Origin of the sequence: Paraburkholderia terricola, assembly GCF_003330825.1 — a bacterium.
GTDB lineage: Bacteria > Pseudomonadota > Gammaproteobacteria > Burkholderiales > Burkholderiaceae > Paraburkholderia > Paraburkholderia terricola.
Window position 1 is genome coordinate 3,148,128 of the sequence record NZ_CP024941.1, and the last position, 55,140, is coordinate 3,203,267.

Annotated in this window: 54 protein-coding genes, 5 tRNA genes and 1 pseudogene (2 of these 60 running past the window's edge); 30 read left to right on the forward strand and 30 right to left on the reverse strand. The window is 64.1% G+C overall.

Features of this window, described 5'->3' with window-relative positions; all coding sequences use genetic code 11:
* Positions 1–245, forward strand: partial view of a porin gene (locus CUJ90_RS13995; RefSeq protein WP_114163069.1) — the 3' end only. It extends 901 nt beyond the left edge of the window; only the last 245 of its 1,146 coding nucleotides appear in the window; the start codon falls outside the window, past its left edge; it ends in the stop codon at positions 243–245.
* A gap of 438 nt (positions 246–683) precedes the next feature.
* Here CUJ90_RS13995 and greB read toward each other — a convergent pair whose 3' ends face one another.
* Positions 684–1,253: a transcription elongation factor GreB gene (gene greB, locus CUJ90_RS14005; RefSeq protein WP_114163070.1), complete on the reverse strand. Its 570-nt coding sequence runs from the start codon at positions 1,251–1,253 to the stop codon at positions 684–686.
* Between the two features lie 120 nt (positions 1,254–1,373).
* Between greB and CUJ90_RS14010 the strand changes: the two genes are divergently transcribed.
* Together CUJ90_RS14010 and CUJ90_RS14015 are read left to right on the forward strand one after the other, a co-directional pair.
* Positions 1,374–1,450 (forward strand) — tRNA-Arg (locus CUJ90_RS14010).
* Positions 1,451–1,540: 90 nt separating this feature from the next.
* Positions 1,541–1,617 (forward strand) — tRNA-Arg (locus tag CUJ90_RS14015).
* A gap of 135 nt (positions 1,618–1,752) precedes the next feature.
* On the opposite strand, the gene CUJ90_RS14020 is transcribed toward CUJ90_RS14015, so the two are convergent.
* The 5 genes from CUJ90_RS14020 to CUJ90_RS14040 all read right to left on the reverse strand — a co-directional run bounded on the left by CUJ90_RS14020 (position 1,753) and on the right by CUJ90_RS14040 (position 6,698).
* Positions 1,753–2,241, reverse strand: a complete 489-nt coding sequence (locus CUJ90_RS14020) for a phage protein NinX family protein (RefSeq protein ID WP_114163071.1) — start codon at positions 2,239–2,241, stop codon at positions 1,753–1,755.
* Between the two features lie 117 nt (positions 2,242–2,358).
* Positions 2,359–4,716 carry a RelA/SpoT family protein gene (locus tag CUJ90_RS14025; RefSeq protein WP_073427087.1) on the reverse strand — a complete coding sequence of 786 codons (2,358 nt, stop codon included), beginning with the start codon at positions 4,714–4,716 and terminating at the stop codon, positions 2,359–2,361.
* Between the two features lie 95 nt (positions 4,717–4,811).
* Positions 4,812–5,015, reverse strand: a complete 204-nt coding sequence (gene rpoZ, locus CUJ90_RS14030) for a DNA-directed RNA polymerase subunit omega (RefSeq protein WP_073427086.1) — start codon at positions 5,013–5,015, stop codon at positions 4,812–4,814.
* 60 nt (positions 5,016–5,075) lie between these two features.
* On the reverse strand, positions 5,076–5,756 hold the full coding sequence (gmk, locus tag CUJ90_RS14035; RefSeq protein WP_073427085.1) for a guanylate kinase: 681 nt from the start codon (positions 5,754–5,756) through the stop codon (positions 5,076–5,078).
* A gap of 18 nt (positions 5,757–5,774) precedes the next feature.
* On the reverse strand, positions 5,775–6,698 hold the full coding sequence (locus CUJ90_RS14040) for a YicC/YloC family endoribonuclease (protein WP_114163072.1): 924 nt from the start codon (positions 6,696–6,698) through the stop codon (positions 5,775–5,777).
* Between the two features lie 209 nt (positions 6,699–6,907).
* On the opposite strand from CUJ90_RS14040, the gene rph reads away from it, so the two are divergent.
* From rph to CUJ90_RS14060, 4 genes are all read left to right on the forward strand, one after another.
* A complete protein-coding gene (gene rph, locus CUJ90_RS14045; protein WP_114163073.1) occupies positions 6,908–7,648 on the forward strand; it encodes a ribonuclease PH in 741 nt (246 codons plus the stop codon).
* Positions 7,641–8,288 carry an RdgB/HAM1 family non-canonical purine NTP pyrophosphatase gene (rdgB, locus tag CUJ90_RS14050; RefSeq protein WP_114163074.1) on the forward strand — a complete coding sequence of 216 codons (648 nt, stop codon included), beginning with the start codon at positions 7,641–7,643 and terminating at the stop codon, positions 8,286–8,288. The genes rph and rdgB overlap by 8 nt, the downstream gene beginning before the upstream one ends.
* Entirely contained in the window at positions 8,285–9,514 is a 1,230-nt protein-coding gene (gene hemW, locus CUJ90_RS14055; protein ID WP_114163075.1) for a radical SAM family heme chaperone HemW, read from the forward strand. Before rdgB ends, hemW begins: the two co-directional genes overlap by 4 nt.
* Before the next feature lie 55 nt (positions 9,515–9,569).
* Positions 9,570–9,659 (forward strand) — tRNA-Ser (locus CUJ90_RS14060).
* Positions 9,660–9,810: 151 nt separating this feature from the next.
* Here CUJ90_RS14060 and CUJ90_RS14065 read toward each other — a convergent pair.
* The 3 genes from CUJ90_RS14065 to CUJ90_RS14075 all read right to left on the reverse strand — a co-directional run bounded on the left by CUJ90_RS14065 (position 9,811) and on the right by CUJ90_RS14075 (position 12,017).
* The gene (locus tag CUJ90_RS14065; protein ID WP_114163569.1) at positions 9,811–10,215 is read right to left on the reverse strand and encodes a RidA family protein; all 405 of its coding nucleotides are present in this window, start codon (positions 10,213–10,215) and stop codon (positions 9,811–9,813) included.
* Between the two features lie 233 nt (positions 10,216–10,448).
* The gene (locus tag CUJ90_RS14070) at positions 10,449–10,679 is read right to left on the reverse strand and encodes a hypothetical protein (protein ID WP_073427232.1); all 231 of its coding nucleotides are present in this window, start codon (positions 10,677–10,679) and stop codon (positions 10,449–10,451) included.
* A 117-nt stretch (positions 10,680–10,796) separates the two neighbouring features.
* Positions 10,797–12,017: a Bcr/CflA family multidrug efflux MFS transporter gene (locus CUJ90_RS14075; protein WP_114163076.1), complete on the reverse strand. Its 1,221-nt coding sequence runs from the start codon at positions 12,015–12,017 to the stop codon at positions 10,797–10,799.
* 248 nt (positions 12,018–12,265) lie between these two features.
* Here CUJ90_RS14075 and CUJ90_RS14080 point away from each other — a divergent pair, with 248 nt between their 5' ends.
* The 4 genes from CUJ90_RS14080 to CUJ90_RS14095 all read left to right on the forward strand — a co-directional run bounded on the left by CUJ90_RS14080 (position 12,266) and on the right by CUJ90_RS14095 (position 16,267).
* Positions 12,266–12,925, forward strand: coding sequence for a hypothetical protein (locus CUJ90_RS14080; protein WP_244219926.1), 660 nt, complete (start codon positions 12,266–12,268; stop codon positions 12,923–12,925).
* Positions 12,926–13,084: 159 nt separating this feature from the next.
* Complete coding sequence (gene hemL, locus CUJ90_RS14085; protein WP_114163077.1) at positions 13,085–14,368, forward strand: glutamate-1-semialdehyde 2,1-aminomutase; 1,284 nt, start codon at positions 13,085–13,087, stop codon at positions 14,366–14,368.
* Positions 14,369–14,452: 84 nt separating this feature from the next.
* Positions 14,453–15,622: a bifunctional diaminohydroxyphosphoribosylaminopyrimidine deaminase/5-amino-6-(5-phosphoribosylamino)uracil reductase RibD gene (gene ribD, locus CUJ90_RS14090; protein WP_114163078.1), complete on the forward strand. Its 1,170-nt coding sequence runs from the start codon at positions 14,453–14,455 to the stop codon at positions 15,620–15,622.
* Positions 15,623–15,637: 15 nt separating this feature from the next.
* Positions 15,638–16,267 carry a riboflavin synthase gene (locus CUJ90_RS14095; RefSeq protein WP_073427077.1) on the forward strand — a complete coding sequence of 210 codons (630 nt, stop codon included), beginning with the start codon at positions 15,638–15,640 and terminating at the stop codon, positions 16,265–16,267.
* A 42-nt stretch (positions 16,268–16,309) separates the two neighbouring features.
* On the opposite strand, the gene CUJ90_RS14100 is transcribed toward CUJ90_RS14095, so the two are convergent.
* On the reverse strand, positions 16,310–16,693 hold the full coding sequence (locus CUJ90_RS14100; protein ID WP_073427076.1) for a type II toxin-antitoxin system death-on-curing family toxin: 384 nt from the start codon (positions 16,691–16,693) through the stop codon (positions 16,310–16,312).
* A complete protein-coding gene (locus CUJ90_RS14105) occupies positions 16,690–16,917 on the reverse strand; it encodes an AbrB/MazE/SpoVT family DNA-binding domain-containing protein (RefSeq protein ID WP_009889671.1) in 228 nt (75 codons plus the stop codon). Before CUJ90_RS14105 ends, CUJ90_RS14100 begins: the two co-directional genes overlap by 4 nt.
* A gap of 301 nt (positions 16,918–17,218) precedes the next feature.
* On the opposite strand from CUJ90_RS14105, the gene ribBA reads away from it, so the two are divergent.
* From ribBA to CUJ90_RS14125, 4 genes are all read left to right on the forward strand, one after another.
* Positions 17,219–18,355 (forward strand): bifunctional 3,4-dihydroxy-2-butanone-4-phosphate synthase/GTP cyclohydrolase II, encoded by a 1,137-nt coding sequence (ribBA, locus tag CUJ90_RS14110; RefSeq protein WP_114163079.1) that lies wholly within the window; start codon positions 17,219–17,221, stop codon positions 18,353–18,355.
* 49 nt (positions 18,356–18,404) lie between these two features.
* Complete coding sequence (ribH, locus tag CUJ90_RS14115; RefSeq protein WP_073427074.1) at positions 18,405–18,911, forward strand: 6,7-dimethyl-8-ribityllumazine synthase; 507 nt, start codon at positions 18,405–18,407, stop codon at positions 18,909–18,911.
* A complete protein-coding gene (gene nusB, locus CUJ90_RS14120) occupies positions 18,908–19,342 on the forward strand; it encodes a transcription antitermination factor NusB (RefSeq protein ID WP_073427073.1) in 435 nt (144 codons plus the stop codon). The genes ribH and nusB overlap by 4 nt, the downstream gene beginning before the upstream one ends.
* 137 nt (positions 19,343–19,479) lie before the next feature.
* Positions 19,480–20,676, forward strand: coding sequence for a pyridoxal phosphate-dependent aminotransferase (locus CUJ90_RS14125; RefSeq protein ID WP_114163080.1), 1,197 nt, complete (start codon positions 19,480–19,482; stop codon positions 20,674–20,676).
* A 188-nt stretch (positions 20,677–20,864) separates the two neighbouring features.
* Here the strand turns inward: CUJ90_RS14125 and CUJ90_RS14130 are convergent, their stop codons facing one another.
* Positions 20,865–22,049 carry a lytic transglycosylase domain-containing protein gene (locus CUJ90_RS14130; RefSeq protein WP_083083272.1) on the reverse strand — a complete coding sequence of 395 codons (1,185 nt, stop codon included), beginning with the start codon at positions 22,047–22,049 and terminating at the stop codon, positions 20,865–20,867.
* 608 nt (positions 22,050–22,657) lie between these two features.
* On the opposite strand from CUJ90_RS14130, the gene CUJ90_RS14135 reads away from it, so the two are divergent.
* Complete coding sequence (locus tag CUJ90_RS14135; protein ID WP_114163081.1) at positions 22,658–24,226, forward strand: UbiD family decarboxylase; 1,569 nt, start codon at positions 22,658–22,660, stop codon at positions 24,224–24,226.
* A 52-nt stretch (positions 24,227–24,278) separates the two neighbouring features.
* On the forward strand, positions 24,279–24,959 hold the full coding sequence (locus CUJ90_RS14140) for a LysE family translocator (protein ID WP_073427069.1): 681 nt from the start codon (positions 24,279–24,281) through the stop codon (positions 24,957–24,959).
* An 84-nt stretch (positions 24,960–25,043) separates the two neighbouring features.
* Here CUJ90_RS14140 and CUJ90_RS14145 read toward each other — a convergent pair whose 3' ends face one another.
* Both CUJ90_RS14145 and CUJ90_RS14150 read right to left on the reverse strand, forming a co-directional pair.
* Positions 25,044–26,009, reverse strand: coding sequence for a threo-3-hydroxy-L-aspartate ammonia-lyase (locus CUJ90_RS14145; protein ID WP_073427068.1), 966 nt, complete (start codon positions 26,007–26,009; stop codon positions 25,044–25,046).
* Positions 26,010–26,240: 231 nt separating this feature from the next.
* Entirely contained in the window at positions 26,241–26,561 is a 321-nt protein-coding gene (locus tag CUJ90_RS14150; RefSeq protein ID WP_073427067.1) for a hypothetical protein, read from the reverse strand.
* 776 nt (positions 26,562–27,337) lie between these two features.
* On the opposite strand from CUJ90_RS14150, the gene CUJ90_RS14155 reads away from it, so the two are divergent.
* The 5 genes from CUJ90_RS14155 to trmB all read left to right on the forward strand — a co-directional run bounded on the left by CUJ90_RS14155 (position 27,338) and on the right by trmB (position 31,030).
* The gene (locus CUJ90_RS14155; protein ID WP_114163082.1) at positions 27,338–28,258 is read left to right on the forward strand and encodes a Rossmann-like and DUF2520 domain-containing protein; all 921 of its coding nucleotides are present in this window, start codon (positions 27,338–27,340) and stop codon (positions 28,256–28,258) included.
* Positions 28,259–28,408: 150 nt separating this feature from the next.
* The gene (locus CUJ90_RS14160) at positions 28,409–28,729 is read left to right on the forward strand and encodes an EthD family reductase (RefSeq protein ID WP_073427065.1); all 321 of its coding nucleotides are present in this window, start codon (positions 28,409–28,411) and stop codon (positions 28,727–28,729) included.
* A gap of 221 nt (positions 28,730–28,950) precedes the next feature.
* Entirely contained in the window at positions 28,951–29,514 is a 564-nt protein-coding gene (locus CUJ90_RS14165) for a YggT family protein (RefSeq protein ID WP_073427064.1), read from the forward strand.
* Between the two features lie 80 nt (positions 29,515–29,594).
* Positions 29,595–29,668 (forward strand) — tRNA-Gly (locus CUJ90_RS14170).
* 582 nt (positions 29,669–30,250) lie between these two features.
* Positions 30,251–31,030, forward strand: a complete 780-nt coding sequence (trmB, locus tag CUJ90_RS14180) for a tRNA (guanosine(46)-N7)-methyltransferase TrmB (RefSeq protein WP_073427063.1) — start codon at positions 30,251–30,253, stop codon at positions 31,028–31,030.
* A gap of 98 nt (positions 31,031–31,128) precedes the next feature.
* Here trmB and CUJ90_RS14185 read toward each other — a convergent pair whose 3' ends face one another.
* The 3 genes from CUJ90_RS14185 to CUJ90_RS14195 all read right to left on the reverse strand — a co-directional run bounded on the left by CUJ90_RS14185 (position 31,129) and on the right by CUJ90_RS14195 (position 33,032).
* Complete coding sequence (locus CUJ90_RS14185) at positions 31,129–31,965, reverse strand: undecaprenyl-diphosphate phosphatase (RefSeq protein ID WP_073427062.1); 837 nt, start codon at positions 31,963–31,965, stop codon at positions 31,129–31,131.
* Between the two features lie 82 nt (positions 31,966–32,047).
* The gene (locus CUJ90_RS14190; RefSeq protein WP_073427061.1) at positions 32,048–32,641 is read right to left on the reverse strand and encodes a DUF1439 domain-containing protein; all 594 of its coding nucleotides are present in this window, start codon (positions 32,639–32,641) and stop codon (positions 32,048–32,050) included.
* A 55-nt stretch (positions 32,642–32,696) separates the two neighbouring features.
* Positions 32,697–33,032: a YkgJ family cysteine cluster protein gene (locus CUJ90_RS14195; RefSeq protein ID WP_244219927.1), complete on the reverse strand. Its 336-nt coding sequence runs from the start codon at positions 33,030–33,032 to the stop codon at positions 32,697–32,699.
* A gap of 252 nt (positions 33,033–33,284) precedes the next feature.
* Here CUJ90_RS14195 and CUJ90_RS14200 point away from each other — a divergent pair.
* Together CUJ90_RS14200 and CUJ90_RS14205 are read left to right on the forward strand one after the other, a co-directional pair.
* A tRNA-Leu gene (locus CUJ90_RS14200) sits at positions 33,285–33,369 on the forward strand.
* 337 nt (positions 33,370–33,706) lie between these two features.
* Positions 33,707–35,335 (forward strand): methyl-accepting chemotaxis protein, encoded by a 1,629-nt coding sequence (locus tag CUJ90_RS14205; RefSeq protein WP_114163571.1) that lies wholly within the window; start codon positions 33,707–33,709, stop codon positions 35,333–35,335.
* Between the two features lie 229 nt (positions 35,336–35,564).
* On the opposite strand, the gene CUJ90_RS14210 is transcribed toward CUJ90_RS14205, so the two are convergent.
* Positions 35,565–36,950, reverse strand: a complete 1,386-nt coding sequence (locus CUJ90_RS14210) for an amino acid permease (RefSeq protein WP_114163572.1) — start codon at positions 36,948–36,950, stop codon at positions 35,565–35,567.
* Positions 36,951–37,162: 212 nt separating this feature from the next.
* On the opposite strand from CUJ90_RS14210, the gene CUJ90_RS14215 reads away from it, so the two are divergent.
* A complete protein-coding gene (locus CUJ90_RS14215) occupies positions 37,163–38,119 on the forward strand; it encodes an alpha/beta fold hydrolase (protein WP_114163083.1) in 957 nt (318 codons plus the stop codon).
* A gap of 80 nt (positions 38,120–38,199) precedes the next feature.
* Here CUJ90_RS14215 and CUJ90_RS14220 read toward each other — a convergent pair whose 3' ends face one another.
* The 9 genes and pseudogenes from CUJ90_RS14220 to CUJ90_RS14260 form a co-directional block, all read right to left on the reverse strand.
* Positions 38,200–39,033: a M55 family metallopeptidase gene (locus CUJ90_RS14220; protein WP_114163084.1), complete on the reverse strand. Its 834-nt coding sequence runs from the start codon at positions 39,031–39,033 to the stop codon at positions 38,200–38,202.
* Complete coding sequence (locus tag CUJ90_RS14225; protein WP_114163085.1) at positions 39,030–40,178, reverse strand: DmpA family aminopeptidase; 1,149 nt, start codon at positions 40,176–40,178, stop codon at positions 39,030–39,032. Before CUJ90_RS14225 ends, CUJ90_RS14220 begins: the two co-directional genes overlap by 4 nt.
* Entirely contained in the window at positions 40,175–41,080 is a 906-nt protein-coding gene (gene gsiD, locus CUJ90_RS14230; protein WP_114163086.1) for a glutathione ABC transporter permease GsiD, read from the reverse strand. The genes CUJ90_RS14225 and gsiD overlap by 4 nt, the downstream gene beginning before the upstream one ends.
* A gap of 7 nt (positions 41,081–41,087) precedes the next feature.
* Positions 41,088–42,008, reverse strand: a complete 921-nt coding sequence (gene gsiC, locus CUJ90_RS14235; protein ID WP_073427228.1) for a glutathione ABC transporter permease GsiC — start codon at positions 42,006–42,008, stop codon at positions 41,088–41,090.
* 125 nt (positions 42,009–42,133) lie between these two features.
* Positions 42,134–43,696 (reverse strand): glutathione ABC transporter substrate-binding protein GsiB, encoded by a 1,563-nt coding sequence (gene gsiB, locus CUJ90_RS14240; protein ID WP_114163087.1) that lies wholly within the window; start codon positions 43,694–43,696, stop codon positions 42,134–42,136.
* 90 nt (positions 43,697–43,786) lie between these two features.
* Positions 43,787–45,709 (reverse strand): dipeptide ABC transporter ATP-binding protein, encoded by a 1,923-nt coding sequence (locus CUJ90_RS14245; protein ID WP_114163573.1) that lies wholly within the window; start codon positions 45,707–45,709, stop codon positions 43,787–43,789.
* An 82-nt stretch (positions 45,710–45,791) separates the two neighbouring features.
* Entirely contained in the window at positions 45,792–46,784 is a 993-nt protein-coding gene (locus CUJ90_RS14250; RefSeq protein ID WP_114163088.1) for an isoaspartyl peptidase/L-asparaginase family protein, read from the reverse strand.
* Positions 46,781–47,791 (reverse strand): MurR/RpiR family transcriptional regulator, encoded by a 1,011-nt coding sequence (locus tag CUJ90_RS14255; protein WP_114163089.1) that lies wholly within the window; start codon positions 47,789–47,791, stop codon positions 46,781–46,783. Before CUJ90_RS14255 ends, CUJ90_RS14250 begins: the two co-directional genes overlap by 4 nt.
* 132 nt (positions 47,792–47,923) lie before the next feature.
* A pseudogene (locus tag CUJ90_RS14260) lies at positions 47,924–48,067 on the reverse strand (MFS transporter); the annotation flags it as partial.
* 93 nt (positions 48,068–48,160) lie between these two features.
* Between CUJ90_RS14260 and CUJ90_RS14265 the strand changes: the two are divergent.
* Complete coding sequence (locus CUJ90_RS14265; protein ID WP_114163090.1) at positions 48,161–48,871, forward strand: pseudouridine synthase; 711 nt, start codon at positions 48,161–48,163, stop codon at positions 48,869–48,871.
* A 167-nt stretch (positions 48,872–49,038) separates the two neighbouring features.
* Positions 49,039–49,227, forward strand: coding sequence for a hypothetical protein (locus CUJ90_RS14270; RefSeq protein WP_073427051.1), 189 nt, complete (start codon positions 49,039–49,041; stop codon positions 49,225–49,227).
* A gap of 120 nt (positions 49,228–49,347) precedes the next feature.
* Here the strand turns inward: CUJ90_RS14270 and CUJ90_RS14275 are convergent, their stop codons facing one another.
* Positions 49,348–50,394, reverse strand: coding sequence for an NAD-dependent epimerase/dehydratase family protein (locus tag CUJ90_RS14275; protein WP_114163574.1), 1,047 nt, complete (start codon positions 50,392–50,394; stop codon positions 49,348–49,350).
* Between the two features lie 123 nt (positions 50,395–50,517).
* Between CUJ90_RS14275 and CUJ90_RS14280 the strand changes: the two genes are divergently transcribed.
* Positions 50,518–51,549 (forward strand): CDP-6-deoxy-delta-3,4-glucoseen reductase, encoded by a 1,032-nt coding sequence (locus tag CUJ90_RS14280; protein ID WP_114163091.1) that lies wholly within the window; start codon positions 50,518–50,520, stop codon positions 51,547–51,549.
* Here the strand turns inward: CUJ90_RS14280 and CUJ90_RS14285 are convergent.
* Positions 51,518–52,450, reverse strand: coding sequence for a hypothetical protein (locus CUJ90_RS14285; protein ID WP_208645223.1), 933 nt, complete (start codon positions 52,448–52,450; stop codon positions 51,518–51,520). The two genes, CUJ90_RS14280 and CUJ90_RS14285, sit on opposite strands and share 32 nt — an antisense overlap.
* A 530-nt stretch (positions 52,451–52,980) precedes the next feature.
* Here CUJ90_RS14285 and CUJ90_RS14290 point away from each other — a divergent pair.
* On the forward strand, positions 52,981–54,165 hold the full coding sequence (locus CUJ90_RS14290) for an acetylornithine transaminase (RefSeq protein ID WP_073427048.1): 1,185 nt from the start codon (positions 52,981–52,983) through the stop codon (positions 54,163–54,165).
* 21 nt (positions 54,166–54,186) lie between these two features.
* A complete protein-coding gene (locus CUJ90_RS14295) occupies positions 54,187–54,657 on the forward strand; it encodes a GNAT family acetyltransferase (RefSeq protein WP_114163092.1) in 471 nt (156 codons plus the stop codon).
* Between the two features lie 97 nt (positions 54,658–54,754).
* Here CUJ90_RS14295 and CUJ90_RS14300 read toward each other — a convergent pair whose 3' ends face one another.
* Positions 54,755–55,140: the 3' portion of an ABC transporter ATP-binding protein gene (locus CUJ90_RS14300; protein WP_090518686.1), read on the reverse strand. Its footprint extends 319 nt past the window's final position; only the last 386 of its 705 coding nucleotides appear in the window; its start codon lies off the right edge, out of view; the stop codon is at positions 54,755–54,757.

A 55,140-nucleotide genomic window follows, 5' to 3' on the forward strand; every position in this document is an offset into this window, starting at 1 on the left:
CGGCGGTCAGCATCGCCGGTTCGTACACGTACACCCGTGCGAGCCTCGCTGGCACGCGTCCGCACTGGAACCAGTTCAACCTGCAAACCGCGTACGCATTGTCCAAGCGTACCGACGTGTACCTGCAAGGCGAATATCAGCAAGTCAACGAAAACGCCGTCGTCGATGCCGACATCAACGGTCTGGCCGCTTCGGGCAACAACAAGCAAGTTGCTGTGACCGCAGGTCTGCGTCACCGCTTCTAAAGCGGCGAGCAGTACCAGCACTATGGAAGGCGCCGTTCGCGGCGCCTTTTTTCATTGATGCCGCAAATGGAAGCGCGCGCTGACGATATGGGATAGACCGGTTGTCAGACGTCGAATGGGAGCGGACCAAGCACTTGCTCCGTACGGCGGGCGCTAGAGATCGTTGGCCCAGCAACCGCCGACTCGCGTGCCGTGCTCGACGCAATTCCATGGATTGAGCGCACGGGCGAGCGCTGGCTATATCTGCCCACCCACTTTCCGCCATAACAAACCTGTTACGCGAGGTATCTGAACTGGAAACGCAACGGCACGCTCGAGCAGATTCGCGCGCTGCCCGGCGTTCAGGACTCTCTTGTGCGGGGCACCAAAGCAGCGCGAAGCGCACCACCCTCCTTCGTCTCGCCCGCCTATTGCGACACGACGGCGCGCGGCGCCGGTCTAGCCACCGTTGTCAGGCGGCGGATATTTGACGTCGAGTATATCGATCGGCTGCGGTCCGGCCGGCGTGTACAGCGTCACCGTATCGCCGATTCTTGCCTTGAGCAGCGCGCGCGCAATTGGCGAGATCCAGCTCACATGACCGATGTCGAGATCGACCTCGTCGATGCCGACAATCGTCACGCTATGCACCTCGCCGTCTTCCGTCGCGTATTCGACGGTCGCGCCGAAGAACACCTGATCGACGTTTTCCTGTTTGCTGCTGTCGACGACTTCGGCAAGGTCGAGGCGTTTGGTCAGAAAGCGGATTCGCCGATCGATTTCGCGCAGCCGGCGTTTGCCGTAGATGTAATCGCCGTTCTCGGAGCGATCGCCATTCGACGCCGCCCACGACACGAGCTTGACCACCTCCGGCCGCTCGACGTCGATCAGATGCAGCAGTTCATCACGCATGCGCCGGTAACCGGCCGGCGTGATGTAGTTTTTCGTACCCGCCGGCACTTCGGGCTGGGCGACGTCGAGGTCGTCGTCATTCTCTTCACTCGACTCTTTGACAAAGGCCTTGTTCATGATGGTCCGTTAACCGCAGCACGCGACTGCCTACCAAGGGTACACGATCGTGACCATGAGACAAATCGCAGTTACATGCTTCCCTTTTTCAAAAGCTTTGCTATAATCTCGTTTCTGCGTGCGGCTGTAGCTCAGTTGGATAGAGTACTTGGCTACGAACCAAGGGGTCGTGGGTTCGAATCCTGCCAGCCGCACCACTTATTCGAGTGGCCTCCCTCCGGGGAGGCCCTTAGTTTTACCCGGTTTCATCGCAGCATCATTGCGCGAGACGCTACCTGTTTTAGCGTGCGGCTGTAGCTCAGCTGGATAGAGTACTTGGCTACGAACCAAGGGGTCGTGGGTTCGAATCCTGCCAGCCGCACCACCCGCACATGCACGAGGGCCTTCCGATCGGAAGGCCCTTTGTTTTTGTCTGGACTTAATGTCAGGCATCCGTGGTTAGATCACGCTGAGACACCGCCACGCTCGACAACCCCAGTGGCTGTCTATATTCACGCCGTTACCGCGGCGGCGACTTGATATCGCCGATCCGGCCGTCCGGCGTCGGTACGTCCTCGGCGAAATCTTCCGCGGTTTGCTCGCCGATCGCATGCGCCCGCTCGCCCATCAGCGTCTGCGCCTGACGTATCACGTCGCCCACGCTATCGCCGAAACGGCTTTCGACGAAAGCCCGCAGCAGCGCAACCCGCAACGACTCGCCTCGCCCTTCCACGGCTCCTCGCCCGCCGTCGAATTCGGCGACACAGTGCGCCACGCCGTGGTCGGTCCGCTCACGCACTTCCAGCCGTCGCACCCGGTCGAGGACCGCCGTGGCCGCCTCCCACGAGGTGGAGGGCGTGAAGCGGCCGTCCCACGGACGACCGCGGTCATTGCCGATGATCGAAACGGTTTCGCCGCTGTCGGTGAACTGGATTTCGCGCACGAAGTCGTGCAGGCTGCGAGCGACCCAATAGTCGAGCGCAAAGCCGTTGAGGTCAGCTACTTTCATGAGCGTTCTCCCTGATTTTCAGATGAGACTCGCTGGTGGCAGGCGGGTTCAGAGTGGAACGACGAGGCCGGAAACGCCGTGGGCCAAATCCAATGGCGCCCTGAAGCAAACCTCGGATCAGTAATCCGCCCGCTCGCGGTCGATCCGCATGCCGCCGTCGTGCCGGTGATGCCCTTCCTCGCTCGGCCGTTCACGCGCAATACGCATCACGTCCGGGTTCGTGCGCACCCTGCGCATCACATTGGCGAGATGGACACGATCGCTCACCTGGATCACGAAGCGCAGCACCGTGGATTCCTGCGACAAATCCTCGTCCATCGCAATGTGAACGATGTTCGCGTCCGCCGACGTGATGTCGGCCGCCACGCGGGCAAACACGCCCTTGGTGTTCTTGACCAGCACCTTCACGGCAACGTCGAACAGACGTCCGGGCTGCGGCGCCCAGGCGACGTCGATCCAGCGGCCCGGATCGCGCCGGTGAATCCGCTGCGCGACACGGCAATCCGTGGTGTGGATCGCCATGCCGAGGCCGATGCCGATATAGCCCATGATGTCGTCGCCCGGAATCGGACGGCAGCAGGCGGACAACTGCACCGACATACCTTCAGTGCCGGTGATGACGACCGGCGGCGCATGAGGCAACCCGGATTCGGAGCGCGAGCCGTCGTCGTCGGCATCGCGGCCGCTCATCAGCACCTCGATGCGTTTGGCCATGACCGCCGCGACACGCCGCCCGAGACCGATGTCCGCGAAGATTTCCTGACGATTCTTGTTACCCGTCCACTGCACGAGCTTTTCCCACGCTTCGGGCGTCACGTCCGACAACGCGAGGCCGTAGCCCTTCAGCGCCTGATCGACCAGGCGCTCGCCGAGCTGGACGGATTCGTTCAGACGCATCGTCTTCAGATAGTGGCGGATCGCCGAACGCGCCTTGCCGGTGCGCACGAAACCCAGCCACGCCGGATTCGGCTTCGAATACGGCGCGGTAATCACCTCGACGATATCGCCGCTCTTCAACTCGGTACGCAGCGGCAGCAGTTCATTGTTGATCTTCACCGCGACGCACTGGTTGCCCAGGTCGCTGTGGATCGAATAGGCGAAGTCGAGCGCGGTGGCGCCGCGCGGCAACGCCATGATCTTCGACTTCGGCGTAAACACGTAGACCGCATCGGGGAACAGATCGATCTTGACGTGCTCGAGGAATTCGCTCGAATCGCCCGCTTCGCTCTGAATGTCGAGCAGCGATTTCAACCATTGATGCGCACGCTTTTGCACGTCGTTCAGATCGGCACCGCCGTTCTTGTACAGCCAGTGCGCGGCCACGCCCGCTTCCGCGATCTCATGCATCTTGCGCGTGCGCACCTGAAACTCGATCGGCGCGCCGAACGGGCCGACCAGCGTGGTGTGCAGCGACTGATAGCCGTTCACCTTCGGAATCGCGATGTAATCCTTGAACTTGCCCGGCACCGGTTTGTAGAGCGCATGCAGCGCGCCGATGCACGTGTAGCATTCCAGTGCGCTGTCGACCACCACGCGAAAGCCGTACACGTCGAGCACCTGCGAGAACGACAGTTGCTTGTCGCGCATCTTCTTGTAGATGCTGAAGATAGTCTTTTCGCGGCCGGTGACCTCCGCGTCGAGCTTCGCGTCCGCAATGGCGCGCTGCACCGACTCCAGGATCTTGCCGACCACCTCGCGCCGATTGCCGCGCGCGGCCTTGACGGCTTTTTCGAGCGTGGCGTACCGGTGCGGATTGAAGTTCGCGAAGCTGAGATCCTGCAACTCGCGATAGGTATTGTTCAGACCGAGCCGGTGCGCGATCGGCGCGTAGATATCGAGCGTTTCGCGCGCCACGCGGCGGCGCTTTTCATGCGGCACCGCACCGAGGGTGCGCATGTTGTGCAACCGGTCGGCGAGCTTCACCAGAATCACGCGGACGTCGCGCGCCATCGCCAGCAGCATCTTGCGGAAGTTTTCCGCCTGCGCCTCTTCGCGATTGCGAAACTCCATCTTGTCCAGCTTCGACAACCCGTCGACCAGTTCCGCGACCTTGGCGCCGAATCGCTCGGCGAGTTCCGCCTTGGTCACGCCCTGGTCTTCCATCACGTCATGCAGCAGCGCCGCCATGATCGCCTGGGCGTCAAGGTTCCAGCCGGCGCAGATTTCCGCGACGGCGACAGGATGCGTGATGTAGGGTTCGCCGCTCTGGCGATACTGGCCGAGGTGGGCTTCGTCGCTGAAATGGAAGGCCGCCTTGACCTCCTTGATCTCTTCCGGCTGCAGATAGCCGGACAAGGCGGACGTCAGCCTGGCAATGGATACGACGTCATGCCGGCGCGGTTGCTCCGGCGTGGCGGTCGGCCCGAACAGATGGCGAAACGACTGTTCGAGGACCGCGTCGATGTACTTCCGTGCAGAAGAGGGCGAGTCGGCGTCGTGTTCCACATCCGTGGCGGTGGGCGGGGTAGCACTCATGGTCGCCTCCGTAGCGGTTAGGGTTGGACGCCGATCTGTACGTTGATGCGATTACATGCGGGAGATAAGCCGCGATCGGAACGGAACGGGGCGCCTTAAACCGGCACCTTCTTCAGCATTTCGACGCCGACCATTCCCGCCGCGATTTCACGCAATGCGACGACCGTGGGCTTGTCGCGGCTCTCGATCTTCGGCGTGTGCCCTTGAGCGAGCTGACGCGCGCGATAGGTTGCGGCAAGCGCCAGTTCGAAACGATTCGGGATCTGTTTGAGGCAGTCTTCGACGGTAATGCGGGCCATGTTGGGTTCCTTCTCAGTATGTTGCTTATTCTACCTTATGTGCTCGACACACCACCGCGCTCACGCGTGCGGCAGGTGAATGCCGAGCTGCACGAAAAGCTGCGTATGACGCGCGTATTGCGAGCCGAAACGCGAACGCGTGGCGGCCACTAGGCACCGCAGTTCGCCGAGCGCGCGATCGAAGTTGTCGTTGATCACGACGTACTCCGCTTCGGCCGCGTGCGCCATCTCGCTACCCGCAGCGAGCAGGCGGCGCGTGATGACGTTCGGCTCGTCCTGGCCGCGTTTTTTCAGCCGCTCTTCGAGCGCTTCGAGCGACGGCGGCAGGATGAAGATTTCCACTGCGTTATGAAACTGCTTCTTCACCTGCTGCGCGCCTTGCCAGTCGATTTCGAGCAGCACGTCATGGCCGCTTTTCATCTGCTCCTCGATCCACACACGCGAAGTGCCGTAGTAGTTGCCGTGGACTTCCGCGCTTTCCAGAAACTCGCCCGCGTCGTGACGCCTCATGAAATCGTCGACGGTCGTGAAGTGATAGTGCTCGCCGTCCTGTTCCTTCGGGCGCGGCGGGCGCGTGGTGTACGAGATCGACAGACGGATCGCTTCGTCGCCGGCGAGCAGCGCGTTCACGAGCGTCGACTTGCCCGCGCCCGACGGCGCGACCACCATGAACAGGTTGCCCGGATAAGCGCCGGCGTAGGGATTGCGCGGTGCGCCGGTTTCGCGTGTAGGGTCGGTCATGTTCGTGTTGCTCCAGCCTTATTCCAGGTTTTGTACTTGCTCGCGCATCTGTTCGATGAGCAGCTTCAAGGTCATCGACGAATCCGCCAGTTCCTTCGCGGCCGCCTTCGAGCCGAGCGTGTTCGCCTCGCGATTGAGCTCCTGCATCATGAAGTCGAGCCGCTTGCCGACCTTGCCGCCCTTCTCGATCACATGACGCGTTTCGTTCAGGTGAGCCGTGAGGCGCGACAGTTCCTCGGCGATGTCGATGCGGATGCCGTACATCGTCACTTCCTGGCGAATCCGTTCGTTGATCTCCTCGCGCGAGACGATGGTCGCGGCCGTATCCGGCGCGGCGATGCCGAGCGCTTCCTGCAAACGTTCGACGATCTTCTGCTGGTGCCTGGCGATCAGCTCCGGCACGAGCGGCGTGATCTTCGTGACGATCGCTTCCATCTCGGTGACGTTGGCGAGCAGCATCGTCGCCAGTTGCGCGCCTTCGCGGGCGCGCACGTCGATCAGATCGGTAATCGCCTGCTTGCCGCAGGCGAGCACCGCGTCGCGCAGCACGTCCTGCGCCACGCCGGTTTCCGCGAGCACGCCCGGCCAGCGCAGAATTTCGCCGGCGCGCAGACGTTCCGCTTCCGGGAACGTGGAGAGCACCGTGCGCTCGAGCAACGCGAGTTGCGCCAGCGTGTCGTGACTGATCGACCCCGCGTTGGCGGACTGTTCGCTGCGCTGCAGGTTGATGCGGATATCCACCTTGCCGCGCGAAAGCTTGTTCATCAGCATCTCGCGCAGCGTCGGTTCGCACACGCGCACGTCTTCGGGCATGCGGAAGTTCAGATCGAGAAAGCGCGAGTTCACCGTGCGCAGTTCGACCGAGACGCTCACGCCGCCGGTGCCTGCCGCCGCGACGAGTTCGCGTGTCGCGCTCGCATAGCCAGTCATGCTGTAGATCATCGTATTTCTCGCGATTGTGGCCATGCGTTCGACGATGGCCGGAGAGTCGAATCGCCCGGCGTGTACGAGGCGCGGGGCGGGGAATTCGTATTATCCCATCTTTGGCGATAGAACCCCTTTGAGATGCCCGCTGCACGTGGGCAACCGGCCTGCCCGATCGGCTGTAAAATTGCGCTTTTCCTTCCGCCTTCCTCACGACCAAACCCACTATGACCGACACCACCCAACGCCCCAGCGGCCGCCAGGCCAACCAGCTGCGCGACGTGCGCATCACGCGCCACTACACGAAGCATGCGGAGGGCTCGGTGCTGGTCGAATTCGGCGACACCAAGGTGATCTGCACGGCGAGCATCGCGGAAACCGTGCCGTCGTTTTTGCGTGACCGTGGTCAAGGGTGGCTCACCGCCGAATACGGCATGCTGCCGCGCGCCACCCACACCCGCAGCGACCGCGAAGCGGCGCGCGGCAAGCAAACCGGCCGCACGCAGGAAATCCAGCGTCTGATCGGCCGCGCGCTGCGCTCGGTGTTCGATCTCGAGAAGCTCGGCGCGCGCACGCTGCACATCGATTGCGACGTGATCCAGGCCGACGGCGGCACGCGCACCGCCGGCATCACCGGCGCCTTCGTCGCCGCGCACGATGCGGTGACGAAGCTGCTCGCCACCGGCCGTATCGAAACCTCGCCGATCAGCGATTACGTCGCCGCGATTTCGGTCGGCGTGTACGACGGACTGCCGGTGCTGGACCTCGATTACGACGAGGACTCGCAATGCGACACCGACATGAACGTGGTGATGACGGGCGCGGGCGGCTTCGTCGAAGTTCAGGGCACGGCCGAAGGCGTGCCGTTTTCGCGCGCTGAAATGAATGCGCTGCTTGATCTGGCGAGCGACGGCATCAACACGCTGATCGCGAAGCAGAAAGAAGCGTTGGAGCACAAGGGTGAGTGAAGGTCGTCAAGGCAACGGCGCGATTGCATCAGGTTCGCCGTTGACAAAAGTCGTGCTGGCGTCGAACAACGCGGGCAAGCTGCGCGAATTCGCGGCGCTGCTCGGCGCGGCCGGCATCGAATTGATTCCGCAAGGCGAGTTGAACGTGCCGGAGGCGGAAGAGCCGCATCCGACTTTCGTCGAGAACGCGCTTGCCAAGGCGCGTCATGCGGCGAAGCTCACCGGCCTGCCCGCCCTCGCGGATGATTCCGGCCTGTGCGTGCGCGCGCTGCGCGGCGCGCCGGGCGTCTATTCGGCGCGTTACGCGCAACTGGCCGGCGGCGAGAAGAGCGATGCCGCGAATAACGCGCGCCTCGTCTCCCTGTTGAAGGGCGAAGCCGACCGGCGCGCGTATTACTACTGCGTGCTGGCGCTCGTGCGTCACGCGGACGATCCCGAGCCGTTGATCGCGGAAGACCGCTGGCATGGCGAGATTCTGGACGCGCCGCGCGGCCGGCATGGCTTCGGCTACGACCCGTACTTCTTTTTGCCGTCGCTGAATGCCAGCGCCGCGGAACTCGAGCCGGCGGTGAAGAACGCCGGCAGCCATCGCGCAATGGCGTTGCGGCAACTGCTCGCGCGTTTGACGGAGGAAGCGTGATTCCGATCAGACCGGCGCCGGCCGATATCGGCAATGGCGTCATCAAGGCATTCACGTCGCCGGGCAGCATTCGGCTGACGTCGCTGCCGCCGTTGTCGTTGTACGTGCATTTTCCGTGGTGCGTGCGCAAGTGTCCGTATTGCGATTTCAATTCGCACGAGTGGAAAGGCGAGACATTTCCCGAGAACGACTATCTCGACGCCTTGCGCGCCGATCTGGAGATGGCGCTGCCGCTCGTCTGGGGACGCCAGGTGCATACGGTGTTCATTGGCGGCGGCACGCCCAGCCTGCTGTCGGCGGCCGGGCTCGACCGCATGCTCTCCGACGTGCGCGCGCTGCTGCCGCTCGACGCCGACGCGGAAATCACGCTTGAAGCCAACCCCGGCACCTTCGAGGCCGACAAGTTCGCGCAGTTTCGCGCGAGCGGCGTGAACCGCTTGTCGGTGGGCATCCAGAGCTTCAATGAAGCGCACCTGAAGGCGCTCGGCCGGATCCACGACTCGGCGCAAGCGCGTCACGCCGTCGAAGTCGCCGCGACCACGTTCGACAACTTCAACCTCGACCTCATGTTCGGCCTGCCGCGGCAGACGCTCGCCGAATGCCAGGCGGACGTCGAAACGGCGCTGTCGTTCGCGCCGCCGCACTTGTCGCTGTATCACCTGACGCTCGAACCGAACACGCTGTTTGCCAAATTCCCGCCCGCCTTGCCCGACGACGATGCCTCCGCCGATATGCAGGACTGGATTCACGAACGCACGGCGGCGGCCGGTTACGAGCGCTACGAGGTGTCGGCGTATGCGAGGCCGCATCGTCAGAGCAAGCACAATCTGAACTACTGGCGCTTCGGCGACTATCTCGGCATCGGCGCGGGCGCGCACACCAAGCTGTCGTTTCCGAATCGCGTGTTGCGTCAGGCGCGCTACAAGCATCCCACCACCTTCATCGAGCAGGCCAAGGCCGGCGCGGCAGTGCAGGAAGAGCACGAGGTCGGACCACGCGATCTGCCGTTCGAGTTCATGCTGAACGCGCTGCGGCTGGTGGAGGGGTTTCCGGTGCATCGGTTCATCGAACGCACGGGCATGTCGATGACGTCGATAGAACCGGCTTTACAGGAAGCGGAACAGCGCAAGCTGATTACGCGCGACCATGAAAAGATTGCGCCGACGCCGCTCGGCCAGGCGTTTCTGAACGATTTGCAAGCGCTGTTTCTGAAGGATTCGCAGTGATTGCAGGCTGGCCGGACGCCGCAACGAGGTTTTTTCAGGTTACAATTTGCGGCTTGGAGGTGTGGCCGAGCGGTTTAAGGCACCGGTCTTGAAAACCGGCGAAGGAGCAATCTTTCCGTGAGTTCGAATCTCACCGCCTCCGCCAGATCATCAATGCAAAACGGACCGCGAGGTCCGTTTTGCGTTTCTACTGGGCGTGATAGCAATCAACGCGCAATGAACGAGTCGGCTCGTCTAATTTGATCGACTTGTGGTCCGCTCCGGTCGCGCCCCTCGCTGTTTTTTGCCACCACCACCTAAACCAGCGCGGTCGCCTCAACCTCGATCTTCAATCCGTAATGCAGTTGCGGAACCGGCACGACCGCACGCGCCGGCCGTGCGTCGCCGGCCCATTGCGCATAGATCTGATTGAAGCTCATCCAGTATTCGACATCCGCGATATAGACGCGCACCTGCACCAGTTGCGCGATGCTGCTGCCGGCGCCTTCCAATGCGGCCCGCAGATTGGCCAGCACCTGCTCCGCCTGAACCTCGAACGAGGCGCCGGAAAGCTTCTCGCCTTGCGCATTGATCGGCAACTGTCCCGACACGAAAACAAAACCGTTGGCGATCGCGACGTGACTGTAATGACCGCCCGGTTTCGCGAGGTTGACGGGGTTGTCTGTATGCGGCAAACGAAGGGCCTGCTGGCTATCAGCCATGAATCCGACTCCGAAGGTGGTGACTATGCGGTGCATGCCCGCGCATATGCGCCACATGCGCCACATGCGCCACATGCGGCTCGATCGTGCGACCGCAACGGCTTACGCGAAAGCATGGAGAACGCTCGCAGAGAGACAACGCGGCAAACCGACACCGCGATATTTCGCGCGATCAACCGTTCCAGCGAAAGAGCCGGTATAGACCGCCCGTCCCCCGCCCCGCGCGTCACACATCACACGCCAAGCGTCTCCAGCTTCTCGCGCGCATCGGCGCAACGGCGATTCAGATCGCGATGCATCAACTGGCTGTCGAGCAATGTCGATACGTCGGACAATCCGTAATCAAAGCGCAAGACGTATTCGATATCGGTGTAGTCGTGATACGCGCCGCTGTCCGCCAGCTTCTGCGCTTCGGCAAAAGCGGCATGCTGCCGTTCGCCATTCATCAAGTCTCTGATCGCCATGATTGCCGCTCCGAGGAACAGTGACACCATCATAGCAACGCAAATCAAACTGCACGGTCGCGCGCGCGCAACACCTGGTGTTTTCCGTAGCCGTCGCGCGGCGAGGTCAACTCGCCATCAAGCGGCGGCAACGGGCACCTTCGTTCCATGCCACCGGACGACCAGGATCCGCCCGACGTAGCACAGCGAGCCCGCCACGCCAACGACAATGCCCATGCCCTTGGGCGAGCCGTCCTCCCAAAGTCCGACCGCGAGGCTCGACAACGCGCCCAGCACCAACTGCATCGCGCCGAACACCGCGGCCGCGGCGCCGGCATTCGCCGGATAGCGGTGCATCAGATCGGTCGTGCAATTGGCGGATAACAGACCCACCACGCCGACCACGAAAAACAGACCGGCCACGATCGACCACAACCCGCCCCATCCCGTCAGCGACACGAGGCAGACGAACAGCGAAGCGATGCAACTGACGCTCGCCGAAAACGAAATGATCGGCAGCGATCCGAGCCGGCCGACGAGACGCGTGTTCATCAAGTTGCCGAGCATGATGCCGACGATATTCAGCGCGAACAGAAATCCGTAGTGTTGCGCCGACACGTGGAAATATTCGATGTACACGAACGGCGTCGCGGTGATGTACGCGAACATGGAGGCGAACGCCATGCCGCCGCACATCATGTGCCCCCACGCGACCGGATCGCGCAGCAACTTGCCGTATGCGCCGAACGATTGCAGCAAGGCCGACTGCGCACGCTTCTCGCGCGGCCACGTTTCAGGCACCTTGAGGAACGCGGTCACCGCGCAAACCGTCCCGAACAGCGTCAACACCACAAACACGACGCGCCAGCCGCCGAGCAGCAGCAACTGCCCGCCGATCAACGGCGCCAGCAACGGCCCGATCGAGGTGACGATGGCGAGCATCGACAGCACGCGCGCGGCGTCGGTCGGCCCGTGCGCGTCGCGCGCAATCGCGCGCGCCAGCACCGAGGCCGCGCCCGCGCCCAGTGCCTGCACGAAGCGGAACACGATAAGCGATCCGATCGAGAACGACAGCGCGCACGCCACGCTGGCCACCGCATACATGACGATGCCGCCGAGCAACACGGGTCGGCGGCCATACGTGTCCGACAGCGGACCATAGAGCAGCATGCCGATCGAAAAGCCGAACATGAAGCTGGTGAGCGTCGTTTGCGCGGCGCCGGTGCTGATGGCGAACGCCTGCGCGATGGTCGGCAGGCTCGGCAAATACATGTCGATGGAAATCGGTCCGCATGCGGCAAGCGCACCGAGCAACAGAATCAGCCGGCCATCGGGCCGGCGTCTGACGACGTGAGACATGGGAATCCAGATGAAGCGCCGCGCCGTGACCGGCAGCGAAGCGGTGAAACAGGGAAAACAGCAGCTTGACGGCCTCGATTGTACGCGACGGTTAAAGCGCCGCCGCGTCGGATCGTGATCGGCAGCCACATGAGAATGCGCCTGCGGCAAGCGCGTCGCCGATCGGTTAAGCTGCCGCCTGAACCACGCGGACGCTACGCCTCGTGTGTCCGCCGTGCCCTTTGCCCACCGTTCCGCCTGGACTTTCGATGACCGCATTCCTGCTGATCTGGAGCCCCAGGAAATGGCCGTGGCCCGAATTGCCCGACGTGGCAAGGCGCGTCGCCTCGGGTATCGCGGTGACTGACGTGTGGGGGTGCGGATTCGCTCGCGGCATCCTGCCGGGTGATCGCGTGTTCCTGCATCGCGTCGCCCAGGAGCCGAAGGGCATTTTCGGCTCCGGTTACGTGACGCGCGCCCCCTATGAGGTTCCCGACCCGGCGACCAAACGCGGCTACCGGCTGTGCATCGACTTCGCCTACGACTGGCTGGTCGATGCGCACGAGAGCCCGGTGATCCCACGCGAAGCGTTGCGCGTGCATCCGTTCTCGGTGCAGACATGGGATGCACAGAGTTCCGGCACCGTCATCAAGCCGATCGCCGAAGGTGCATTGGAAAAGCGTTGGGCCGAGCTCACCGGCAGGCGCAAACCGCCGGGATTCGATGCCGCGCCGGCGGGACCCACGCGCTCGAGCAAGGTCACCGCGCATGCGGCCGCTGCTGAAAAGAGCGCGGCGCAAAGTCGCACGGCGATCAAGTCGGACACGTCGCCAACACCGTCGAACCAAAGCGCGGGTGCGGGCGGGACCAAGGCGGCAACCAGGGCTGCGACGAAACCCATTGCAACGACACGCAACCGGCGTCGATGAGCCACGCGCGCAATCACTGCGTGCAAGCCCAGCCTGACAGGGGCTACCGCAAAGCCCGTTCACGCTGACTCCGGTACAATTTCTCCACTCACCCCGGCGCCGCGCGAACCGGCTGCACACCCCACGCGCCGCTGCGCAACCCCAATTCCATCCATCGTCATGTCCAAAAACGAAACCCTCTTCGACCGCGCGCAACGCACCATTCCTGGCGGCGTGAATTCGCCGGTCCGCGCATTTCGCTCGGTCGGCGGCACGCCACGCTTCATCGAGCGCGCCCAAGGCGCCTACTTCTGGGACGCGGACGGCCAGCGTTACACCGATTACATCGGCTCGTGGGGTCCGATGATCCTCGGCCACGTCCACCCGGAAGTGCTCGAAGCCGTGCAGCGCGTGCTGGTCAACGGCTTTTCGTTCGGCGCTCCGACTGAGTCGGAAGTAGAAATCGCCGAGGAAATCTGCAAGCTGGTGCCCTCGATCGAACAGGTCCGCATGGTATCGAGCGGCACCGAGGCGACCATGAGCGCGCTGCGTCTCGCGCGCGGCTTCACGAACCGCAGCCGTATCGTCAAGTTCGAGGGCTGCTATCACGGCCACGCCGACAGCCTGCTGGTCAAGGCGGGTTCGGGCCTGCTGACCTTCGGCAACCCGACTTCGGCAGGCGTGCCGGTCGACATCGCCAAGCACACCACGGTGCTCGAATACAACAACGTCGCGGAACTCGAGGAAGCGTTCAAGGCATTCGGCAACGAAATCGCCTCGGTGATCGTCGAGCCGGTCGCGGGCAACATGAACCTCGTGCGCGCCACGCCCGAATTCCTGCAAGCGCTGCGTCGTCTGTGCACCGAATACGGCTCGGTGCTGATTTTCGACGAAGTGATGTGCGGTTTCCGCGTCGCGTTAGGTGGCGCACAAGAGGTCTACGGCATCACGCCGGACCTGACGTGCCTCGGCAAGGTGATCGGCGGCGGCATGCCGGCGGCGGCTTTCGGCGGCCGGCGCGAGATCATGGCTCACCTCGCGCCGCTCGGCGGCGTCTATCAGGCGGGCACGCTCTCGGGCAATCCGATCGCCGTTGCCGCCGGCCTGAAAACGCTGCAACTGATCCAGGCGCCGGGCTTCTACGACACGCTGGCCGCGCGCACCACGCGGCTCGCGCAAGGTCTCGCGACGGTGGCGCGCGAAGCCGGCGTGCCGTTCGCGGCCGATTCGCTGGGCGGCATGTTCGGGCTGTACTTCACCGAATCGATCCCGGCGAGCTTCGCCGAGGTCACGAAGAGCGACGTGCCGCGCTTTAACGGGTTCTTCCACAAGATGCTCGACGCCGGCGTGTACTTCGCGCCGTCGGCTTACGAGGCGGGCTTCGTGTCCATCGCTCATGACGACGCGATCATCGACGCCACGATCGACGCGGCGCGCGGCGTGTTCGCCTCGCTCTCGGCCTGAACCCCGCAACGGACGCAACGCAAACCGTACCGAAGCCTGAACCGACGCCCCATACTGCCTAGCCACCGTACCGACCGGACCCCGATGTTCTCGCAAACCGACTTCGTCCATATGGAACGCGCGCTCGCGTTGGCCAACCGCGGCATGTACACGACCGACCCCAATCCGCGTGTGGGTTGCGTACTCGTCAAGAACGGCACGGTGATCGGCGAGGGCTTCACGCAACCGGCCGGGCAGGACCATGCCGAGATCCGCGCGTTGAAAGACGCGCGCTCGCGCGGTCACGATTTGCGCGACGCCACCGCCTACGTGACGCTCGAACCGTGCAGCCATTTCGGCCGCACGCCACCGTGCGCGAACGCGCTGATCGAGGCGCAGGTCGCGCGCGTGGTCGCGGCAATGGAAGATCCCAATCCGCAAGTTTCCGGGCGTGGCCTCGCGATGCTGCGCGACGCCGGCATCGAAGTACGCTGCGGGCTGCTCGCCAACGAAGCGCACGAACTGAACATCGGCTTCGTGTCGCGCATGACACGCCGCCGCCCGTGGGTGCGGATGAAAGTGGCGGCCTCGCTCGACGGCCGCACCGGCTTGCCCTCGGGCATCAGCCAATGGATCACCGGCGAAGCGGCGCGCGCCGACGGTCATGCGTGGCGTGCCCGCGCGTCGGCGATTCTGACCGGCATCGGCACCGTCAGGGAAGACGATCCGCGCATGACGGTGCGCGCCGTCGACACGCCGCGCCAGCCGCGGCGCGTGCTGATCGACAGCCAGCTCGACGTGCCGCCTGAAGCGCAGATCCTGGCCGGCGCATCCACGTTGATTTTTTGCGGCAATCTCGACCAGCGTCATACCGAGCGCGCCAACGCGCTGCGCGATCGCGGCGCCGAAATCGTGCAGTTGGCGAACGCCGCCGGCAAGGTCGACCTGCCCGCCATGCTCACGGTGCTCGGCGAGCGCAACGTGAACGAACTGCACGTGGAAGCGGGCTACAAGCTGAACGGCTCGCTGCTGCGCGAAGGCTGCGTCGACGAACTGCTCGTCTATCTCGCGCCGAGCCTGCTCGGCATGGACTCGATGAGCATGTTCAATCTGAGCGCCCCCGAAACGCTCGAAGGCCGCGTCAAACTGAATTTCCACTCGATCGACCGGATCGGCGACGATCTGCGGATTCTCGCGCGCTTCGTGCCCTCGGTCGCGCCTGAGCATACCGCCGGCCCCGGCACCGATCCGGCATCCCCACCCGTTTCGAATTGAGCAAGGAATAGCACGATGTTCACAGGAATCGTCGCGGCAGTCGGCCGCATTGAATCAGTCAAGCCGCTGGGCACGGACGGCGACGCGGGCGTGCGGCTGAACGTCGAAGCCGGCGGCCTCGATCTCGAGGACGTGCAGCTCGGCGACAGCATCACGATCCAGGGCGCCTGCATGACGGTGGTCGCGAAAACCGCGCATTCGTTCGAAGTGGACGTGTCGCGCGAAAGCCTGAACTGCACGGCGGGCCTCGGCGAACCCGGCGAAGTCAATCTCGAGAAGGCGCTGCGCGCGCACGACCGGCTCGGCGGCCATATCGTCTCCGGCCACGTGGACGGCCTCGGCACGGTCACGCATTTCGCGCCGGTCGGCGAATCGCACGAACTGCGCGTGCTGGCGCCACGCGAGATCGGCCGCTATCTGGCGTACAAAGGCTCGATCACTGTCAACGGCGTGAGTCTGACCGTCAACTCGGTTAAAGATCGCGACGATGGCTGCGAATTCTCGATCAACCTGATTCCCCACACGGTTGAAGTCACCGCCCTCAAGCATCTGCGCGAAGGCGCGAAGGTGAATCTGGAGATCGATCTGATCGCGCGGTATGTTGAGCGCATGCTGTCGGCGGCGTCAACCACGGGTCGGTCGTAGTTCGTTGAACCAGGCGGGGTCTCCGGGTTAGTCCTCGCCGACTTACTCGGCGATCCGCTGCCGGAACCACTCCGCCAGCGCAACTTCTTCGAGCGCCCCCGCGGCGACCATTTCCATCGTCTTTACCGCGTCGGCGGGATCAAACTTCAGCCGATAGCCATTGTCGGCGAGGAAAAGCCGCCCAACCACCCAGGCTGTTCGCTTGTTGCCGTCCGCGAAGCCATGATTCCGCGCCAACCCGTAGACATAGGCCGCTGCCAGGGCAGCCGCATCGGCATCCGCATACACGTCCAGATTCTGCGGCCGTGCGAGCGCCGACTCCACCGCCCCTTTGTCGCGCACGCCATCGAGCCCGCCGTGCTCGGCAAGCTGGCGATCATGCACGGCATAAGTGAGATCCGCGCGCACCCAACGCCATGCTGTCATTTGGCCAGTGCTCGCAAAATATCGCGATCATCGTGCATGATCTCTTCAGCCAGTTTCATCTGGCGTTCAAAGTCCGGGTTGTATGGCGTGATCCGGTACCCGCCTTCGGGTGCCTCGGTCAGATAGACCGTATCGCCCTTCTGTACCTTGAGGCGTGCCATCGCCTCCTTGGTGAGAATGAAGCCAGCCGAAGCCCCCACCGTTGTGACCTTGAAAGTAAGCATGACGCCCTCCTCGCTATATAACTTTTATTATATAGCCGCAAATCTCCCAAGGAACAAGGCTGTCTCCGCTGACTGAAACACGCCGACATAACAAACTGCAAAAACCGGCAACACCCGCACACGCATGGGCTGGCGGCGGCGCCTTGCCGCCCTCAACCCGTTCATGCATCCACCGTTCGAACGAGCATAGCAACAGCGGACGGCTCAGCGCCAGTCGGCCAAACGGCCTATGCCGTCCGGCAGAGGCGACGTGGACGGGCGCGTGGCGTAAAATACGCGCTTTCCCGAAAATCTCGCCAACATGACGCTCGCCTCCACTCCAGAGATCATCGCCGAACTGAAAGCAGGCCGGATGGTGATCCTCGTCGACGAAGAAGACCGCGAAAACGAGGGCGACCTCGTGATCGCCGCCGAATTCGTCACGCCGGAAGCGATCAATTTCATGGCCCGCTACGGCCGCGGTCTGATCTGCCTGACGCTCACGCAGGAACGCTGCAAGCTGCTCAACCTGCCGCTCATGACCTACCGCAACGGCACGCAGTACGGCACGGCGTTCACGGTCAGCATCGAAGCGGCCGAAGGCGTGACCACCGGCATTTCGGCGGCCGACCGCGCCCGCACGATCGCCACGGCGGTCGCGCCGGACGCGAAAGCGGAGCACATCGTGCAGCCGGGCCACGTGTTTCCGATCATGGCTCAGCCGGGCGGCGTACTGGTGCGCGCCGGCCACACGGAAGCCGGCTGCGATTTCACGGCGCTCGCCGGCCTCACGCCGGCCGCGGTGATCTGCGAAGTCATCAAGGACGACGGCACGATGGCGCGCCTGCCGGATCTGCTGGAATTCGCCCGCGAGCACGGCCTGAAGATCGGCACGATCGCGGACCTGATCCACTATCGCAGCCGCACCGAGTCGATCGTCGAGCGGATTTGCGAGCGCACCATGCAAACCGCGCACGGCGCGTTTCGCGCGGTGATGTATCTCGACCAGCCGAGCGGCCAGCCGCATATCGCTCTCGTGCGCGGCACGCCGCAACCCGACCACGACACGCTGGTGCGGGTACACGAACCGCTGTCGGTGCTGGATCTGCTCGAAGTCGGCGAATCCACCCATTCGTGGACGCTGGACGCGGCGATGAAGGAAATCGCCCAACACGACCTCGGTGTGATCGTACTGCTGAACTGCGGCGATTCGAAAGATCATCTGATCGACGTTTTCAAGGCGTTCGATTCGAAGGAAAAAGCGGAGGCGCTCAAACGCCGCCCGGTCGACTTCAAGACGTACGGCATCGGCGCACAGATTCTGCGCGAACTCGGTGTCGGCAAGATGCAGGTGCTGTCGAACCCGCGCAAGCTGGGCAGCATGTCGGGCTACGGTCTCGAAGTCACGGGCTTCGTGCCGATGCCGGGCAGCACCTCGCAGGCCCCGCAGCAAGGCTGATCCGACCATTCACGCGCTTCGCGCTCACTCAAAACACTACGGAATTCACATGGAAATCGGACAATATCAACCGAATCTCGACGGCGACGGACTGCGCATCGGCATCGTCCAGGCGCGCTTTAACGAACCCGTTTGCAACGGCCTCGCGGACTCCTGCATCGAGGAACTCGAACGCCTCGGCGTGACCGGTGAAGACGTGCTGCTCGTCACAGTGCCGGGCGCGCTGGAAATTCCGCTCGCGCTGCAAAAGCTCGCCGAAAGCGCGCAATTCGACGCGCTGATCGCGCTCGGCGCGGTGATTCGCGGCGAGACCTACCACTTCGAACTGGTGTCGAACGAAAGCGGCGCGGGCATCACGCGTATCGGCCTCGATTTCGGCATTCCGGTCGCGAACGCGGTGCTGACCACCGAAAACGACGAGCAAGCCGTCGCCCGCATGACCGAGAAAGGTCGCGATGCGGCGCGCGTGGCCGTCGAAATGGCGAACCTCGCCGTCGCGCTCGAACAACTCGGCGGCGACGATGAGGAAGAAGACGAAGAAGAGGAACAGGCATGAAGAGCGCACGCCGTCGCTCCCGCGAGTTGGCCACGCAGGGGCTCTATCAGTGGCTGCTGTCGGGCTCGCCCGGCGGTGAAATCGACGCGCAACTGCGCGGCGCGCAGGGCTACGACAAGGCCGACCACGAGCATCTGGACGCCATTCTGCACGGCGTGATCCGCGATTCGGAGGCGCTCTCCGCCGCTATCGCACCGTGCCTCGATCGCCCGCTCGAGCAGCTTTCGCCGGTCGAACGCGCGGTGCTGCTGGTCGCCGCCTTCGAACTGAAGAACCACCTGGACATTCCCTATCGCGTGGTCATCAATGAAGCGGTCGAGCTCGCCAAGACGTTCGGCGGCTCCGACGGCTACAAGTACGTGAACGGCGTGCTCGACAAGCTGTCGGCGCAACTGCGCGTCGCTGAAACACAGGCCGCCCGCAAGCATTGAAGTGTCACACGCGTGGCCGCGTCGCGCGCCATGCGCCGTATTCGAGCAGGGCCGAACGCTGCAAGGACGTCGTCGAATGCACGAACCTGATGCACGAGACGCCGTCCCGCCCTTGCTTCTGAACTGGATTTGATCGTATGAACTCCGTGACCGAACCCTTGGTGCGGCTTGCTGCGCGCGTCGACGCCATCCAGCCTTTCTACGTGATGGAACTGGCCAAGGAAGCCGCGCTCCTCGAGCGCGACGGGCGCGACATCATTCACATGGGAATCGGCGAACCCGATTTCACCGCGCCCGAGCCGGTCATCGAGGCGGCTGCGAGCGCGTTGCGCCGCGGCGTCACGCAATACACCAGCGCGCTCGGCCTGCATGCGCTGCGCGAGGCGATTTCCGCGCATTACGCCGAGGTCCATGGCGTGAGCGTCGATCCGGCGCGGATCGTCGTCACCGCCGGTGCTTCGGCGGCATTGCTGCTGGCTTGCGCGGCACTGGTCGATCGCGACGACGAAGTGCTGATGCCCGACCCCTGCTATCCGTGCAACCGTCATTTCGTGATCGCCGCCGAAGGCAAGCCGGTCATGGTGCCGAGCGGCCCAGCCGAGCGTTTCCAGCTGACCGCCGCGGACGTCGAGCGCCTGTGGAACGAGCGCACCCGTGGCGTGCTGCTGGCGTCGCCGTCGAACCCCACCGGCACGTCGATCGAACCGGCCGAACTGGAACGCATCGTCAAGGCGGTGCGGGCGCGCGGCGGCTTCACGATCGTCGACGAGATCTACCAGGGCCTGAGCTACGACGCGAAGCCCGTGTCGGCGCTCTCGTTCGGCGACGACGTGATCACCGTCAACAGTTTCTCGAAGTACTTCAACATGACCGGCTGGCGTCTGGGCTGGCTGGTGGTGCCGCCCGGCATGGTCGGCGCGTTCGAAAAGCTCGCGCAAAACCTGTTCATCTGCGCGTCCGCGCTCGCCCAGCATGCGGCGCTAGCGTGCTTCGAACCGGAAACGATCGCGATCTACGAAGCGCGGCGGCTCGAATTCAAGCGCCGCCGCGACTTCATTGCGCCGGCCCTGGAATCGCTCGGCTTCTCGGTGCCGGTGATGCCGGACGGCGCGTTCTACGTGTACGCCGATTGCCGCACGGTCGCGCATCCGGCGGCCGGCGACAGCGCGGCGCTCACCAGGGCGATGTTGCACGATGCGGGCGTGGTGCTGGTGCCGGGCATGGACTTCGGCACGCACGCGCCGAAGCAGTACATCCGGCTGTCGTACGCAACCGCCTATCCGAAACTGGAAGAAGCGGTCGACCGGTTGGCGAGGCTCTTCGGGTTACATTGACCGGAAAAAGCGGCACGCCGCGCGGGTCACGGCCGACAGGAGCCAGGGGCCGTATGAGTCATATGAGCCATCAGCCGCGGCCAGCCGAACCAAACGCCGTTCCCCAAACGCAAAAAGGACACCTCGTCGGGTGTCCTTTTTCGTAACCATCGCTGTCGCAATACGCGATCAGCGTAACGCCGTGAACCTCAGGCGCCCATCTCCGAAGCCGATGCCACATGCTTGGGCGCATTCGAGCTGGCGTCGTCCTGCTCGGAAACCGGCGTCTTCGGCGCTGCCGCGCTCAGCGGACGACTGCCTTCCAGCGTCACCTGCACGCGCTTGCCGTTGTTCGTGCCAGCCGCGGCAGGCGCATTGTTCGAGGCTGTCAGGACCGGCGCCTGCGGGGCATTGACCGGCACCTTGCGGCCGCGCGCCACGTCGCGCAGCCGGCCGCGCTCGGCCATCACCTTGGCGCCGTAACCGCCGTCGTCCTGCGAGGTCGAGCCGACGTACAGGCGCAAGCCGCCCGGCAGCGAACCGCCGCGCGCGATGCAGTCCTTCAGCACCAGCGCGCCCACCTTGATGTTCGCGACCGGTTCGAGCGCCGCGCTCTGCCCGCCGAAATACTGGAACTTGTCCGAATGCACCTTGGACATCACCTGCATCAGCCCTTGCGCGCCGACGCCGCTCTCAGCGTAGGGATTGAAGCCCGATTCGATCGCCATCACCGACAGCAGCAGGAGCGGATCGAGACCGACTTCGCGGCCGGTGTCGAACGCGGCCTTCACGAGCTCGCTCACCGGCTCTTGCGCCACGCGATAGCGGCGCGCGAGGTACGACGCCACCAGATCCTGCTCGCGAGTCGAGATGAGCACACGGTCGTCGCGTGCGTCGGCCGAGACGCGCTGCGACGGAATCAGCTCCGCCAGCGCGGCGACGCTGTGCATGGTGCGCGGGTCGAGCCCGTTCAGCGCGGCCACGCCCATGCCGGCCGAGCCCGTGCCGTCAAAGGCGCCGTCGTAGCCGGTATTGCTGGTGCTCACGATGGTGTTGGCGTTGCTCGCCCCGCCGATCGCGTCGGCAGCGCCCGAATTCGCGGACAACGAGTCGTCGGAAGCCGCGCTTCCAGCCGGTCCGAAGGCCGGCAGCGGATGGCCCTGCAGCAGACGTGCGGGACCGGCTTGCACAGCGGCGGAAATGACCGGCATCAGCTTGGCGGCCACGGTGCCGCGCCAGGCGGCCGGCATCAGCCACAGCGCGAGCGCCACCACGACGGCGATACCGCCGACGATGCTGAACAGGTGATGACTCATTCGGGTCCCGCGACGCAGCACACCGCGCACAACTTGCGCGATACGCTCATCGGGACGCCACGATAACCAGGCGTTCATTCAGATCTCCCATGTTGCATGATCCGCGAACTCCGCCAGTTCAACAGGCGGTAACACACATTCGCAGAGTCAAGACGTCGCGTGCTCTGTCTGGTTCGGCCAGCAGCGGCGTCGGGAAAACGGCACATACCGTTTGTGGGGAGCCATCCTGGAAAGAGCCCGCGGCATACCAAAAAGCAGGCGGGCGGCGGCTCCCACGCGAAAAACCAGCGTCAGTCGGACGCTGGCGAGGACTTCAACAAGGCCGTCAGATACCGTGCAGGGGGTCGGCAAAACGGTGACGCGTTGCGTCTGATGGGACCGGGGGCAGTGGTAAAAAGGTTCACGCCCTGCAACCAACGTGGACGGATTCTATTCAGCGTTTTATAGATCGTCAACACTATAGATAGGCAAAAGTATAACTAATTGTAATAATGAAAGGCGCTTAGGCCACTCAAAACCGCGCGCCAAGCCCTTCTCGATCTATCTCGATTCTCTCGTTCGAACCTGGCCGTTTGGCCAATCCACGTGCGTCAGCCAACACAGGTAAAATCGACAATTGTTTTGGTGCCGCAAATGCTTGCCGCGCCCTCCTTTTTCGCCGCTTGCGCGGCTCTGAACCGCAACAGATGAAATACAAAGACCTGCGCGATTTCGTCGGCCGCCTGGAACAGATCGGTGAACTCCGCCGTATCTCGCAAAACGTCTCCCCCGTCCTGGAAATGACCGAGATATGCGATCGCGTGCTGCGCGCCGGGGGCCCGGCCGTGCTGTTCGAGAGCAGGCAGCGGCATGCGTTTCCCGTGCTCGGCAACCTGTTCGGCACCCCGCGCCGCGTCGCGCTCGGCATGGGCATCGACACGCAAGCCGGGGAAGGCGACGGCGCCGCACTCGAATCGCTGCGCGACGTCGGCCGTCTGCTGTCCGCATTGAAGGAACCGGAGCCGCCGAAAGGATTCAGGGATGCCGGCAAGCTCTTCTCGCTCGCGAAGGCGGTTTGGGACATGGCGCCCAAAACGGTGAGCGCGCCGCCCTGCCAGGAAATCGTCTGGGAAGGCAACGATGTCGACCTGGAAAAACTGCCGATTCAGACCTGCTGGCCGGGCGATGCCGGCCCGCTGATCACATGGGGTCTTACCGTCACAAAAGGCCCGAATAAGAGCCGACAAAATCTAGGCATATACCGCCAGCAACTGATCGGCCGTAACAAACTGATCATGCGCTGGCTTGCGCACCGCGGCGGCGCGCTCGATTTCCGCGAGTTCGCATTGCGCAATCCTGGCAAGCCCTATCCGGTGGCCGTGGTGTTGGGCGCCGATCCGGCGACCATCCTCGGCGCGGTCACGCCGGTGCCGGACACGCTGTCCGAATACCAGTTCGCCGGGCTGCTGCGCGGCGGGCGCACCGAACTCGCGAAGTGCATCACGCCAGGCGTCGACGGTTTGCAGGTTCCGGCGCGCGCGGAGATCGTGCTCGAAGGCTTCATCCATCCGCAGGAAGGCACGCCCTCGGCCGCTCCCGCAGGTGCTCCGCCGCGTCCGGCCAAGGGCGCGTCGGCCGGCTATGAACATGCGCTGGAAGGTCCATACGGCGACCACACCGGCTACTACAACGAACAGGAGTGGTTTCCCGTCTTCACGGTCGAGCGCATCACCATGCGGCGCGACGCGATCTACCACTCCACCTACACCGGCAAACCGCCCGATGAACCGGCCGTGCTCGGCGTCGCGCTCAACGAAGTGTTCGTGCCTCTGCTGCAGAAGCAATTCACCGAGATCACCGACTTCTACCTGCCGCCCGAAGGTTGCAGCTACCGGATGGCGATCGTGCAGATGAAAAAGAGCTATCCCGGCCACGCCAAGCGCGTGATGTTCGGCGTGTGGAGCTTCCTGCGGCAATTCATGTATACGAAATTCATCGTCGTGGTCGACGAGGACGTGAACATCCGCGACTGGAAGGAGGTGATCTGGGCGATCACCACGCGCGTCGACCCGTCGCGCGACACGGTGCTGGTCGACCGCACGCCGATCGACTACCTGGATTTCGCCTCGCCCGTGGCCGGGCTCGGCTCGAAGATGGGACTCGACGCAACGAACAAATGGCCCGGCGAAACCGATCGCGAATGGGGCCGCCCGATCGTGATGGACGACGCGGTCAAGCAGCGCATCGACACGCTGTGGAACGAGTTGGGCCTGTAGGGCGATCGGTACAACAAGACTGAATAACGAAGCTGACGGAGCCGTTGCGCGGATGCATGCCTTTTCAATGATGTCGGACGGTTTTTTCCTGTCCTTGTCGCTGTGCCTGGATATCGGTCTCGTGAACGTCGCCATGATTTCGCTGACGCTGTCGCACGGCTTCAAGCCGGGCTTCTGGCTGGGCCTCGGTTCCTGCATCGGCGATCTGATTTACGCGGCGCTCGCGCTCGCGGGCATGGCCGCGTTGTTGCAGTTCGAGTCGGTGCGCTGGGTGGTGTGGATCGGCGGCGCGGCGATCCTGCTTTTTCTGACGTGGAAGATGGCGCGCGAGGCGATGTTCCCGGCCTCGGCGCCGCCCGTGGCCGGCGAGGCGGATGCCGATGCGCCGCATCTGTCAGCGTGGCGCGGTTTTCTGCGCGGCGTATTGCTGGCGATGTCGTCGCCCTCGGCGATTCTGTGGTTCGCGGCGGTGGGCGGCGCATTGATCGCGAAAGCCGGCGCCACGAGCGCGACGACCGCGCCGGTGTTTTTAGGCGGCTTCTTTCTCGGCGGTCTGTGCTGGACGGTCTTTATCTGCGGACTCGGCAGCCACGGGCGCAAACGCGCCGGCACCGGTTTGCTGCGCGCCTGCCATGTGCTGTCGGCGCTGCTGTTCGCGTACTTCTCGTATAGCGTGATCGTCAACGGGTATCGCGATCTGATCGTGCAGACCGCGCACGCGGCAAGCTCATAAAGACGGTTCGCAGCCGAGGCTGACGAGCCGTCCTCGCTTTAGATGCAGCAAGCGTGGCAGCGGAAGCCTGCTCACGAACGAGGCTCAGGCGAGAAACTGCGCGAGCTTCTCGAGATCGACGTTGCCGCCGCTCACCACCACGCCCACGCGTTTGCCCTTCACCGGAACGACGCCGTTCAGCACCGCGGCTGCGGCGAGGCAGCCCGTCGGCTCGACCACCATCTTCATGCGCTGCGCGAAAAAACGCAGGGTCTCGATCAACTGCGCGTCGCTGACCGTTTCGATTCGCGCGACCAGTTTGCGGATGATCGCAAACGTGTAATCGCCCAGATGCGTGGAAGCGGCGCCGTCGGCGATCGTGCGCGGCGCGTCGATATGCACGATCTCACCGCGCGCGAGCGATTGCTGACCGTCGTTGCCCGCCTCGGGCTCGACGCCGATCACCGTGCACGCCGGACTCAGCGCCGCCGCCGACAACGCGCTGCCGCCGATCAGCCCGCCCCCGCCGAGGCAAACGAACAGCATGTCGAGCGGGCCGGTTTCATCGATCAGCTCTTTCACCGCCGTGCCCTGCCCTGCGATCACATGCGGATGGTCGTATGGCGGGATCAGCGTCATGCCGCGCTCTTCGGCGAGCCGCCGGCCGATCTCCTCGCGATTCTCGGTATAGCGGTCGTAGGTGATCACCTCGCCGCCATAGCCTCGCGTCGCCGCCACCTTGGCCGCGGGTGCGTCGTGCGGCATCACGATCGTCGCCTTGATGCCCGCGAGGCGCGCCGACAGCGCGATCGCCTGCGCATGATTGCCCGACGAATACGTCAGTACGCCGGCCTTGCGTTGCTCCGCGTCGAAATGCGAAATCGCGTTGTAGGCGCCGCGAAACTTGAACGCGCCCATGCGCTGAAAGTTTTCACATTTGAAGAACACCGACGCCCCGGTGCGCTCGTTGAACGTGCTCGAAGTCAAAACGGGGGTGCGGTGAGCGACGCCCTCAAGACGCACAGCGGCGTCGAGTACGTCGTCGAAGGTGGGAGCGGGAAGCGCTTGCATCGGCGAAACTCTCCAGAGCGGTGGCGAAGCCGCCATTCTCCCAGCTTCGACAATGCTTTGGAACGTGAACCGCGCGATGATCTTTTACCTGGGCCGGCGGCGCGAAACACCGCGAGCGCGGACTCAAGGCTTCATCGCTGCAACAACTCAAAAGGCCCGCATAAAAACAAACGGCGTAACCCGGCGATCAAGCCGGCGTTACGCCGTTGGCACATTCCGTTGTTGCCGCGATCAATGACGATAGTAGCCGCGACCGTGCCCGTAATAACCACCATAACCACCGCGGTAGTAGCCGCGGCCATAGTAAGGACGACCGTAGCCGTAGTACCCGCCACCCACCACCACAGCAGGGGGCGGGCCGTAGACCACAGGCGGCGCGTACACCACCGGCGGGGGCGGCGCGTAATAGACAGGCGGCGGTGCGGCATAGACCGGGTACGCCGGCGCGATCGGCACCCCGATGCCGATACCCACGGAAACATGCGCCTGCGCGGCGCCGACAAGCCCCGCGCCGAGCGCGGCGGCAACGACAAACGGAACGATCTTTTTCACTTCTATTCTCCTGGCGCGGCCCACTGTGGTCGCCGACTTCGCATGCCTTGCATGCTACAAAATCAATGTATCGAAAAAGATCGCATAGCGCTGTTTGCATTTGTTGCAAATTGCAATTCGCGGCAAGGAGCGGCTCTGGCGGCCTGCGTTGCCCGCAACAGGCGGGCCGCGCGGTGAGTTGCCCACCAAGGGATTGCATGTCTTCTTAACGCGCGCCGATCAATAGCTTTTCCACCGCGCCGCCCCGGCCGACCGGCAACCGGTAATCTTTGATTACAAATTAGATTCAATCCGACGCCCAAAACCCAAAATGCCCGACGCAATCGCGCCGGGCATTCCCTGGCTGTCGAGACGGTGCTATTTCAACCGACTTTCACATAGACGAATTCGCGGGACACGCTGGGTGGAACATACGCGCCGCTGATCCGCACGCGCGGCGTAAGACGCTTTTTCTGTTCCCACCAACGGCGGCGCTGCGCATGTGTCAGGAACCGCAAGTGTTTTCGGTAAGAAAAAATGCTCATGGTGACCTCCCGAATCTGACTGCGAGACAAATACCCGGAACAACAACTGCGAAACCGGTTCATGGTCCAATCTCATGGTCCACTTTAAGCAGTTTGCGAGCCCACCGGGTGCGCGCCGCCCGATGAGCGCTCAGCCACGCCATATCGGGCGCGAACTGATCAGAGGAAAGCCGGCACGGCCATGCCGCAGGGCGGACGGATGCGCGATACTGCGGCATTCCCTTCAAACGTCCCAGTCTGGAGCAGGCACCCATGTCCCAGTCTTCTTTGCCGCGTCTCGGCTTTATCGGTGCGGGCCGCCTCGCGCGTTGTCTCTCGCTCGGTTTTTCACGCGCCGGCTATCCGGTCACCGCGGTGGCGAGCCGCACCGCGGCTTCGGCCGGCCGGCTCGCCAGTCAAATCGGGCAGTGCGCGGCGTTCGACGATCCCCAACGGGTGGTCGACGCCGCGGACATCGTCTTTTTAGCCGTTCCCGACGACAGCATCGGTACGTCAGCGCACACACTGCGGTTCAGGCCGCACGGCCAGGCGCTCGTACATTGCAGCGGCGCATCGCCGGTCGAACTGCTGACGCCGGCGCGCGATCAGGGCGCGGCGGTCGGGGGCTTTCATCCACTGTACCTGTTTGGCGGCGATCTCGCCGACCTCGACCGGATCGCCGGCTGCTCGGTCACGATCGAGGCCGACGAGCCGTTGAAGGGCTCGCTGACGGCGCTCGCCGTCGCGCTGGGCTGCCATCCGCTGTCCATTCCGGCGGGCGGCCGCATGCTGTATCACGCCGCCGCGCACTATGCCGCGAGTTTTGCGCTGTGCAGCCTCGCCGAATGCGTCGCGCTGTGGCGCACGCTGGGCTTTGCCGAAGACGACGCGCTGCGCGCGCTGCTGCCGATGCTCGCCGGCACCATTGAAACCGCACGCGACAAGGGTTTGCCCAACGCGCTCGCGGGCCCGGTGTCACGCGGCGACACGGGCGTCGTGCGCAAACAGCTCGCGCTGCTCGAAGGCTTCGGCGGCGACCATGCGGCGCTGTACGGCTTGCTGTCGCGGCGCGCGGTCGAACTCGCCCGACGCCGCGCCGCGCCGCCCGCCGCGATCGAAGCGATCGCCGAGGCCGTGGAGGAATCGCTCACCCGCTCCCTAAATGCGGCTGCGGCAGGTGCAAGCGTCAAGTAAGCCGTGATAATGTGACGTCCGGCGCCGCGCGCAATCCGCCAGCGACGCGCTTAGGGGCCGGCTTAGGGACCAAGTTAGGGACCAGGTTAAAGACAGGTTAAGCACCACGCTCAGGGACCAGGCTTCGGCATCAACAGACGAGAACCAACAATGATCAAGGTCAGCATCCTTTATCCGTACCGGGAAAACGGCCATTTCGACGTGAACTATTACTGCGTCACGCACATGCCGCTTGCGGCGAAACTGTTTGGGCGGTCGCTGAAGGGCTGGTCGGTCGACGTCGGCATCAACGCGGGGCCGCCGGGCACGCCGCCGCCGTATGTCGCGGCAGGCCACTTTCTGTTCGACAGCGCGGATGATTTCTACAAGGCGTTCAAGCCCGCTTCCGAGCAACTGGTCGCGGACATCCCCAATTACACCGATGCTGGCAACGGCACGATCCTGATCAGCGAGATCAAGGTTTCGGCTTGATGTCGAGCGGCTTGGGTCGGGTCGCGACGCGCTGGTTCGACGTTGAACACGACTCGCGAGGCGCTGAATCGGAGCGCCGCGCGATTGCTTGAGAAAGACGCTTGACGCGCCGCTCCCGCGAGAAAGCGCTTGAACCCAAATGAAACCGCCGGCGCGTCGACGGACAGCGCCGGCACCCCGCGGCCGGTGGACGGCCGCTATTCGAAGGATAAGGACACGAGATGTTTGGCGATATCGCCCGCTTTTTACTCAATACCATCTTCACGCTGTTCGGCGCCGCCCTGCTGCTGCGCGCATGGCTGCAAGTCGTGCGCATGCCGCCCTACAACCCGGTCACGAACGCCGTGCTGCAAGCCACCAACTGGATCGTGCTGCCGCTGCGGCGCATTCTGCACAGCACGCGCAACGTCGACTGGGCGAGTATCGTCGCGGCTCTGCTTGCGGCGATCGTCTATGTGGTGCTGATGGTGGTGCTCACCGGCGCCGATCCGCTCACGCTCGCGCCGACGCTGCTGATCGTCGCCGTGCTGACGCTCGTCAAGTGGGCGCTGAATCTGATCATCTGGTTGACGATCCTGATGGCGTTGCTGTCATGGCTCAATCCGCGCTCGCCGGCCATGCCGATCCTGTATCAACTGACCGCGCCGTTTCTGAATCCGCTGCGCCGCGTGATGCCGCAACTCGGCGGCATCGACCTCTCGCCGATCCTGCTGTTCGTGATCGTGCAGGTGCTGCTGATGGTGGTGACGCGCGCGGCCGTTCAGTTGACTTACTTCGTGATCTGAAGGCGCTCGCTGCGCCAGTGAAAGCGGGCGGCGGCGCGATTTGCGCTAACCGCCTGTTCCCGAGTAAAATAGCGCGCTCTGCGGGCGTCGTATAATGGTAATACCCTAGCTTCCCAAGCTAGAGCCGTGGGTTCGATTCCCATCGCCCGCTCCAGATACTTTCCATCCCGCCTGGTGACGAACCAGATAGACAGATAGAAACCAGGCGGCCACGCGAAAGAATCTGCATCTACCGCATGTCCCGCCTGTTGCATCCTCTTGCGCTTGTCACTCAAAAAGAATCAGCGTTTTTCAGCATCTCAAACCCACTGATTCACTTCCCATAACCGGCGAGCAAACGCGGCATTGTGATACCGGCCGAGAACATAGCGAATGCCGCCGCGGCATTCTTCCACCGCATTCCCAAACGATTTTTCTCCCTCGGGATTCAACGCATATTGCGCCGGCAATAACTGATAAAGCCCGCGTGCCGAAGACCTCGGATTGCGTGATCCCACTTACGGATGGCCATGACGGTGACCAAAACGTCATCATGCCGGCGATGCCGAAGCCAGCCGCAAGCACCCTCGTCTGGACGCCGCCTTTTGGGTTGTGCTACCTTACGCGCACTTGCAACGCCCGCTCCACCTTCCTGCTAAGCCTCGAGCCTCTAGCGGAATCCAGCACGAGCCGCCTCGATGAAGGCGGCTTTTTTGTAGTGGCGGCGCGAAGCCCTCACCTTGTAGCAGTCTCGACAATGATCCACGATCCAAACGACGCCGGCTTGCCCGACGAACTCACGACGCCCGCGAGCGAAACCGACGGCCAATCCGCCGGCGACACGCTGCAACAGGAAGCCCCGCACCGGCGCCGTATCCGCAGCTTTGTCACGCGCGCCGGCCGCGTCTCGACCGGCCAGCGCCGCGCGATGGATGAACTCGGTCCGCGTTTCGTGGTTCCGTTCGCCCCGCAGCAACCCGACTGGAACAGCGTGTTCGGCCGTGAAGCGCCGCGTGTGCTGGAAATCGGCTTCGGAATGGGCGCGACCACCGCGGAGATCGCCTCGCACCGTCCCGACGACGACTTCCTCGGCGTCGAGGTGCACGAGCCAGGCGTCGGCGCGTTGCTCAAGCTGATGGGCGAGCAGCAGTTGTCGAACATCCGCATCATTCAGCACGACGCGGTCGAAGTGCTCGAACAGATGATCGCGCCGGACAGCCTCGACGGCGCGCACATCTTCTTTCCCGATCCGTGGCACAAGGCGCGTCATCACAAGCGCCGGCTGATCCAGCCGAAATTCGTCGCCTTGCTGGTTTCGCGCCTGAAGCCTGGCGCGTATCTGCATTGCGCGACCGACTGGCAAAACTACGCCGAACAGATGCTGGAAGTGCTAAGCGCGGAGCCCGCGCTCGAGAACACCGCCGACGGCTACGCGCCGCGCCCCGAGTATCGTCCCGTGACGAAGTTCGAACGCCGCGGGCTGCGGCTCGGACACGGCGTCTGGGATCTGGTGTTCCGTAAACGCGGCGCGCTCTGATCGCTACTCGCCTCGCAAGCTGCAACGAAAAAGGTCCGCAAACGCGGACCTTTTTTCATGGCACTCATGGCACTCATGGCAACGGGGTTAAGACAAACTCAACTGGTCCAGCTCAACGCGCCGCTATAGCCGACCAGCAAGATCAACAACCCGAAGCCGATCCGATACCACGCGAAAGCGGTGAAATCGTGCGCGGCGACATAGCGCAACAGCCAGCGCACGCAGGCGAACGCGCTGATGAAGGCCGCCACGAAACCGATCGCCAAGGTGCCGAGCACATCCGCGGACAGCAGTTGCCAGCCTTTGTGGAGCTCGTAACCGGTCGCGCCGAACATGATCGGAATCGCGAGGAAGAACGAGAACTCCGTGGCGACCCGCCGGTCGAGCCCGAACAGCATTCCGCCGATGATCGTCGAGCCCGAGCGCGAAGTGCCTGGAATCAGCGCGAAACATTGAGCCAGGCCCACTTTCAGCGCATCCAGCGCGGTCAGATCGTCCACGCTCTGCACGCGCGCCGCCCTCTCGCCTTGCGCGCGCTGGCGCGCTTCGGCCCACAGGATCACCACCCCGCCCGCCACCAGCGCGAACGCGACCGGCACCGGCGAAAACAGCGCGGCCTTGATGGACTTTTCCAACAGCAAGCCAAGCACAATTGCCGGAATCGTCGCGATGATCACGTTCAGCGTGAAGCGGCGCGCATCGGGTCGGCTCGGCAAGCCGACCACCACACTGACGATGCGGCGGCGGAACTCCCAGCACACGGCGAGAATCGCGCCGAGCTGGATCACGACATCGAAGGTTTTCGCGTGTTCATCGGTGAAATTGAGCAGACTGCCCGCGACGATCAAGTGGCCGGTGCTCGACACCGGCAAGAACTCCGTCAACCCTTCGACGACGCCCAGAATCAGCGCCTTGCAAGCCAATAGCCAGTCCATCCGTGCCCCTCATCGCTGTATGTAGATAGTTGGAACAAGGGCCGCACGATAACGCTGCGGCCCTGACGACCGCGCGCTTGCGTCATTTCTCGACGATTTGCACACGTATGCCGTTTGTAAGGATGGTGATTGTACCGGGTTCGTAATTCACACCGGCGAATTGCAGTTGTTCGGGCTTGAAAGTGTAGATCGGATAATTGGTCAGCAACTGCGTGGCGAGCAGTCCCGCCGCGGCGTTGATCTGCTGCGTGTAGGCCTGCGCCTGTCCGGTCACGCTGACGTTGTCGACGTTCGGCGACTTCAGCACGACCGACTTGCTGGCGGCATCGTAAGCGAGTTCGCTGGAAAGCGTGAAGACGCCGTCGACCGGCTGCGGCATGAACGGACTCGCGAAGCGCGCGTCGAGCTTCACCGAAACGCGGTTCGCATCCGGCAGAAGGCCGACCACCGGATGCGTCAGCACGACATCGAACACTTGCGACACCGTGCGCTGATACGGAAACTTGCGCTGCACCGCGTCTTGCACCTGCTGCTGCGAAAACGTGTAGTGCGACGGGATGAACGGAAAGATCGATGCGGCGCAGGCTGCCAGCGACACAGTGATGCCAAGCGCGCCGCAGCCTGTCAGCGCTGCGAGCAGGAAGCGGCGCCGGGTCGGCGCAGCGGATCGGGTCATGCGAAATCTCCTTGTGGAAGCTTTTTCTGACATCGGTTGCGGCGCGCCGTTCGCGCTATCGGCGTGCCGACGCTTGCGCTTGCGGCTGAGTTTGCGTTTCGAGCCGGGTTAGCCACGCGAGTGCTTCGTCGCGGTTCGCGCCACACATTTCCGTCTGCGGTTGCAGGCCCGAACAGCAGGCCGGCCGCTCCGGCTGCCCGAAGATCGCGCAGCGCAAATCGTCACCGAGTTGCACGCAGCGCACGCCCGCCGGCTTGCCGTTCGGCATGCCCGGAATCGGACTCGAAATCGACGGCGCGATACAGCACGCGCCGCAATCGGGTCGGCAGGCGTGACCCGCCACATGAAACGGGGATTTGCACTTCGCAACGGTGTTTGGCACATCTTTCACGGCATTTTTCCTGACACTCGACAACACGCAATGCATAAGCAGAACCGCATTGTGCCATCGCATTCCGTGCGGGCTTTTGCATAATTGCGTGCGTATGGCATCCGCTTCACCGATACGTTCGAGCCTGAACGGGAACGCTTGCGTGAAGGCTTCGCGCGAACCCAAAGCGGCCGGCTTGCCCGTCGCCGGATTTTCGGCCATAATCTGCGTCTTCGCCGCGCGCCATGTTCCAGCGCGTGCGCTGCAAGATCTGCCCAGGTGGTGAAATTGGTAGACGCAGGGGACTCAAAATCCCCCGCCGCAAGGCGTGCCGGTTCGATTCCGGCCCTGGGCACCAAACAAAATCCAAGCGTTAGCATCCCCCGCTATCCTTCAGTACCCAATCCCGCGAAATCCCTCCATTCGCGGAAAAATTCCCCAAGCTTGTCACACCGCCACACGTCGATGCTCAACGCGTCCTTCGGCAATCGCAATCAGCTTCTGATCGAGCGTTCGAAACCGCAAGAAGTCCCACCGCGGGTTTAACTCTAGAAACTTTATTCCCGCCGCGCCGATAACGCGGACAGGAACCGTTTGCCAGTCAGTCCGCCGGCAAATCGGCCGCGCTGGTTTCGAGTGCCGCATTGCGCGGCGCCGCGGCGCGAACTTCACCAACCTCGATGAAGAAGGCGCAGATGCGAAAGCTCCGTTTCACGCAGAAGTTATGGCTGCCGCTGCTGATCAGTCTCGTTGCGTTGCTGGCGGTATCGGTATTCGCCGCCTGGCAATCGCGCGAGACCCGCATCGAGGAGCGCAAGCACGATCTCATGAACGTCGGGCAGGTCGGCGTGAGTATCGTCAAGGAATATGCGGCGCTGGCGCAAGGCGGAGCGATGTCCGATGCGGACGCGCAAAAGCAGGCGCTCGCCCGGCTGCGCGAGATCCGCTATGGCGAGGACGGCTATTTCCTCGTGATCAACTCGAAGCCGCGGATGGTCATGCACCCCATCAAGCCGGCGCTCGAAGGCCGCGACCTCGCCGCAACGGCCGATGCCGACGGCCGTCACCATTACGTGAGCTTCGCCTCGGTGGCGCAGGCGCCCGAAGGCGGCTTCGTGGATTACGTGTTTCCGCACCCGAACGTGACGCCGGTGAAGGCGGTCGCCAAGATCGGCTACGTGCTGCGCTACGCGCCGTGGGACTGGATCATCGCGACGGGCGCCTACGTCGACGACATCGACGCCGCTTTCATGCGCTCGCTGTGGATGCTGGGCGCGATCTTCGTCGGCATCTCCCTGCTGCTGGTGGCGCTCGTCACCGTGACGAACCGCAGCATCCTCCGCACGATCGGCGGCGATCCGGCCTACGCGGCGGAGGTCGCCGAGGCGATCGCGTCCGGCGATCTGACCGTTGCGATCGCCACGCGCAGCGGCGACACGTCGAGCCTGCTGCACGTGATGCAGCGCATGCGCGACGCGCTCACCGGCACGATCCGCCAGATCAAGCGCGCCTCCGACAACGTCGCGTGCGGCGCGAACGAAATCGCGAACGGCAACGCGGACCTGTCGGCGCGCACGGAGAACCAGGCGGCGTCGTTGCAGGAAACGGCTTCGAGCATGGAACAGATGACCGCGATGGTCCGGCAGACCGCGGAGCACGCGCGCACCGCCAGCGAACTCGCGGCCAACGCGGCGCACATCGCCAACCGGGGCGGCGACATGATCACCGAGGCCGTCGGCGCGATGAAGGACATTTCGAGCGAATCGGGGCGCATGGTCGAGATCATCGCGACGATCGAAGGCATCGCATTCCAGACCAATATCCTCGCGCTCAACGCGGCCGTCGAGGCGGCGCGCGCGGGCGAGCAGGGCCGTGGATTCGCGGTCGTCGCGAGCGAGGTGCGCAGTCTCGCGCAACGCAGCGCGACCGCGGCGAAGGAAATCCGCGAGCTGATCAGCCATGCGGTGGAACGCGTCGGCAGCGGCGCGACGCTGGTCGAAAGCACCGGCTCGACGATCGACGACGCGCGAGACGCGATTCTGCGCGTGACCGGCGTTGTGCAGGAGATCGCGGCGGCGGCGGCCGAGCAGAGCGCGGGCATCGATCAGGTCAATCTCGCGGTCACGCAGATGGACAGCATGACCCAGCAGAACGCGGCGCTCGTCGAAGAAGCGGCGGCCGCGGCGCAGTCGCTGAAGGAGCAGGCGCTGCATCTGCAGCACACGGCCGCGGCCTTCCGGCTCGATACGCGCGACGTCGGCGAGGAAGCCGGGAGCGAACCCCAGGCAGCGCCGCGCCGCGCGCGCGAACCGGCGTTCGCGTGAGCGCCGGCTGCGCGTCGCGCCGGTCGTTCGCGGATCGGCTCCGTTCCACGCGGAGGCGGCAAGCCATCATGCGAATTCAAAGCGGCGCGCCCTCCGAATCCGCTATGTCAGCGCGCAAATAAAAACCGCTCCCGCAGCCGTTTCAGCGGCATGCGTGGAGCGGCTTGGATCGCGCCACGCCTGCGCCGACGTGAGAGCGCAACACTCGCCGCCCCCACCGCCGCGAGCTTTATCGCTCGGCCATTCGCGCGCCGACAAGCATCGCCGCGCGCCGGCGCTTGAACACATAGCCGCCCCACATCACGACCAGCCACGCGGGCACGAGCCACACCGCAGCCGACAGGCCCGGCGTCATCGCCAGAATCACGAGGATCATCGCCATGAAGGCGAGGCAGATCCAGTTGCTGACCGGAAACCAGAACGACTTGAAGACGAGCGTCTCGCCCGCCGCCATCATCGCCTTGCGCGACTTCAGATGCGTCAGGCTGATCAACGCCCAGTTCAACACCAGCGCGGCCACCACCAGCGCCATCAGCAGGCCGAGCGCTTCAGCGGGAATCAGATAGTTGAGAATCACGCAGGTGAACGTGGCGAGCGCCGACAAACCGATCGCCATATACGGCACGCCGCGCCGGTCGACCTTCATGAGCACACGCGGCGCGTTGCCCTGCTCCGCGAGACCGTAGAGCATGCGGCTATTCGCATACACGCCGCTGTTGTACACGGACAGCGCCGCCGTCAACACGACGACGTTGAGGACGTTCGCGGTCAGTGTCGAGCCGATCTGCGAGAAGATCATGACGAACGGGCTGCCGCCGGCCGCGACCTGGTTCCACGGATATAGCGAGAGCAGCACTGTCAGCGAGCAGATGTAGAAAATCAGAATCCGGTAGATCACCTGATTCACGGCCTTCGGAATGCTCTTCTGCGGATCGGCGGCTTCGGCCGCCGTGATGCCGATCAGTTCGAGCCCGCCGAACGAGAACATGATGACGGCCAGCATCATGAAGAGGCCTTGAAACCCGTGCGGGAAAAAGCCGCCGTGGCTCCAGAGATTGGCGAGCGAGGCTTGCGGGCCGCCGCGTCCGCTGATGAGCAGATAGCCTCCGAACGCGATCATGCCGATCACCGCCACGACCTTGACGATCGAAAACCAGAACTCGGTTTCGCCGTAGGCTTTGACGTTGGCGAGATTGATCGCGTTGATCAGCGCGAAGCACACCAGCGCCGACACCCAGATCGGCACACCGGGCCACCAGTAATGGACGTAGGTGCCGACCGCGGTCAGCTCGGCCATGCTCACGAGCACGTACAGCACCCAGTAGTTCCAGCCGGACAGAAAGCCGGGAAAGTCGCCCCAGTACTTGTACGCGAAGTGGCTGAACGAACCGGCAACCGGTTCCTGCGCGACCATCTCGCCCAACTGCCGCATGATCATGAAGGCGATGACGCCGCCGATCGCATAGCCGAGAATCATCGACGGGCCGGCTGCCTGAAGCACGCTGGCCGAGCCGAGAAACAGGCCGGTGCCGATCGCTCCACCCAGCGCGATCAACTGGATGTGGCGATTCTTGAGCCCGCGCTTCAGGCCGTCCTGCTGTTGTGCACTATTCAAATTGCGCCCCAGTGTATGGATTTCGATCACCCGGACAGACTCGTGGTCCGTCCCGGCAGAACCAAAAATTTTACCGTGACCGAAAGGGCCTAAATACTGGGAGCAACCCGCGCCCGGTTCCGCACCTTACTGACGTGCAACGATATTGATTGACACCGCGAGCCGCTTCGGTATGTTGCGCTAGTCGAGGTTTCAGCCTTCGGAGATTCAACATGTCGCCCAAACGCCTGCTCCGCGCCGCTGCTTTGTGTCTCTGTTTCGCTGGGGCGGGTGCGCTCGCGCAAAGCACGGCGCCTGCGGCGTCACTCATCATGGCGCCCGATGCCAAGCCGGCCAGCGCACCGGGCACGGCAGTTCCGGATCAAGCGGCGCCCACCGCAGCATCTGCGCCGGCGGCGACCGACGCGCCAACCGCGCCGCCCGCCACGCCTTTCTCCACAGTCCCAACGCCGTCCGCCGCGCCGATGACCGGCCCCGTGCGCAATGTGGTGCTGGTGCACGGCGCTTTCGTCGACGGCTCAAGTTGGAACGGCGTCGTCGCGAAACTGCAGCAGAAGGGTTATCACGTGAGTTCGGTGCAAAACCCGCTCACCTCGCTCGCCGACGATGTCGCCGCCACACGCCGCGTCCTCGCGCGCCAGGACGGCCCGACCATGTTGGTCGGACATTCATGGGGCGGCGTCGTGATTACCGAAGCGGGCGCGAATGCGCCGAACGTCGCTGGCCTCGTGTATGTCGCGGCGATCGCGCCGGACTTGCACGAGTCGACCGCCGATCTGATGAAGCGCGCCGCGCCGATGCCGGCAGGCAAAGGCATCACCACGGACGCGAGCGGCTTTCTCTGGCTCGACCGCGCGAAATACCGCGCCGACTTCGCCGCCGATGTGCCCGAAAACCTGACACGCGTGCTCTCCGCCGCGCAGCAGCCGATCGCCGCGAAGGCGTTCGGCGAAACGGTCAGCCAGGTGGCGTGGAAGGAGAAACCGTCGTGGTACGTGTTGACCACGAAGGACCGCGCGGTATCGCCGGACGTCGAAAAATTCATGGCCGAGCGGATGGGCGCCAAAGTCGTGCCGATGGCGTCGAGCCACCTCGCACCCGTGTCGCATGCGGGTGCGATCGCCGACGTGATCGATCGCGCGGCGCGGGAGTTGAGCCGGCAGCAATAGCCGGCCGATAGCGAAGGATTATGTGGCGGCAGGAATCGGTGGTTGCGAGCGCTCGGGCAAAACAAACGACCGTTGCCCGCCTAACGCAGCATGAACGACATCGCCGACAAACAATTCAGCATCCGCACCGCATCTTCCGCCGACGCCGCATCAAAACGCAGCGTGACGGCATCGACACGCGTGAGCGTCGGCCATTGGCAAAACAGATCGGCGAGCGCGGTGGTTTGCACACGCAGTTCACACTCGACGGGTTTCGCCCCGGCGCGCGTGGCGTGCGGCGCATGACCCTCGGCGAGATGCTGCCGCACCACTTCGCGCGCGGCCGTTCCGATCGCATCGCGCGCGTTGGCCGGGCTTTGCGTGACGCCGCTGGCATGCCCCGTCGCGCTCTTCGTCACGACGAAGCGCGCGCGCGGAAAACGCGGCGCGGTTTCCTCGGCAAAAACGTCGTCGCCGGATAAAAGCGCCACACGTGCGCCATATTCTTCGGCCAGCGCGCCATACAAACCCGCCTCGCCCACTTCGACGCCGTTCAGCGAAACCCGCGCGAACGCGAAGCTGTTGATCGTATGCGCGAGGATGCCGCGCGCTTGCGACTTTGCGTGATAGCCGATCATGAACACGAGCGCCGCGCCGTATTCGAGCCCGGCCATCATGCCGAGCGTGCGCGGCTTGCCGAGCACCACCTGGGCGCGTGCGTCGAGCAGATCGGGCAACAGGTTGCGAAAGCCGCCGTGCGAATCGTTGACCCATACCTGGGTCGCGCCGCCGGCGAATGCGCCTTCGATCGCGGCGTTGGCTTCGAGCGTCATCCAGCGGCGCGCGGCTTCGTATTCGCCGTTGCCCGCGCGCGTTTGCTCGGGATGGAACACGCCGGCCACGCCTTCTATGTCGGCGGAAATGAGGACTTTCATCGGGAAGATTGCTTGAGGAGTTGAGCGAGATCGGGGACGCTGTCGTGCAGCGAGAGCCGCTTGCGGCCGTCGCGGCCCGTCACGGAAGTGGCGCGCCATAAGGCATCGACGATTGCCTGCTCGGCGCTGTCCGCGCAAGCCTGGAACAGTGGATCGAGGCACGCGTCGGCGAGTAACGGCGGCAGCGTGACGAAGTCGGCATCATGCGGCACGGTATAGGCGGTTGAAAACGCCAGCGCGATGTCGCCGCTGCCGTGACCGTAGACGGAGCCGGTTCGCGCAAGACCGGCTGCGGCGCGCAACGACAGACGCTTGAGTTGCCGCGCGTCGAGCGGTGCATCGGTGGCGACGATCATGATGATCGAGCCTTGCTCGGGTTTTGCTATCGGCGCTGTCGCGGCGTTCGTGTTCGCGGCGCAGCCGGCGCCGGCCGCATCGACGGCATCGGCGGCTTTCGCCGCGCGCTCCGCCAGCACACGACCAAGCGCCGCGCCGTCGATTGTCAGCATCGGCAACCGGCCGAAGTTCGCCAACACGAGCGCGCCGACCGTATAGCTGTGACCGGCCACCTCGATCACGCGCGATGCGTTGCCGATTCCGCCCTTCAGATCGAAGCACGACATGCCCCGCCCCGCGCCGACCGAGCCGCTCGCGACATGTGTGCTTGCGGCATCGAATGCGTCGTCGAAATGCCGTTCGTGGACGGCCAGCGCCTGGATATCGTTCAGGTATCCGTCGTTGCATTCGAACACCAGCGGATTGACCGTCGGCCACTCGCGCCCGATTCGCGGATTGGCCTTGATCGCCGCGCGAATCTGCGCCTGTGCGAGCGCCGCGACGCCGAAGGTATTGGTCAACGCAATCGGCGTTTCGAGCACGCCGAGTTCCTCGACCTGCACGAGTCCGATGCTTTTGCCAAAGCCGTTGACCACCGACGCCGCCGCGGGCACCTTGTGCAGAAACGGATCGCCGCGATGCGGACGAATCACGGTCACGCCGGTTTGCACGGCGCCGTCGTCGAGCGTGCGGTGACCGACCGTGACGCCATCGACATCGGCGATCGTGCCCAGCGGACCGCTCGTCAATACGCCGATATGCGGCGCGCCTTCGCCCACGTTTCCGCCCACGTTTTCACCCACACTCATGCGCGATCCAGCTTCGGATCGAGCGCGTCGCGCAAGCCGTCGCCGAGCAGGTTGAACGCCAGCACCGTCAGGAAAATCGCGAGACTCGGAAACAGCGCGATATGCGGCGCGGTCACCATATCGGCGCGCGCTTCGTTGAGCATCGCGCCCCACTCGGGCGTCGGCGGCTGCGCGCCGAGTCCGAGAAACGACAGGCTCGCCGCCGTGATGATCGAGGTGCCGATGCGCATGGTGAAGTACACCACCACCGACGAAATCGTCCCCGGCAAGATGTGACGCACGATGATCGTCCAGTCCGACGCGCCGATGCTGCGCGCCGCCTCGATATACGTGAGCTGCTTGAGCATCAGCGTATTGCCGCGCACGAGCCGCGCGAACGCGGGAATGCTGAAGATCGCCACCGCGCAGATCACGTTGATCATGCCGTTGCCGAGAATCGCCACCACGCCGATCGCCAGCAGAATGCCGGGGAACGCGAACAGCACGTCGGCCACGCGCATCGTGATGCGATCCCACCAGCCTTCGTAGTAACCGGCCAGCAGCCCGAAGAACGTGCCGATCACCGCACCGATCGCCACCGACAAAAAGCCGGCTTCGAGCGAGATGCGCGAGCCCGCCAGAATGCGGCTGAAAATATCGCGGCCCAGCGAATCGACGCCGAACCAGTGCGCCGCGGAAGGACCCGCGTTCAACGCGTCGTAGTCGAAGAAATTTTCCGGGTCGTACGGCACGATGTGCGGCGCCGCGAGCGCGACCACGATCAGCAGCAATACGAAGATGCCTGCGGCGAGCGCCACGCGCTGCTTACGGAATTTGCGCCAGAACTCGCTCCACGGCGTGCGGATCGCGCGTTCTTCGTTGAGGGACTTGGCCGCATTCGGCTCGGTGGCTGTCGTGCTCATGCGGGCCTCACTTGAAACGGATGGTCGGATTGATCACGGCGTACAGCACGTCCACGATCAGGTTGATGATGATGAATTCGAGCGAGAACAACAGCACCTCGGCCTGAATCACCGGGTAGTCGCGCATCGACACGGCGTCGACCAGCAGGCGTCCGAGGCCCGGCCAGTTGAACACGACTTCGACCACGATCGAGCCGCCCAGCAGAAAGCCGAATTGCAGACCCATCATCGTGATCACGGGAATCATCGCGTTGCGCAGGCAGTGCTTGACGATCACGAGCCGCTCGGGCACGCCCTTGGCGCGCGCGGTGCGCACGAAGTCCTCGTTCATCACTTCGACGAACGACGCGCGCGTGAAGCGCGCCATCACCGCCGCGACGGCCGCGCCGAGCGTGAGCGAGGGCAGCACGTAGCTCTGCCACGAACCGTCGCCGACGATAGGCAGCCAGCCGAGCTTCACCGAAAAGATTTCCATCAGCAGCATGCCGAGCGCGAAAGCGGGAAACGAAATACCCGATACCGCGAGCGTCATGCCGAGCCGATCGGGCCAGCGGTTGCGCCACACCGCCGAGACGATGCCGATGGCCATGCCGAGCACGACCGCCCACACCATGCTGGCGAGCGTGAGCCACAGCGTCGGCATGAAACGCTCGGCGATTTCCTGGCTCACCGGCCGCTTGCTGCGCGTGGAGGTGCCGAAGTCGCCTTGCGCGATCCTCGCGAAGAAGTGGGCGAACTGCTGCGGCATCGGCTTGTCGAGGCCGAGGTCGGCGCGCACCAGCGCGACGGTCGCCTCGTCCGCGTCGGGACCGGCGGCGAGCCGCGCCGGGTCGCCGGGCAACAGATGCACGAACAGGAACACCAGCACGGCGACGATGAAGAGCGTCGGCAGCAGGCCAAAGAGACGTTTGACGATGAAGTTCAGCATGAAACCCAATCCGGCAATGATGCGGGCAACGAGAAATCGTTCTGTGCGACGGGCCGCCGTTCGTCCAGCGTTCCGGTGTATTTCAGCGAATACGCCGGAGCGGAACGGTCAGCCCGTCGCGCGAATCACTTGATCGCGATCTCGTCGAAATTGAACGAGCCGTCCGGCGCGACATACGCACCCGACAGACGCTTGCTGCGCGCGTACACGACCTTCTCCTTCACGAGGAAAATCCACGGCGCGTCGGCCCAGATGCGCTTTTGCGCATCCGCGTAAAGCGACGTCTTTTGCGCGCGGTCGGTGGTTTCGAGCGCCTGCTTCAGATCGCTGTCGACAGCGTCGTTCTTGTAGTACGCGACGTTCATCATCTTCGGCGGGAACGAGACCGAGCCGAGCAGCGGCGTGATCGCCCAATCCGCTTCACCCGTCGACGACGACCAGCCCATGTAGTACATCCGCACCGGCGCCGTGACCGGGTCTTGCGCGCTCTCCACCCGCGCCACGCGCTGGCCCGCCTCGAGCGCCTCGATCTGCGCCTTCACGCCGACTTGCGCCAGTTGCTGCTGCACGAACTGGATCACCTTCTGTGCGGTCGAGTAGTTATAGGCCGACCACAGCGTGGTTTCGAAACCGTTCGGATAGCCCGCTTCCTTCAGCAGCGCGCGCGCCTTGGCCGGGTCATAAGGCCAGGGCCCGAGCTTCGTCGCGTAATCGACGCCTTCCGGCACCACGCCGTCGGACGGCGTCGCATAGCCGGCGAACACGACCTTCGTCAGCGCTTCCTTGTTGATCGCGTAGTTCAGCGCTTCCCGCACCTTCGGGTTGTCGAACGGCTTCTGGTTCACGTTCAGGCTGATGTAGCGCTGAATGATCGAGGGCGACGCGATCAGATCGACCTTCGGACTCGACTGCAATTGCGCGGCCTGTTCGAACGGCACCTGGAAGGCGAAATCCGCTTCGCCGGTGCGCATCAGCGCGGCGCGCGTGTTGTTGTCGACCACCGGCTTCCAGTCGATCGCGTCGATCTTCGGGTAGCCCTTCTTCCAGTAGCCGGCGAACTTCTTCACCGTCAGATCGCCCGCCGGGTCCCACTTCACGAATTCGAACGGACCCGTGCCGACCGGATGGAACGCGACGTCCTTGCCGTACTTCTTCAGCGCGTCCGGCGAAATCATCACCGCCGACGGATGCGCCAGCACGTTCACGAATGCCGAGAACGGCGCCTTCAGGGTGATCTTCACCGTGTACGGATCGACCACTTCGGTCTTCTCGATACGGTTGAACATGTTGTAGCGCTTGAGCTTGTTCGCCGGATCGATCACGCGGTCGAAGTTCGCTTTCACCGCGGCGGCGTTGAAGTCGGTGCCGTCCTGGAACTTCACGCCCTGGCGCAGCTTGATCGTGTAGACGCGCGCATCCGGGCTCGCCGTGTAGCTGTCGGCGAGCACGTTGACGAGCTTCATGTCCTTGTCGAAGCCGAACATGCCCTGATAGAACGACTTGGCGACGGCTTGCGAGAGCGTGTCGTTGGAGTCGTACGGATCGAGCGTCGTGAAGGTGGAGGCGACGGCCATCACAGCCGTGGTATCGGCGTGCGCCGCGTTGCCCGCGAGCATCGCGAACACCACCGCGCAGCCGCTGACCAGCGCGCGCAAACGAAACGGAGAAGACGGGACCAGCAGGTTCATGAGTTGGCTCCAGGCTGCGAAATGAAACAGGTTGAGGTGCTGCGAGAAAGGTCTGGTACGTCGGGTTGCTTTAGGTTTCGTTTATTCGGTTCAGTAGGCACCGCCGACGCGATGCCGGGCGACGAAATGGTCCGGTCCCACCGCGATCAGCGGCGCCACGGCCGGTTCGTCGTTCAGCGCGCGGATCGGGCTCGGAATCTCATCGGCGGCGAGCATCCGTTTCGCGTGACGGCGCGCCGGATCGGCCACCGGCACCGCGCCCATCAGCTTCTTCGTGTAAGGATGCTGCGGCGCCTCGAACACCGCGCGGCGCGGGCCAATCTCGACGATCTGCCCGAGATACATCACCGCGACGCGATGACTGACGCGCTCGACCACCGCCATGTCGTGCGAAATGAACAGATACGCCACGCCGAGTTCGCGTTGCAGATCGAGCATCAGATTGACGATCTGCGCCTGCACGGAGACGTCGAGCGCGGACACGGATTCGTCCGCGATCACCACCTTCGGATTCAACGCCAGCGCGCGCGCAATCGCGATCCGTTGCCGTTGACCGCCGGAGAACTCGTGCGGATAACGGCGCGCGGCTTCCGGCGGCAAGCCGACTTTTTCGAGCAGCCAGGCGACGCGCGCCTGCGCTTCGGCGCCCTGCGCGACGCCGTGCACGAGCAGCGGCTCCATGATGGAAAAGCCGACCGTCAGGCGCGGATTCAGCGACGCGAACGGGTCCTGGAAAATGAACTGGATATTACGGCGCAGCGCCTGCAACGCGGGGCCGGTGAGCGAGCTGATTTCCTTGCCGTCGAATTCGATCGAACCGCTTTGAGTTTCAACGAGGCGCAACAGCGAGCGGCCGGTGGTCGACTTGCCGCAGCCCGATTCGCCGACCAGCGCGAGCGTTTCGCCCGGCCGCAAATCGAAGCTGACTTTTTCGACCGCATGCACGCGGCCCGTCACGCGGCCGAACACGCCGCTCTTGACCGGGAAGCGCGTGACCAGATCGCGCACCCGCAGAATCGGCGGCGTGCTGACGAGCACGAGCGGCTGCGCTTCCTGCGCGACCGCGGCGGCGGGACGCACGGCTTCGTCCGCGCCGGTGAGGCCCGCCTGCTCGACCGTCAGGATCGGAAACCTGGCGGGCTGATCGGTGCCCTGCATCGAGCCGAGGCGCGGCACCGCCGCGAGCAGCGCCTTCGTATAAGGATGCGACGGCGCGGCGAAGAGCGCATCCGACGCGCCCTCTTCCACCTTCTCGCCGCGATACATCACCAGCACGCGATCGGCCACTTCGGCCACCACGCCCATGTCGTGCGTGATGAAGATCACGCCCATGTTCATCTCGTCCTGCAAGCCGCGGATCAGTTGCAGGATCTGCGCCTGGATCGTCACGTCGAGCGCGGTGGTCGGTTCGTCGGCGATCAGCAATGCGGGCTTGCACGAGAGCGCCATCGCGATCATCACGCGTTGGCGCATGCCGCCCGACAGTTGATGCGGAAACCGCGCCGCCACCCGGCGCGCTTCGGGAATGCGCACGAGTTCGAGCAGACGCAGCGTTTCCGCGTGCGCGGCGGAACGGCTCTTGCCCTGATGCAAGGCGATCGCCTCGCTGATCTGATCGCCGACCGTGAAGACCGGATTGAGCGAGGTCATCGGCTCCTGGAAGATCATCGCGATGTCGGCGCCGCGAATCGAGCGCATCGTGCCCGACGACGCTTTCGCGAGGTCGAGCACGCTGCCGTCGCGGCGCCGGAAGGCGATGCCGCCGCCGGCAAGGCGCCCACCGCCATGCTCGATCAGCCGCATCAACGCGAGCGAGGTCACCGATTTGCCCGAACCCGATTCGCCGACGATCGCGAGCGTCTCGCCGCGCTCGACGCTGAACGACAGATGGCGCACCGCGTTGACGGTTGCGTCGCCGCTGCGAAACGCGACCGACAGATCGTCGACCGCGAGCACGCGTTGCGGCGGCAAGGTTTCGATAAGCGGACGGGCGGTGTGCGATGAAGTCGGCACGGTGGTTCCTTTGAATTCGAACGCGGCTAGCGAAAGTTCAGGCGATAACGCGGGCATACCAGGCGATAACCCGGCGAGCGGATCAACGGTAGATCGCCGTCACCGGCGTTTCGCCGGGACGCGCGAAACCGCGATACATGCCCTCGGTATTGAACGGCAGCGTGACGTTGCCGCGCGCATCGACGGCGATCAGGCCGCCACGGCCGTCGATCCTCGGCAGGCGGTTCATCACGACGTCGTGCGCCGCCTCTTCCAGCGAAATCTGGCGATAGGCCATTTGCGCGGCGACGTCGTAGGCGGCGACCATGCGCATGAACATCTCGCCGGAGCCGGTGGTCGAGACCGCGCACGTCGCGTCGTCCGCATAACAGCCCGCGCCGATCAACGGCGTGTCGCCGACGCGGCCCACCTGCTTGTTGGTGACGCCGCCCGTTGAAGTAGCCGCCGCCACGTGGCCATGCCGATCGAGCGCGACCGCGCCGACGGTGCCGAACTTGCGGTTCGGGTCGATCGGCTCGTGCGGCGCGGGATCGTCGTCGTTCGTGGACGGCAAGCCCGCGAGCGTCGCGCCGTCGTGGTCGAGCATCGCGCGCTGCCGGTCGCGCGCGAGCAGCCATTGACGGTGGCGCGCCTCGGTATGGAAATACCCGGGCTCGACGAATTCGAGTCCGTGCGCGGCCGCGAAGGCTTCCGCGCCTTCGCCGGTGAAGAGCACATGCTCGCTGCTTTCGAGCACGCGGCGCGCCGCCAGAATCGGATTGCGCACGCGTTTCACGCAGCAGATCGCGCCGGCTTCGAGCGTGCCGCCGTCCATGATGGCGGCGTCGAGTTCGTGCGTGCCGGCCGCCGTGTAGACCGCGCCGCGACCTGCGTTGAAGAGCGGGCAATCCTCGAGCAGACGCACGGCTTCGCTCACGGCGTCGAGCGCGCTGCCGCCGTCGGCAAGGATGCGCTGGCCGGCGCTCAGCACGGCATGCAAGGCTGCGTGATATTCGGCTTCGGCGCCGGACGACATCGACGCGCGCAGGATCGTCCCTGCGCCGCCGTGAATGGCAATGACTGCGTTGGAGTTCATCGTTTGGTTTTGCTGGTGCGGGTGGTGCTGCTGGTGCGGGTGGTGCTCGCGCCGCGCTTGTCGCGGGCCGCGCCACTGGAGGCGCGCGCGGGTTTGTCCATTGCGGCGATCGGCGCGGGCTGAGGATCGGTGAGCCAGGGCAGCACGAATTCGGTGACGTCGGCGGCCGCTTTCACCGAGCGCTTGGCGCGATACGCGACCGCGTCGCAAAGTGCCTCGATCACGGCGAGCACGGCGGAGTCGGCATTGGCCGCGAGCCGCCGCTCGGAGCGCACGTACAGCGAGAGATCGGCGAAATGCGCGAGCGGCGAGCGCGGGCTGTCGGTTAGCGCAAGCACGCGCGCGCCACGGCTCGCGGCACGGCGCGCGAGTTCGATGGTGTCCTCGACATAGCGCGGGAATACGATGCCGATCACCAGATCGCCTTCGTCGGAATTGAAGAGACGCCGCGCGGCATGCGACGGCCCGCCGATCAGCGCGAGCGATTGCACGTTGTCGTGATACGGCATCAGCCCGTGCTCCATCAGGCCGGCGAGAAACGAGCTGGTGCCCGCGCCCAGCACGAACACGCGGCGCGCGGCGAGGATCGCCTCGACGGCGGCTTCGGCCGCGGCGCTGTCGATCGCGCTGCGCGTGGAGTGCAGGTTGGCGGCGGCCTGTTCGAGCGACGCGTCGATCAGGTTGTCGCCGGCCGCGAGCGATTCCTGCGCGCTGCGCAATCGCTCGACCGGCGCGAGCGTCGCTTCGAAACCGCGCACCAGCGCCTCACGAAACTGCGGATAGCCGTCGAAGCCGAGCGTGCGCGCAAAGCGATTCGCCGTCGCCACGGACGCGCCGACCACGCTCGCCAGTTCGTCGATACGCATCGTGGCCGCGCGAAACAGATTGGCCAGCACGTATTCGCCCATGCGCCGGTGAATCGGCGTGAGAGTCGGCATGGCCGCCGCAATGCGCGAGGCGATGGCCTGCTCGGCGGAGTTGGGAGCAACGGATGGGTGATGAATCATACGAGCGAGGCGGATCACCTGATGTAAGCCAAATGCATGAAAGTATGTTTACATAGAAAACGCCTGGAAAAAAATTCATTTTCATCCGCGCGGGTTTTCCCGAACGTTTCAGGGGCACGCAAGGCGGCTCACCACGGCGACGAGCGGCGCGGCGGCGAGACTGATCTGTCCGGCGGACTGCGTGACCCGATTCGACCACGCGAGCCGCTGAAATGCGGCGGGAAAACCGGGAAAACGGATCGCGGACGAAGCCGGCGAAGAGGACTGGGCGTGCATCGGTGAACGCCCGCAACGAGGTAGGGGAGACCGTCGTCGCCGCTATCGCGCGGCGCGGCGCTCCACTTCTTGCGGTGTTATTCTTCGCTCGCCATGAATCTCGAAAGCATCCTCTTCACTCAAGGTTTCGGCTCGCGCCGCCAATGCCGCGCGCTGATCGCCGACGGCCGCGTGAGCGTCGGCGGCACGGTCCGCACCGATGCCGACGCCGATTTTCCAATCGACGACAGCGCGTTCAGCTTCAGCGTGGACGGCGTTGCCTGGCCGTATCGCGAGCGCGCCTATCTGCTTCTGAACAAGCCCGCCGGCTATGAATGCTCGCGCGAGCCGCAGCATCATCTGAGCGTGTTCAGCCTGTTGCCGCCGCAATTCGCCGAGCGCGGCGTGCAGTGCGTGGGCCGCCTCGATCAGGACACGACCGGCCTCTTGCTGCTCTCCGACGACGGCAAGTTCGTCCATCTGTTCACGTCGCCGAAACGCAAGGTGCGCAAGGTGTATGTCGCGACCACGCGTCATCCGGTCGACGACGCGCAATTGGCCGCGCTGCGCGACGGCGTGTTGCTGCACGGCGAGCCCAAGCCGATCGCCGCCGTCGAAGCGGAGGCGCGCGGCGACCGTCAGTTGGCGCTCACCGTGATGGAAGGCAAATACCACCAGGTCAAGCGGATGATCGCGGCAGCCGGCAATCGTTGCGAGGCGCTGCATCGCGAGCGGATCGGCGGGCTCGCCTTGCCCGCCGCGCTGGCACCCGGCGCATGGCAATGGCTCGACGAAACCGACCTCGGATCTTTACGAAGCGGGTAAACCGGTAGCGTCCCCTTTAACGCATTGATGCAGCACGAAAAACATGGGCGCGATCGCGCACATAGGCTGCGGGACGCGCATCGATGCGCTGCGTCGCAGCATGCCCTTCCTTTCAGCGCCCTCTATACTCGATTAAACAAGGACTAAAAAAGTTCAAGGAGGGTGCCATGGTCGTCCACGACACAAGCGGGATCTGGTACATGATGGTTGCTTTCGCCGGCCTCGGGCTGGTGGTGATCGGCGGACTGCTGATCGTGATGCGGCGGCGGCACAAATACCAACCCAATCTGATCGGGGCGTTGATCGGCGCGATGCTGTGCTTCCTGCTGCTGGAAGCGTTGCCGGCGTTGACCTGATGCATTGACGCCGCTCGGCGCCGGCTCGTTCGGCCGGCGTGATGTGGTGTGAGTGGCCGAGGATGTCCGGCACCGTGGTTCGTCGACCGTGGGTCGACTAACCCTCACGCGGCCACATGTTCATGGCGCGCGCGTTGCGCTCCCACGCAAGAAATCTTCGACGCTCGGATAACGCAAGCGCACGCGCAATTCTTCCTTGAGGCGCCGGTTCACGAGCCGCCTCGATTCACGCATGAAAGACAGCAGGGTCGGCTCGATCTCCTGTTCCGCTTGCGCGCGCGTGATGCGAGGCGCGCGCGGCAAGCCGAACGCGTCGGCAACCCGGTCGAAATACTCCCCCATCTTCAGCGACGTGTCGTCGGACGCGTGGATCGCGCGCGCCGGCCGGCCGTGCGTCGCGAGACGCACGAGGATCGCGGCGAGATCGTCGGCGTGGATATGGTTGGTGTAGACGTCGTCGGCATCGATCAAGGCGGGCGTGCGCTTTTCGAGGCGCGCCAACGGCAGACGATTGCGCGCATAGATGCCAGGAATGCGCGCGATGCTGGCGGCGAGCGTGCCGCGCGCCGTCGCGCGCCGCAATTGCCGCTCGGCCGACACGCGGCGTTTCGCGCGAGCGTTGGCCGGTTGCGTGTTGCGCGTTTCGTCGATCCACGCGCCGCCGCAGTCGCCGTAGACGCCCGTCGTGCTTGCGTAGACGAGCCGTATCGGCGCGCGTGAGCCGGCGGTCCGGCGCACCCCGTCGGGTACAATATTGGCTGCTTCAGATTCAGGCCACGAGGCAGCGCTCAGGTTGCGCAACCCGCGGCGCAGCCGCCCTACCGGCGCCACCGCGCCGCGTGCTGCGCGCAGCGCGCGATCGCGGCGAGTGCCCAGCGTGGCGAGCAAGGCGCGAGTCCGGCGATCGTCGTCGCCGGTTTTTTGCGGTGGCGCGAGGTGCAGCACCGTCGGCGCGAGACCGGCGAGCCGTTTCAGACTGCGGCGCTCATCGAGGTCGCCGACCAGCGGTGTGACGCCCGCAGCGCGCAATTCGGCGCTGCGCTCGGCGTGGCTGGTCAGCGCGAAGATATTCGCGCGCGGTCGCAGCAAGGGCACGCAGCGCATGCCGACGTCGCCGCAACCTACGATTAACACGCGCGGCCGGCGTAAATTTCGTGTCGCTTTCATGGTGCAGGCATTGTAGCCGTCAAGCGCGGCAGGTATCGCGCAGTTGAGACCGCGCGTTCCATGACGCCGGTCCCATCGCGCGGGTCCGATAACGATTACCGACTTTTCGATTTCGAACACTCTATGGCATTTAACGTCACGCTCCGGCAAAGCGGCCGGCAGTTTCAGGTAGAACAGGATGAACCGGTGCTCACCGCCGCCTTGCGCCAGGGCATCGGCCTGCCCTACGGTTGCAAGAACGGCGCCTGCGGTTCGTGCAAGGGCACCGTGGTGAGCGGTGAGATCGAACAGCGCTCGCATTCGTCATCGGCTTTGTCGAACGACGAGAAAACGCGCGGCATGGCGCTGTTCTGCTGCGCCACGGCCTGCTCCGATCTCGAAGTGGACATCCGCGAAGTGGCCGGTGTCGGCGACGTGCAGGTCAAGAAGCTGCCCTGCCGCGTGAACGCGATCGAACGGAAAGCCGACGACGTGGTCGTGCTGAAGCTGCAACTGCCCGCCAACGAACGTCTGCAATATCTCGCCGGCCAGTACCTCGAATTCATCCTGAAGGACGGCAAGCGCCGCAGTTATTCGATGGCGAGCGCGCCGCACACCGAAGGCCCGATCGAATTGCATATTCGTCACATGCCTGGCGGCGCCTTCACCGATCACGTATTCAACGCGATGAAAGAGCGCGACATTCTGCGCTTCGAAGCGCCGCTCGGCACGTTCTTCCTGCGTGAGGAATCGGATAAGCCGATCGTGCTGCTCGCCTCGGGCACGGGCTTCGCGCCGCTGAAGGCGATCGTCGAGCACGCGGCGTTCAAGAACCTCGACCGGCCGATGACCTTGTATTGGGGCGCGCGCCGCAAGAAGGATCTGTATCTGCTCGACCTGGCCGAGCAATGGGCTCGCGAGATTCCGAACTTCAAGTTCGTGCCGGTGCTCTCGGAGCCGGACGCGAGCGATGCGTGGACGGGCCGCGTCGGCTTCGTGCATCGCGCGGTGGTCGAGGATCTGCCTGATCTGTCGGCTTACCAGGTGTATGCATGCGGCGCGCCGGTGATGGTGGAGTCGGCGCAGCGCGATTTCACGCAGCATCATCGGCTGCCGGAAGACGAGTTTTATGCGGATTCGTTTACTAGCGCGGCGGATCTGGCGAATCCGGTTTGAGCGGTAACGCAGCGTCAGCGTACACGCGTCGATGCTCGCGGAGCTGAGTTCGGCAAGCGCGGCTGTGCACGCGGCCGCGCTTGGCGCATGGATGGCGGATGCCGATAAACGCGTCGATTTTGACCTGCAGTGCGCGCGCCTGATTTTCAAGCGCCGCATGCTCGGGCAAAAGCAATTTGCGCAAGGGCGTATGGCCGTCTGTTCCGGCTACACCGAGATTGGATGCGACAAAGTCGACTGCCGCCAGCGTGTCGAACAGCATCTCACCCCACACGGGTTCGTGATGCGCGACACGATTACGCGTCTGATAAATGCGTTCCAACCGGATGGCCACCGCCGACCGGTTTATCCGCTTGTTGGGGAAAATGCGCTTGAGCGCCGACTTCCATAGTGTCTGTTCATAATCGCTGGAAAAGAGCCGCTTCCAGAAGTACATCGTGAGCTGAGTGATGACTTGCCCGCTCCGAACAGAGATTGCTCTTTGCCGTGCATCGAGCCGAAACTCATGGCGCAGCGCGGCCGGCACGCCGCGGCGAAATGCTGCCTCGTCCAATGCGTGTTTCTCAGTGGGCTTAAGTTTGGCGTAGGCGGCACGCTGGGCACCGCGCACCGCCGCTTCGATCTTGGCGCGCTCCTCGTCCTTCCATGTAAAAGGCCCCGGTGGGCGACGCAACCAGCCGCCAACGCCGAAATGTTCGGTCAGCCTGTCGCAGGCTGCGTTGCGCAGTGCGATTTCGACCACCGCGGTTACGCTCATCAGCGCGCCCGCCACTTGCAGCATCTGCTGATGAAGCGCGACCGCCGCGCGCGTGGTGCCCGCCAGCGACTGAAAGGTGTTAAGGCGTTCGCCCGAAAGCAGCGCGGCGACTGCCGCAATGTCTTCGTCAGTCAGATGTTCCATTGACGTTTGGCTCCTGGGCTTTTAGAATCGTCGGCGATAAGTCGGGATCAGCGTCGGCAGCTATCCTCGGATGGGCGGACCCCCGGCTTCCTCATTCAAAACGGGCGCTCACTCGAGCGCCCGTTTGCATTTCCAGCGGTTGTTTTCATGCGCCACCGATTCCGGCACCGCCCGCGCAGAAATGATCCGCGTCACATTTTAGTCAGCCATACGTCTCATAATCGGTCTGCGATCTGAACTCGCGCTGCCCACAAAAATATCGGCACAACGCAAATTCACGGTTTACACCAGCGCTTTCCTTGTCGTATTCTTTCGCGCATGAACCGCATCCAATCCGAACTTCGACGTCGCCGCTCGCCGCTCCCTTAGGGACGCCGCCGGCTTCGCCACGGATTCGCGCCGCACAACGGCGCAAGCTGTTCGAATCATGAAAGCCACGGCATGCCGTGGCTTTTTTGTTTTTCCTGGCCTTCTTCCCTACCGGGCCACCCTTCATTCACTTTTCACCCTGCTGTCTGGAGCCTGCCGTCATGAACTTCACTGAGTACCCGATCGAGTCGCTGATGTACATCACGAACCGGCCCGAAATCGTTTTCACGCACGGCAAGGGCTCATGGCTCTACGACAACGACGGCAAGCGATATCTGGACTTCATCCAGGGCTGGGCGGTCAACAGTCTCGGCCACTGCAATGAAGGCATGATCGAAGCACTCAACAAGCAGGCGCAACTGCTGATCAATCCTTCGCCGGCGTTCTACAACGAGCCGATGGCAAAGCTCGCCGCTCTGCTCACGCAGCACAGCTGCTTCGACAAGGTGTTCTTTGCGAACAGCGGCGCCGAAGCCAACGAAGGCGCGATCAAACTCGCGCGCAAGTGGGGCAGGAAATACAAGGACGGCGCGTTCGAGATCATCACGTTCGATCACAGCTTCCACGGCCGCACGCTGGCCACCATGTCCGCGAGCGGCAAGCCGGGCTGGGACACGATCTACGCACCGCAAGTGCCCGGCTTTCCGAAGGCGGATCTGAACGACATCGCATCGGTGGAAAAACTCATCAACGCGAAAACGGTCGCCGTGATGCTCGAGCCGATCCAGGGCGAAGGCGGCGTGATTCCCGCCACGCGCGAATTCATGCAGCAACTGCGTGCGCTGACGAAGCAACACAACATCCTCTTGATCGTCGACGAAGTGCAAAGCGGTTGCGGCCGGGCCGGCACGCTGTTCGCCTATGAGCTGTCGGGCATCGAGCCGGACATCATGACGCTCGGCAAGGGCATCGGCGGCGGCGTGCCGCTCGCGGCGCTGCTCTCGAAAGCGGACGTCGCCGTGTTCGATGCCGGCGATCAGGGCGGCACCTACAACGGCAACCCGCTGATGACCGCGGTCGGCTATTCGGTGATCTCGCAACTGACCGCGCCGGGTTTCCTCGAAGGCGTGCGTGAGCGCGGCGACTATCTGCGCACGAAACTGCTCGAGTTGTCGGAAGAACGCGGCTTTATCGGTGAACGCGGTGAGGGTCTGCTGCGCGCGCTGCTGCTCGGCAAGGACATCGGCAACCAGATCGTCGAGAAGGCGCGCGACATGCAGCCCGACGGTTTGCTGCTGAACGCGGCGCGTCCGAACCTGCTGCGCTTCATGCCGGCGCTGAACGTGACGAACGAGGAAATCGACCAGATGATGGCGATGCTGCGTTCGATCCTCGACACGCTGTAATCAATCGGACAGGACACGCCTATGACGACGAGCGCCGCGCTATCGATTCGCCGCTTCGACGCGAGCGACACCGATGCCGTGGTCGCGCTATGGCAGGAAGCGTTCCCCGAGTATCGGGACGTGACGCGGCCGCAGCGCAACCCGCATCTGTCGATCGCCAACAAGCTGGCGACGCAACCGGAACTGTTCTTTGTGGCGGTGCTCGGCGAGCGAATCGTCGGCACGGTGATGGGTGGGTATGACGGACACCGTGGCTGGCTATATTCGCTCGCGGTGGATGCGTCGCTGCGTCGTCATGGCATCGGCACGCGTCTGGTCGCGCATGTCGAAACCGCATTGACCGAACGTGGCTGCCCGAAGCTGAACCTGCAAGTCCTGTCCGCGAAGGCGGACGTGCGCGCGTTTTACGAAGCGCTCGGTTATCGCGCCGACGCGGTGATCAGTCTCGGCAAGCGTCTCGGCGAATTCGCGGACGCCGCGCCGGCTGCGTAAAGCCGCGCCGCCCGAATGAAAAAAAGACCACATGCGTTTATCACGCATGCGGTCTTTTTCATCGGCATGGCAAACCTGGCTCGGGTCAATGACCCACTCATTCGCCCAGGTAAGCCGCCCGCACCTTCGGATCATCCAGCATCTGCTTCGCGTCGCCGGACATCGTGACGAGCCCCGAGTCCATCACATAGCCGCGGTTCGCGGCCTGCAACGCGAGACGCGCATTCTGCTCGACCAGCAGCACGGTCATGCCTTCAGCCGAAATAGCGCGCACCACCTCGAAGATCTTCTCGACCATGATCGGCGACAGACCCATCGACGGCTCGTCGAGCAGCAGCAGCTTCGGCTTCGAGATGATCGCGCGCGCCATCGCCAGCATCTGCTGTTCGCCGCCCGAGAGCGTGCCCGCATACTGCGTCGCGCGTTCCTTCAGGCGCGGGAAAAAGCCGAACATGCGATCGACGTCCGCCTTGATGCCGTCGG

What these genes read in the sequence shown, in the direction of transcription:
- rph (WP_114163073.1), top strand. Translation starts at nt 6,908, where the DNA reads ATGACCGACACCACCCAACGCCCCAGCGGCCGCCAGGCCAACCAGCTG.
- gsiB (WP_114163087.1), bottom strand. Translation starts at nt 43,696, where the DNA reads ATGAACCTGCTGGTCCCGTCTTCTCCGTTTCGTTTGCGCGCGCTGGTC.
- CUJ90_RS14100 (WP_073427076.1), bottom strand. Translation starts at nt 16,693, where the DNA reads ATGACAGCATGGCGTTGGGTGCGCGCGGATCTCACTTATGCCGTGCAT.
- CUJ90_RS14040 (WP_114163072.1), bottom strand. Translation starts at nt 6,698, where the DNA reads ATGATCTACAGCATGACTGGCTATGCGAGCGCGACACGCGAACTCGTC.
- ribH (WP_073427074.1), top strand. Translation starts at nt 18,405, where the DNA reads ATGGAAATCGGACAATATCAACCGAATCTCGACGGCGACGGACTGCGC.
- CUJ90_RS14025 (WP_073427087.1), bottom strand. Translation starts at nt 4,716, where the DNA reads ATGAGTGCTACCCCGCCCACCGCCACGGATGTGGAACACGACGCCGAC.
- CUJ90_RS14075 (WP_114163076.1), bottom strand. Translation starts at nt 12,017, where the DNA reads ATGTCTCACGTCGTCAGACGCCGGCCCGATGGCCGGCTGATTCTGTTG.
- CUJ90_RS14095 (WP_073427077.1), top strand. Translation starts at nt 15,638, where the DNA reads ATGTTCACAGGAATCGTCGCGGCAGTCGGCCGCATTGAATCAGTCAAG.
- CUJ90_RS14070 (WP_073427232.1), bottom strand. Translation starts at nt 10,679, where the DNA reads ATGGCGATCAGAGACTTGATGAATGGCGAACGGCAGCATGCCGCTTTT.
- trmB (WP_073427063.1), top strand. Translation starts at nt 30,251, where the DNA reads ATGATCCACGATCCAAACGACGCCGGCTTGCCCGACGAACTCACGACG.
- CUJ90_RS14290 (WP_073427048.1), top strand. Translation starts at nt 52,981, where the DNA reads ATGAACTTCACTGAGTACCCGATCGAGTCGCTGATGTACATCACGAAC.
- CUJ90_RS14140 (WP_073427069.1), top strand. Translation starts at nt 24,279, where the DNA reads ATGCATGCCTTTTCAATGATGTCGGACGGTTTTTTCCTGTCCTTGTCG.
- CUJ90_RS14205 (WP_114163571.1), top strand. Translation starts at nt 33,707, where the DNA reads ATGCGAAAGCTCCGTTTCACGCAGAAGTTATGGCTGCCGCTGCTGATC.
- CUJ90_RS14130 (WP_083083272.1), bottom strand. Translation starts at nt 22,049, where the DNA reads ATGAACGCCTGGTTATCGTGGCGTCCCGATGAGCGTATCGCGCAAGTT.
- CUJ90_RS14255 (WP_114163089.1), bottom strand. Translation starts at nt 47,791, where the DNA reads ATGATTCATCACCCATCCGTTGCTCCCAACTCCGCCGAGCAGGCCATC.
- CUJ90_RS14295 (WP_114163092.1), top strand. Translation starts at nt 54,187, where the DNA reads ATGACGACGAGCGCCGCGCTATCGATTCGCCGCTTCGACGCGAGCGAC.
- CUJ90_RS14065 (WP_114163569.1), bottom strand. Translation starts at nt 10,215, where the DNA reads ATGGCTGATAGCCAGCAGGCCCTTCGTTTGCCGCATACAGACAACCCC.
- CUJ90_RS14185 (WP_073427062.1), bottom strand. Translation starts at nt 31,965, where the DNA reads ATGGACTGGCTATTGGCTTGCAAGGCGCTGATTCTGGGCGTCGTCGAA.
- gsiD (WP_114163086.1), bottom strand. Translation starts at nt 41,080, where the DNA reads ATGAGCACGACAGCCACCGAGCCGAATGCGGCCAAGTCCCTCAACGAA.
- CUJ90_RS14215 (WP_114163083.1), top strand. Translation starts at nt 37,163, where the DNA reads ATGTCGCCCAAACGCCTGCTCCGCGCCGCTGCTTTGTGTCTCTGTTTC.
- CUJ90_RS14270 (WP_073427051.1), top strand. Translation starts at nt 49,039, where the DNA reads ATGGTCGTCCACGACACAAGCGGGATCTGGTACATGATGGTTGCTTTC.
- CUJ90_RS14190 (WP_073427061.1), bottom strand. Translation starts at nt 32,641, where the DNA reads ATGACCCGATCCGCTGCGCCGACCCGGCGCCGCTTCCTGCTCGCAGCG.
- ribBA (WP_114163079.1), top strand. Translation starts at nt 17,219, where the DNA reads ATGACGCTCGCCTCCACTCCAGAGATCATCGCCGAACTGAAAGCAGGC.
- CUJ90_RS14165 (WP_073427064.1), top strand. Translation starts at nt 28,951, where the DNA reads ATGTTTGGCGATATCGCCCGCTTTTTACTCAATACCATCTTCACGCTG.
- CUJ90_RS14225 (WP_114163085.1), bottom strand. Translation starts at nt 40,178, where the DNA reads ATGAGTGTGGGTGAAAACGTGGGCGGAAACGTGGGCGAAGGCGCGCCG.
- gmk (WP_073427085.1), bottom strand. Translation starts at nt 5,756, where the DNA reads ATGACCGACCCTACACGCGAAACCGGCGCACCGCGCAATCCCTACGCC.
- CUJ90_RS14220 (WP_114163084.1), bottom strand. Translation starts at nt 39,033, where the DNA reads ATGAAAGTCCTCATTTCCGCCGACATAGAAGGCGTGGCCGGCGTGTTC.
- CUJ90_RS14250 (WP_114163088.1), bottom strand. Translation starts at nt 46,784, where the DNA reads ATGAACTCCAACGCAGTCATTGCCATTCACGGCGGCGCAGGGACGATC.
- greB (WP_114163070.1), bottom strand. Translation starts at nt 1,253, where the DNA reads ATGAACAAGGCCTTTGTCAAAGAGTCGAGTGAAGAGAATGACGACGAC.
- hemL (WP_114163077.1), top strand. Translation starts at nt 13,085, where the DNA reads ATGTCCAAAAACGAAACCCTCTTCGACCGCGCGCAACGCACCATTCCT.
- CUJ90_RS14125 (WP_114163080.1), top strand. Translation starts at nt 19,480, where the DNA reads ATGAACTCCGTGACCGAACCCTTGGTGCGGCTTGCTGCGCGCGTCGAC.
- CUJ90_RS14145 (WP_073427068.1), bottom strand. Translation starts at nt 26,009, where the DNA reads ATGCAAGCGCTTCCCGCTCCCACCTTCGACGACGTACTCGACGCCGCT.
- CUJ90_RS14275 (WP_114163574.1), bottom strand. Translation starts at nt 50,394, where the DNA reads ATGAAAGCGACACGAAATTTACGCCGGCCGCGCGTGTTAATCGTAGGT.
- CUJ90_RS14285 (WP_208645223.1), bottom strand. Translation starts at nt 52,450, where the DNA reads ATGGAACATCTGACTGACGAAGACATTGCGGCAGTCGCCGCGCTGCTT.
- CUJ90_RS14080 (WP_244219926.1), top strand. Translation starts at nt 12,266, where the DNA reads ATGACCGCATTCCTGCTGATCTGGAGCCCCAGGAAATGGCCGTGGCCC.
- gsiC (WP_073427228.1), bottom strand. Translation starts at nt 42,008, where the DNA reads ATGCTGAACTTCATCGTCAAACGTCTCTTTGGCCTGCTGCCGACGCTC.
- ribD (WP_114163078.1), top strand. Translation starts at nt 14,453, where the DNA reads ATGTTCTCGCAAACCGACTTCGTCCATATGGAACGCGCGCTCGCGTTG.
- CUJ90_RS14280 (WP_114163091.1), top strand. Translation starts at nt 50,518, where the DNA reads ATGGCATTTAACGTCACGCTCCGGCAAAGCGGCCGGCAGTTTCAGGTA.
- CUJ90_RS14160 (WP_073427065.1), top strand. Translation starts at nt 28,409, where the DNA reads ATGATCAAGGTCAGCATCCTTTATCCGTACCGGGAAAACGGCCATTTC.
- CUJ90_RS14105 (WP_009889671.1), bottom strand. Translation starts at nt 16,917, where the DNA reads ATGCTTACTTTCAAGGTCACAACGGTGGGGGCTTCGGCTGGCTTCATT.
- CUJ90_RS14155 (WP_114163082.1), top strand. Translation starts at nt 27,338, where the DNA reads ATGTCCCAGTCTTCTTTGCCGCGTCTCGGCTTTATCGGTGCGGGCCGC.
- rpoZ (WP_073427086.1), bottom strand. Translation starts at nt 5,015, where the DNA reads ATGGCCCGCATTACCGTCGAAGACTGCCTCAAACAGATCCCGAATCGT.
- nusB (WP_073427073.1), top strand. Translation starts at nt 18,908, where the DNA reads ATGAAGAGCGCACGCCGTCGCTCCCGCGAGTTGGCCACGCAGGGGCTC.
- CUJ90_RS14020 (WP_114163071.1), bottom strand. Translation starts at nt 2,241, where the DNA reads ATGAAAGTAGCTGACCTCAACGGCTTTGCGCTCGACTATTGGGTCGCT.
- CUJ90_RS14135 (WP_114163081.1), top strand. Translation starts at nt 22,658, where the DNA reads ATGAAATACAAAGACCTGCGCGATTTCGTCGGCCGCCTGGAACAGATC.
- CUJ90_RS14265 (WP_114163090.1), top strand. Translation starts at nt 48,161, where the DNA reads ATGAATCTCGAAAGCATCCTCTTCACTCAAGGTTTCGGCTCGCGCCGC.